We start from the raw sequence: 43,113 nt of genomic DNA on the forward strand, positions 1-43,113 counted from the left end.
CGACGCTCCTCGCGCTCCGGACTGATAGCCATGGTCTCCATGATGTTCTCCTTCGAGATGAACCTCACCCCTTACACAGACCATCTGATACCCCCCTGCTCACCACCCAACGACGCGCCCGCCGGGGCCGGCCAAGGCTGCGCGAGCTCGCGCAACGCCGCGACATCGACGCGCGCGTATCCCGCGGTCGTCAGCGGCGTCGCGTGGCGCAACACTTGACCGATCGCGTTCAGCGGGACGACAGCTGCGACCATCTGCTCACCGAGGGTGTGCCGCAGCCGGTGCGGTCCGAGCCGTTCCAGGCCCGCCCGGTCGCAGGCGCGTTCGACGATCCCGCCGACCGCTTCCCGTGTCAGCGGACGCAGTGGTGCCCGGTCCGCGGCGAACACCTCCCGGAACCCGGCGTCGGCGGGGCGCGCGCCCCGCAGGTAGGCCACGATCGCTTCGCCGACCTCGTGCGGCAACGGAAGATGCTCGTCACGGTTGCCCTTCCCGCGCACCAGCAGGACCCCGCGTCGCCAGTCGAGGTCGTCCAACCTCAGCCGAGCGACCTCGACCGCGCGCAGCCCGAGACGGGCCAGCAGCAACAGCACCGCATAATCACGCACTCCCGCGCCGGTGTCCCGGTCGCAGTGGGCCAGCAGCGCTGTCACGTCGTCGCGGCTGACGCCGACCGGCAGCCTCGACGGCTGCGGGTGGCGGATCACCAGTGTCGCCGCCGACAGGTCGTGGCTCGTGATGCCAGCGATGAACCAGAACCGCAGCAGCGAACGCAGCGTGTATCCAAACGCCTTCACCGACACCGGCCTGCGCGAAGTTCCCTCGTCCAGCAGCGCCCGTGTCACCCCCGCCGCAGTCAGCGCATCGACACCTGCGGCGGGAACATGAGTTGCCCAGAACCGGCGTGCCCGGGCCATGTTCGCCGCAATCGTCGAGTCCGCCAGACGGCGCTCCTCACGCAGATACTCCCCGAAGCGGACCAGCTCCACCGGATCAGTGGGCACCCGGACCACGGCCGACGCAGCGGGGACCGCTCCCTCCCCAGCGAGCCAGACCAACAGCGGCCCGAGAGCCTTCCGCGAGAACAATCCCGTGTGCGAGCGGCGCCGCTCCGCGAGAAACAACTCGACCTGCCCCGGCGTCAACGAGCCCGCGTCCGTGCCCTGCGCCTGAAGCCACCGGCTCAGATGCGCCAGCAGACGCAACTGGTTCATCAACGACTTCTGTGTGAACCCCCGTCGCACCAGCTCGTCCTCGAACGGGACGGCGACGCCCTCCAGCGGGCCGGTGACCAGCACACCTCGACCGTCGATCTCGATCCTGACCATGATCAACTCCTGTCTCCTCAACTTGAGGAGACCAGCCGATCAGCACCGCCTGATTATGCCGACAACCGGAGCCCGCCCACCGCCGCTGACCTGGACCGTCCGAGCATCATCGGCATAACCACGACCACGGCATAACAGCAGACGATGCAGACATCGGCGACACCACGGTTGCGCAGCTCCGTGAGCATGTTCATCCACTGCTTCGCGCCCTCCCCGCCGGTCGGTCCCATCCACAACCCGAGAACGTCACGGTGACCCTCGAGATCGATGCCGACAGCGACGTAGACAGGCCGGTTGGCGACCTGCCCGCCGCGGACCTTGATCACGAGCGCGTCGATCAGAACCACGGGATAGACGACGTCCAGCGGACGGGCTTGCCATTCCTGCATGTCGCCGAGCACCTTGTCGGTCACCGTCGACACCAGATCACGAGAGACGTCTGATCCGTAGAGATCGGAGAGGTGCTTGGCGATATCGCTTTTGCTTGCCGGCGGCGGCGCAATAGGAGCGGCCATGCGCCCCGCACTCGAGACCAGCGCAGAGACGGTAACGAATCCCATTCCCTGCAACCTGAGGCTCGTATGGGACCGCTCTGAGCAGACGTTTCAGGCCGTCTACGAAGACTCGGCGATGATCAGCTATACGCCTACGTACGGTCGCGTGGCGAACCTCTCCTGCACGGATGCCGAGATGCTCGAGTGGCAGGGCCAGCGGGAAGCGGACGGCCAGGACTCAGACGTCTGCCGCCCTGTGCTCCAGAGCGACGTCGCGGGCAACGCGTACCCGATCGGCTGCGCCAGCCCGACGATGGTGGTGACCGGTGAGCCTCGCTGAGTCCGTCGCCGCCCGACTGCGGAGCCCGGAGTTCGACTCGTGGATGGCCGGCGCGGCGAGAACCGGATACTGCTCCAATCCGGTGCGGCTCTCCGGCTCGTCGTCGACACTGCATCCCGGAACCGGTGAAGTGCTCAGCGAATTCAGCAGCACCTCCCAGCCGGACGGGCTGACGTACACCCGCTGCGGCAACCGTCGATCCCGTCGGTGCGAGTCCTGCAGTCACGAATACAAGGGCGACACGTGGCACATGATCATGGCGGGTGCAGCCGGTGGGATGAAGGGTGTTCCGGAGCGAATCGCCGAGCATCCGATGGTCTTCGTCACGTTGACCGCGCCATCGTTCGGCACGGTGCACTCGACCTCACGCTCACGCATTCATGGCACCTGCGAGCATGGTCGCCCTCGAGGCTGCCGCTGTGGTCATGAACCGGGGGATCTGCTGCTGGGCGACCCGATGTGCGACGACTGCTACGACTACGAGGCGCACATCGTGTGGCAGTACTTCGCTCCAGAGCTCTGGCGACGGTTCACGATCCAGCTTCGTCGCAGTCTCGCGCACGAGCTCGGCCTCACCCAACGAGCCGCAGCCGAGATCGTACGGGTGCAGTTCGCCAAGGTCGCGGAGTTCCAGCGACGGGGCGCCGTGCATTTCCACGCGATCATTCGACTCGACGGTGTCAGCCTGGATGAAGAGTTCCCAGCCGCTCCGCGCGAGGTGACGGAGGTGCACCTGAGTGCCGCTATCCGATCAGCGGTACGTCTTGTCGCCTACGCCGCCCCGCCGCTCACGTCTGGTGCTGAGCCACGCACGTTGCGATGGGGTGCTCAGATCGACGTCCAACCGATCGTGCGGCGCGACGGGCTCGACGGAACGCTCTCCGACCGGGCCGTGGCTGCATACATCGCGAAGTACGCGACCAAGGCGACGGAAGACCTTGATGGCGGCGTCGGCGCACGGATGCACATTCGCAGGCTCAAGGAAATCTCGACCCGGATGGGTGAAACCGGCGACGCGGATGGCCCATATGCGCTGCTGCCCAAGTGGGCTCACATGCTCGGCTTCCGAGGTCACTTCTCCTCGAAGTCGCGTCGCTACTCCGTCACTCTCGGGTCCCTTCGCGGCGCTCGTCAGCGGTGGAGACTCGACCGCATTGTCGAGCGCGCCCAGAGCGACGGGCACGACGTTGAAGAGGTGCTCGTCATCGGTTCGTGGAGCTTCGCAGGCATGGGATGGCGATCCGACGGCGACCGGTCGCTCGCGACCGAAGCGGCTCGAGCTGCGCGGGAATGGCGGGACGGGCGACGGGTCCGTTTCGAAGACGAGAAAGGGGAGAAGGATGCGCAACGCAACTGAACTCGTGGACGAGCGAGCCGACGTCGATCCGTTGAGATCGACAAGTACATGACGAGGAGGGAGGTCGCCGAGCGCTGCCGCGTTCCGCTCTCCACGTTCGACTCGCTGAGGCGACAGGCACGCGTGCCATTTCCGGATGCTCACGTGGGCAAGCACATGCTGTGGCGGACATCGACGATCGAAGCGTTCCTGGATGCTGGAGGCACTCGTGTCCTCTCATAGCTCGCGGATCGATCCAAAGACCCGAAAACCACTGCCTGAGGGCATCCGCTACCGCGCCGATCGGAACAAGTATCAGGTGCGTGTGTGGGCCGTCGGCATGAACGGCGAGGACCGCGAACGCAGCTTCCTCGTCGACACGCTTGCAGAGGCGAAGAAGGTCCGCAGCGAAGCGCGTTTGACCGTTCGCCCCGAAGGCGGGATGACACTCAACGCCTGGCACACGAGGTACTGGCCGGTCCTCACGGAAGGGATCCGCCCCGCGACCGAAGCGGCGTATGAACGGGGATGGCGCCTTCGGGTGCAGCCCTGGCTCGGGCATCGCCGGATTGAGACGATCTCGGTCTCCGACATAGACGGAGCCATCGCTGAGTGGAGCGGGTCAGCCTCGACTCGTAATGACGCTCTCGCGCTGCTCAGCCGTCTGCTGGAAGGTGCAGCTCGAGCAGGAATCATCGTCGCGAATCCTGTCCGTCTGGCGCGCAGGCCGCGGCCTGAGCGAGCGGAGAGCGTTCGATCCCGAGCGCTGAACACGGCTGAGGTCACGGTGATGCTCGACTTCGTCGGCGAAGGCCCGCATCGTGACTATCTTGCGGCGCTGGTCTACACCGGGATGCGCGCGGGAGAGGCCAGTGCACTGCGAGTGAGCGACGTCGATCTCGATCACGGCGTCATTAACGTGCGGCGGAGCTTCTCGCCTGCGGGTGGGGGCAAGGTGAGAGAACAGTCGCCGAAAAGCCACAAGGAGCGCACCGTTCCGCTTCCGGCGGCGCTGCGCCCGATCCTGATGCGACGCCTGGATGGCCTCGGCCGGAATGAGCTCGTCTTCACCGGTGCTCGGGGCGGCAGGCTCAACCCCTCGAACGTTCGGCGGGCCGTCGACTGGGATGGGCTGCGGTCCAGGCTCGAGCGTCCGGACCTGCGCATCCATGATCCTCGCCACACACTCGCGACGCTGCTGTTCGACGCAGGGGCGGCCGCGAACGACGTCCAGGCCATCCTCGGGCACTCGTCGATGCAGGTGACCGAGAAGTACAGCCGCGCGCGGTCGGATGCCGCCGTGCGAGCGAACGGTGCACTTGACCGCCTGCTGGGCGGAACCCGAGCAGAAGCGACTGAAGGAGAGAAACGATGAACATGAACGTTGGCCCCTACCGGTACACGAGTCTCACGGCCGCGATCGGCGATCGGACCTCACCCCTGCGACAGCTGCTGGCCGCGGAGTTCCCGAACACGCGCCTGATTCAGGCCGAGTATCGTGCTGCGCGACCGACCCTCCGCGTCGAAGGCGGATCATCGAATCCGGGCACGCTGGGCGGAGCATTCGACTACGTCATGCGGTTCCGGCTGGATCCCTCCTACAGCGCCGACATCGCACGGTTGGCTTTCCTTGGCGACGAGGATGACCTCGCCAACATCGACGCAGTGATCGTGGCAGCTCAGGTCGCGCAGTCGATCGGGGATCACTCAACTGTCTTCCGGGCGTCGTGGGCGCTGTCGCTGCTCACCGAGGTCTACAGGATCGGGCTTGCCGGGGGATCGCCGCTGGCCGCGCTGCGTAAAGACGCCACGTTCGATGCCATGCACCTGCTTGACCTGGCCCCGGAGGACGCGATCCGCCAGCTGGGCTCCCTCGCCACGGTTGCCGAGACGGCGCTGATTCCGAACGTCGTGGGACCGTTCCGGATCGGGCCAATCTTCGACGGATCTGCATTGTGCGCTGCGGACGCCGACATCATTGCGGGCGATCTGCTCCTCGATCTCAAGACGAGGCTCGGTGACAAGGTCAAGAGGGCTGGCGGACGCTCGGACACCTTGCGGATCCAGGACCTTCTGCAGCTGGTCGGCTATGCGCTCTTCGATCGCTCCGACGCTTACGGCATCGCACGAGTGGGCATTTACTCGGCCAGGTTTGGACACATGATCGTGTGGGACCTCGACGAGATGCTCGAGAAGCTCGCAGGGCGGCCCGTCGATCTCAGCGATATGCGGGAACGAGTCTGGGCGGTTCTTGGAGGAGACTCCGATGACGAGTGAGAATCGGCCTGCGGGTGCAGCAATCGACATGAAGCAGGCGCTGATGGTCTGTGCGCTCGAGGAGTATCGAACGTTGCTGCTCGGCAATCAGGAGACCGCGGTGTCGGCCACCGAAGCCGCGTACTTTGATCAGATGATCGAGCTCGTTGATGAGATGCTCCGCGACCTGAACGCGGACGGCCGATAGGGGCGCTGCCATGGTGCAGATCGAGTTTCGCGAACGGATCGTCGGCAGCGCCGTGCGCCGCGTGGTTGGAACGCTGACCGTGATTGCGGAACTCAACACCTACACGGTCTCCGGCAGCCTTCCGCTGGAGGAGCTCCCGATTCTCGACCGCGTGATGCCCGGCGCGCGCCTGTGGCTCCACGACGATCCATCGCGATGGGCACACAAGTGCCGCCGGCTGTTCCGCAGCGGATACGTCGTCGCGGTTCAGGTTGACTCGGCTGACTCCTGATGCCGTGCCACCTGGCTTGGCGATGCTCTACTGAGCCTCTCCAGGAGCGCCGCCCCCGACGGCTCTCGGCTTCTTTGGGCAAGCGGATCGAGAAGCTCTCGCAGTCGAGTCGGACGCAGCAGAATCCCTCGTTGAACCGCCTGCGCGACGGCATCGGATACGAGCGAGAGATCCTCCCACGATTCGACGAGGTCCGCGATCGTCCGTTCGACGGTCATGGACGGCATGCCGTCGACGAACACGGTGTCTTCGGCCTCCAGCGAGCGGATCCGGGTTCGAACCCCGTCGATCCTCGTGGTCCGTCGAGTGGTGGCGACGAACTCGGATGCTCCAGGGAACCAGTCGCCGATCTCGTGCAGCGCCGCTGCCGACCTCCCCGCTGCGACCAGGGATGCCGTGCCGCCGAGAGCGAGCCAGTGCACTCTGATGGTGTCGATCTCGAGCATGGCCGCCGGTGTGCCGGCCATCCGGTAGACCCCTTGCGCGAGACGCTCGAGGGCACCGGATGCTGTGAGGCTCGAGAGGGTCTTGCGAGAGACACCGACCTCGGCGGCTTGCGCCGTCGTGACCATTCCCCAGCGTCCGGCCGCGATCGTGCCGAGCTTTGCAATGGTGGAACCAGCCATACAGCATTTGTACCCTGAATAATGGACAAAAGCTGTCATCTTTCGGCCTGTCGCGTTGGTCGGTGTCGGCTGACGGACCTAGATTTGGACTGTGCCTTTCCGTCCCGCTGACCGCGTCTACGTCGACGAATCGAAAGCGCGGGGCTACTACGTCGTTGCGACGGCCGCGGTGGTCGGTGATGTGCAAGCAGCCGAACGAGTGTTGCGTGGGCTCCTCAAACCAGGACAGCGGCGAATCCACTTCAAGAGCGAGAGCGACAGCCGGCGGCGTCTGATCCTGTCCCGTATGTGTGCTCTTGATGTTCGTGTGTCCGTGTGGGTTGTGAAGCATCGCGCGGACAAGGACGCCCGCCCGTTGTCTTTTAGTGCGCTAATCGGCGAGGCCGCGCGTGATGGCATCGATCAGATGATCATCGAGCGCGACGAATCCGTGGAGCGGGCCGATCGCCGTTTGATCGCTGAGATCCTGCGTCGCGAGGGAACTGCAGGCTTCCGGTATCTGCATGCCGCTCCGCATGAGTATCCGCTGCTCTGGGTGAGCGACGCCGTAGCCTGGTGCTACTCGAGCGGGGGAGACTGGATCCGGCGCGTGGAGAGTCTCGTCGAGACCCGCGTCACGCGGCTTTAGAAACACGTGAGCCTGGCTCGTCGTACCGTCCGGAAGACTGCCAGGCTCCGAGGGCTACTGCCCGCCGTGCTTCAAGTGTACCTCGAACACGCGCTTAAATGGCTGGCGATTAGGCAGCTAAATCTGTGCGCCAGGGGGAGCGGGGCACTTCGCTACCGGCACAAAACCGGCACAACGCCTCCGACGGCCCGCTTCAGTGTGTTCTTCGTCTCGCTGCGATCGCTCCGCAACCGGGCCTTTCGGGAGGCTCAAAGACCCAGGAGGCTTGGCTCAGAAACTGTCCCTCACCAGGGCAAAGCAAAACCCCCGCCATGTAGAAGCTAGGCGAGGGTTTCTGGGACCGTTGTAACGACGGTCCGTGTGGCTCCGACGGGCGTCGATCCCGTGACCTCACGATTTTCAGTTGTATTCGCGGGGTCGGTTGGTGCTTACGAGTGCTCGTTCGCCGCGTGATTTCGCGGAAGTGGTGCTCGTTGGTGGGGGCTGGTCGTGGGTATTTTCAGCCGGGTTCCCGGCCCGGGACCGGCCCAGAGTGGTTCACTCGTCGGCGGCGCTGTAGTCGCGCAACGCGAGGAAATCCACCTCGTTCAGGAAGTGACAGAAGGGCAAGTGGCGGGGCGGGGTCTGGCGGAGAAAGTCAGCGAACCAGAGAGGCTTTGCACCGCTCCAGGTTGCAATTTCGAGCTTGGCCAGATGCCGTCGGAACACGAGCTCGAGCGCCGGCAACAGGTCCGTGTCTCCGCTGAAGACGATTGCGACATCGAACGCTCCGTCCAGAGCGCCCTCGGTGAGTCCAACTGCCAGAGCGACATCGATGCCCTTCTCGCGCGCAGTGAAAGTGCCGTCGTCCCAGAAGTCGTACTTGAGGTCTCGCCGTATGACATGGACTCGTTCGTCTTCAGACCAGGCCTCCGCCTGCAGGTCGTTCGAACTGGCGGGCTTCGGCTGATGCTCGGGAACGGGCCTTCCACGGAAGACCCACACGTCAGTGAGCTCACCGGCGAAGCGTCGTTTGGAGACGAGCGCTTCCGCGACCTTCAGCGGATCGAGCACCGTCTCGTACTTCGGCTGGCCGACCCCACCGAAGAGACCGTGCCCGGTGCGATGCGCGTTCTCGTAGTCGATGAACACTGCAACCCGATCAGCCATGATCCACCCCTGGTAAAAAAAGCCCCACCAATCCGCGAGGACGGTGGGGAGCAATGCCTCATTTCTACCAGACGAACCTGGGAGCGCGTCAAGTTGGCTCTGTGATCGGTGGCAGGGCGTCACGGCGTGGAGGGGGCAGTCGAGTGAGTCTGTCGAGAGCGGCTCGGGGCCTCGACGATCGCCGACTTCTCGGGTATACAGGACTCTAGGCGGGAGCGTGCGAAATCGAAGCGAGTGTCCGAGCCTGTCGATAGCTTCAAGACGAACACAGTTAGATGAGTTGAGGGCCAATCTGAATGACTAATACGGCAAGCGAGACGACCTCGGGTGTCGCCGCGGACTCGGAGCCTGTCGCAGGCGCCGCAAATCTCGGCTCTGTATCAATCGGTCAGCTCGAGGACTGGCAGCCGTTGCTGGCCGATCCGACCTTGTCCTTCACCGCCGGCGACGCGCGCTCCACCGGCCTTCCGGACAACTCCGTTGACATGATCGTGACTTCGCCACCGTACTGGAACAAGCGCGACTACGGTCACGATGACCAGATCGGCCTCGAAGCTACCGCTGAGGCTTACGTCGGTTCCATCCTCGACTGTCTCGATGAGTGGAAGCGCGTCCTTCGTCCGCACGGTTCGGTGTTCCTCAACGTCGGGGACACCTATCACAACAAGTCGCTCCTCGGGATCCCCGGACGAATCGAGTGGGATGCGGTCAATAAGGGCGGTTGGCTAGTTCGCAACAGGATCATCTGGGCGAAAGACTCTGGGATGCCCGACCCGGTCAAGAACCGGCTAGCCAATCGTCACGAGTACGTCATCCATCTGACGTACAAGCCGAGCTACTACTACGACCTTGTCGGGTACTCAGAAGTCGTCGGCAACGGCGCCAATCCGGGCGACGTGTGGACGATCAACCCGGAACGCAACATGGGCGCTCACCTGGCTCCGTACCCCAAAGAGCTTGTGCGTCGCGCGATTCTTCTGGGGGCGCCGCAGCAGGTGTGCGAGACGTGTGGAGTGCCCCGGCAGCGAGTGATTGAACGGACTTCCGAACTAGATCCCAACCGCCCGCAGGCGAAGCGAGCGATGGAGCTCGCCAGAGAGCACGGCCTGACTGACGCCCATATCCGAGCGATTCAAGCGTTCGGGGTCTCGGACGTCGGCAAGGCGACGAAGTTCCAGAACGGTACCGGCCGAAACACCGCGGAGGTGCAGAGGCTCGCGGCCGAGGCGAAGGAGGCCCTCGGCGGGTACTTTCGCGAGTTCACCTTCGCGAAGAAGCGCACGGTCGGTTGGACCGACTGTGGGCATAACACTCCCGCAAGAGGCATTGTCCTAGACCCATTCGCGGGTACCGGAACTACACTGAAAACGGCGGTCGCCGAGGGGCGGGACGCTATCGGAGTTGACCTCGTGCCATTGATGAATCAGCCTGAGATCGGGGCGTCGGAGCCTTCGAGGCGAGCAAGGTAGGCAACTACCTCAGCCATATCTTCCAGCGACGCGTCCATAGTTTCGTCGAGTGACAGATCGAGGCGATAGTCGTACACATCGATGGTCCGGACTCGTCCAACGTAGACGAGCCCCTTCTTGCCTCGAATCCAGGGGTGGATCAGCAGTGCGAACGGTAGGTCATACCGCAACGCATAAGTGACGGCTTGCTCAACTTCTCCGCGTTCTGGAAGCGTATCGATCGTGTGTGACCTCTGGCCGTGTGCCGTGTTCTTGACCTCCGCGATTAACAGCGCCTTGCCGTCGGGTCGAGCGACAACTATGTCGGGTTGAGCTTTTCCAGCGTCAGTGGTGGCCAGCGCTTCGAGTGCGCTGCCGCGCACATGAGGAAGCTCGTCGGGCACGTCGTAGAAATCAACGCGCCCCTCCGTATTGCCGTCGAGCACTGAGGCTAACCATGACCGCGCTGCCGCGGCTCGCACGAGACTCACCCGGACAAAGCTCTCAAAGAGCTGGTTTGTGTCTATGAGCATGGACCCCAGTTGCACATCGTCCCCATCGAGCTCCAGGGCTAGACCTACTCCGCGCACAATGAGCACCGAAAGGTCCAAGACCCTTCTGTAGTACGACCGTGAGTCTGGGAGCGGATTGAGCCCAGCGACTTGAGGGTCAGCCAAGAACAGGTGGTATTCGTCGTACGGCACCGCATCGAAAGCCATTAGCAGCCCGGAGAGTTTCGCTAGCCTCGTCCGATCGCCTTTGCGGGGGTGGTCGCGCTGCTGTTTCAGATGCGTGTGGACAATCTCCATAGCGGCCTTGATGCAGCGATTCTCAGGAGTATCGATGGTGCGCTCGAACCACGAGAATGAGGCGCGGTTCGGAATCCCGCGCGCTGCATGTCGTTGCACCGTCTGTGTCATGTTGATACGACCGTGGGGGTAGTGACCCTCGGCGGTCATATCGCGATACTCGCGAATCATCCCCGCATCGAGAACCTCATCGACGTACTCGATCAGCGCATCTGTGTACACCCTCATCGCCCAGTCGTCGGCAGTGCCCCGCCCTGAGTAGTCGCGGAACGCGGACAAAGCCATCACCGAATGGCCTGTGTCGATGACCATGCGCGTGAGGTTTCCGATTGGCACACGCGGCTTGACCCGCACGACCAACCGATCGTTGATGGGGATTACGCCGACGTAGGAAGTGGCTTGGAGGCGCAACTGCCCCTTCTGGAACGACGCGCGGAGGACATCACGGTTGTCGATCTCCGAGTTGAAGACGGTCTGGTGCCCGTCGCCCACCCATAGATCGGGATCAACGTCGATGTGATCGTACTCAGCGCACTCGACGACGGTCAGTTGGTCCGTCTGTGGTGCCACGGCTAGGCTCCGGGCCCCGTTTCGACAGCGATATCGGTGTCTAGGACGACGTCAGCGCGGACGAACATGTTTCGCCACGCCGCCTCGAGATCGTTGCGAGTGCTTTCGTCTCTTCGGAACGCGCGCTGCACAAGGTAACGAAGCTGGTAGCTCCAGACATCGTCCAGCGAGTTCTCGTCGGAAGCGCTCGAGAAGTACGCATGGCCGACCGCTGCAGCGGGATTCTTCTGAGCGTGGCTATTGATGCGGGAGAACCACCCGATCAGCTTTTGCCGCAGTGTGGCTTCCATCCCGCTCGCCGTTAGCATCTCGGCCAGCAGATCCTTGTCGGGGTCCATCGTGATCTTGGCAAATCGGCGTTCGAACGCTGCATCCACTTCGTCAACGCCGCGATCGAACGGGTTCATCGTGGCGAGGATTACCAGGTTCGACGGGACTCTGATGGAGAGCCCGTTGGCAAGGGTGAAGGTGAGCTCCCTTTTCGTCCGTTCCACATACGTCAGAGCCTCCCCGAAGACTCGCCCGACGTCGGCCCTTGAGAGCTCATCGATGACCAGTACGTAGGTGTGCTCCCGATCGGTGTCGGCAGCGCGGACGAGCTCGAGGAATGGACCAGGTCTTTCTTTGAAGCCGTTCGTCGTGGGTACGAAGCCGATCATGAAGTCTTCGTACTGGTAGCTGGCGTGAAACTGCACGAAACGCACTCTGTCATCAACGCCATCGGCCAGAACGCGCGCGGATTCGGCGGCGTAGTAGGACTTGGATGTTCCGGGAGGTCCAGTGAAGATCACGCCGCCGAAGAGGGACGAGAGCCTCACTACCTCGCGAATTACTGGGTTGTCGGAGTTCGCTTCGGGGGCATCCGGCGCCGAAGATCCCCCATGGCTAGTAGCTTTCGCCATGACTCCGATACCGAGGTCATCGGCAGAAATCTCGCGTACCGAGGGGACGAGCGATTCAAGCATTTGTCTCCTCGAGATCGGTCATCTCCGTTGACAGGAGTGCGTCATTCGGCGCGGCCTGCGGTTCGAACCACTCAAGGTCGATGCCAGGCGTCTCGGTGTGGAAAAGCTTGTGGAACTCATCGTCCGCCTCAGCAGGATAGTCAAACTTGCTTCGGAAGCCGGCCACTACGTCCGCCTCGCTTGGTTCGCCGGTTATGTGAAAGCCGTCGTTGCGAAGGAAGTAGGCTCCCAGCGCCAGCGCGGAAGTGCGCTTGCCGTACAGCATCTGGTCAAATGCGAGATCTACGTGGTTGGGCGGAAGTACATATGCACTCTCGCTCGCGCCGAGCCAGCCGCCTCCCTGTAGCCGACGGATTGAGCCCGGCGACCAACTGCCCGGAATGTTCCTGGATCGCCAAAAACTCGGGAGTGGCATCTTTGTACGGTCGCCGCGGTCGATCAACGGGAAGTAATACGGCTTGGTGGGGTTGCCGGGCATGGTGATGAGGGCGAGCAGCTCCGGGTCCGACGCGGACGCATTCTCCAGTGTGCCTGCGCGGTCGAGGGCGCGAATGTAGAGGTACATCACGAACGTCGGGTGCAAGCGCTGCACTCCGAGAGCGTCGATGCTCCAGCGGACAGCCGCGCTCGTAAGTACCTGCACCGGTGGGGAGTCGCCTTCTGCCACGTGCCGACACTATCGGAGTCTCGGTTGCTCCTCATTGCTAGAGGACCGTATGGTGCGGATCTGGTGTGGCCGAGGAGCGCCCGGACCGCAGCGAAGCGAGGACCGGACGCACCGCAGTGCCACACCAGACCCGCCGGCCGTCAGGCCGGCCTTGAACGAGTAAGGAAAGTTCTCACACATCGTCCTTCGAATGCGAGCTGTCGAGGCGCCGACGAGCATCGCGGGTTCGGCGGGCCTTGTCCGATTCATCGCTGCCGGCGATCTTGTGCCGTAGCGAGTTGAGCTCTCTCAGGTCGAAGCCGTCGGAGTCCTTCATCGCTTGAGCTGCTGCAGCCACCGGGCCGCCCAAGTCGACGAGGTCGCTGAAAGAGACCGACGGGAACGCGAGGAGGATGGCCTCCGCATCAGGGTGCGGTGACAACAAAGATGCCACGGCGTCGACTGTGCCCGAGGAGTACCTGCGGATAAAGCCCTGTGAGCTTGTGTCTTGCGCTCTGGCGAGATCCGAGATGACGGGACGCGGGTTGTGAAACTTGTGAGCGTACGCGGAGAGCAGGGCTCGGAGATCGGTGGCCGCCTTTGCGGTCTTGTGGGCGGAGCCGATCGCGCGGCGGAGCTCGTCCTGCACGTCGCCTGGCTTGTCGGGCCACTTCAGGCGCTCCGCGCGTTTGGCTTCGGCTGCCGCCTTCTTTGCCATGATGCGCGCGAGATCGACGATCACCGGGGGGACGGTACCCCAGGCCAGGTCTAGCTCGTCGTCCACAGCGCCTCCACTAGATAGAGGCTACAGCTGACGTTACGGCGCATTCGGAACGCGAATCTCGGCAACGTCTGCGTAAGTAATAAACAAATGTTGACATGATGCACAACTGTGAGGCAGACTGGCGCCAACGGTAGCCAATCGAAAGGAACAGAAATGGCACTCAAATCAGCAATCCCGGTCGACTTCGACACGTTCTTCCCCTACGGGGCGTATGTCGTCGGCGAGGTGGAGCCCGTCGTGAAGTGGTCGGAGGACGGCGACCGGCAGGGACAGGATCTCGACAAGGTCACCGGGCATCCCATCTGGCGGGTCCGCGTCATCGATGCCGACCCCGAGGCGCGGAAGGGTCAGGCAGAACTCATGGTCAAGATCGCGAGCGTCACCGAGCCGCAGCTTCCGCCCGAGCTCAACGGGTTGCCGTTCCGTCCGACCGTCTTCGAAGGGCTTTCGGTTACTCCCTACGTCCCGGAAGGTCAGGGCCGCGGCCGCGTCGCGTACTCGCTCCGTGCGCGCGTGATGAAGCCGGCGCCCAAGTCGCGGGGTGCCGAATAATGCGAACTACCGTGCCGCGCGATCTGCGTAGCTGGGGCGACGAGATCGGCGTTCTCCTGCGTCGCTGGTGGTGGGCCGCGGCGATCGTCGTGGTCGTCTCGTGGCTTCCGCCGGTACCGGTCGTGCAGGTTGCGTTCAACTTCGGATGTCTGGCGCTCGTCCTCCTGCTCGGCCTTTGGCTGACTGTGACGGCGCTCCGGATGCCGCGCCGTGCAGACGAGAAGTGGAAGCGCGAGGTCTCGCGCAACATTCTCTCGAGCTGGCCCAGCGTTGCGATGCGCGTCGGACTCGGTGTCCCCGGGTACGGCACGCGCGGCATGGTGGTTCCCGCAATCAGCGCTCCGGTGTGGGAGGGCTGGACCTGTGTCGTCGGCGTCGCCCTCCCGCAAGGGCTCGGGCGTGAGCACCTACAGGCGTAGGCGGACCTTCTCGCGCAAGCCTTCGGTGCACGGCGTGCGACCGTCCATGGCGAGCACATCGGTGCGATGGCGCTCCGGTTCGAGTTCGTCGATGCGCTCGAGTTCGCGTTCTCCCTCGACCTGCCCGCGGCGTGGGACGGGAAGACGGTCCCGATGGGCAGAGACGCCGCCGGTCGTCTGTGGTCGCTCCGCCTCGGTCCCCACACCCTTGTGGCCGGCGCGTCGGGCAGCGGCAAAGCCTCGCTGGTGTGGGGTCTGCTTCTCGGACTGGCCGAACCCATTCACAGCGGCCTCGTCGAGGTGTGGGGGATCGACCGCAAGGGCGGGATGGAGCTCGCCCTCGGGGAATCGCTGCTGACACGGTTCGCAGCAGACGCTGAGCGCTCGGTGATCCTGCTCGAGGATGCCGTCGCCGCGATGCAGCAGCGAGCGAAGGACCTCGCGGGCAAAACGCGACAGCACGTCGCGACCGTCGACAGCCCGACGATCGTCGTGCTGATCGACGAGCTCGCGGCGCTCACCGCATACGAGACCGACCGTGATCTGGGCCGTCGGGCCAACGCCGCGCTCGCGAATCTCGCCTCTCAGGGGCGTGCTGTCGGGTTCATCGTGTTCGCCTGCCTCCAAGATCCGCGCAAGGAGACGCTGCCTGCGCGCGGGCTCTTCACCCAGACTGTCGGGCTGCGCCTCCGTGATCGCATGGAGACCGCGATGGTCCTCGGCGACGGAGCCGTGGCGGCAGGTGCCCGGTGTCACGAGATCTCGCCCACGACACCGGGCGTTGCGTACGTCCTCCCTGAAGACGGCCGCCCGCCTGAGCGCGTCCGCGCCGGCCTGATCACCGATGACATGATCCACGACATCTCGGCACAGTACGCCGCACCGCGGCAGGTGCCTGTCGTCCTCCCTGAACCTCCCGCTCCTGAGGAGCGTCAGCCTCGCCCACCCCGGGCGCCGCGACCCCCGCGACGCGCGTCACGAAAGGAAACCGCATCATGAACCACATCCGTGGCCTCGCATCGGCCGCCATCGTCGGCCTCGTCGCGGCGCTCGTCTTGTCGAGCTGTGCCGCACTGGCTGAAACCGCGTCACCGACACCGAGCCGCCAGACGACGGGGACGCGCCCCGCAGACGTCCTCGCGCCGTGCAACCTGGGGGAGAAGTGGGACAGCTCCGCGATGCTCGTGGTCGCGCGTTACGACGCGCCCGCTGTCGACGACAGCCTGCTCGACGACTACGGCCCGACCATCGCGAACGACTCGTGCTCGGACGCGGCGATCATCAAGTGGCAGGAGCTGCGCCGCGAGACCGGCGAGAGCGATGAGATCTGCCGCATCACCTGGTACGACGACCCGTTCATGGGCCTCACCTACCCGATCGGCTGCGCGGTGCCCGTGGTGGTGGTGACCGATGCGTCTCGATGAGTCTGTCGCGCGGCGGCTCCGTAGCGAGGAGTACGACCGCTGGATGCACAACGTCGCGTCGACGGGGTACTGCGACAACCCTGTGCGTCTCGTCGGATCCTCGACGACGCTCCACGAGGCATCCGGCGAGGTCCTCTCGGAGTACTCGTCGGCGAGCGAACCGGACGGCGTCACGTTCACTCGGTGCGGCAATCGACGCGCCACGCGCTGCGAGTCGTGCAGCCACGAGTACAAGGGCGATACCTGGCACATGATCATGGCCGGCGCCGCTGGCGGCATGAAGGACGTGCCTAAAGAGGTCGCCGAGCACCCGATGGTTTTTCTCACGCTCACGGCTCCGTCGTTCGGAGCGGTGCACACGACCGCCGTCGACCGTCGCACCGGCGTCTGCGAGCACGGCAAGCCGAGAGGATGCCGCTGCCACCATGACGACGACGATCCGCAGCGGGGTGATGCGGTGTGCGCCGGGTGCTACGACTACGTCGGTCACGTCGTCTGGCAGTACCACGCGCCCGAGTTGTGGCGTCGGTTCACGATTCGGCTGCGCCGCGAGCTGGCTCGATCGCTCGGCATGGCGCAGCACGCAGCGGCCCGCGTCGTACGGCTGCAGTTCGCGAAGGTCGCCGAGTTCCAGCGTCGGGGCGTCGTCCATTTCCACGCCATCATCCGGCTCGACGGCATCCATCCCGAGCTCCCTTTCCCGGCGCCGCCGGCCGCAGTGACGACCGATCACTTGGTGACCGCGATCCAGTCCGCGGTGAGGAAGACGAGCGTCGCTGCGGCTCCACTTCCTGGCGACGCCTGCCCTCGCACGCTCACCTGGGGCAAGCAGTTCGACGTGCGGCCGATCGTGCGCCGCGAGGGTCTCGACGGTGCACTCTCTGACCGCGCCGTGGCTGCGTACATCGCGAAGTACGCCACCAAAGCGACCGAAGACCTCGAGCCGACGGGCGCCGGCCGCGATCACATCAAGCGCATCAAGTCGACCGTTCGCGAGCTGGCGGTTGTCGTCGATCCCGAAGGACCGTACGAGCAGCTGCATCGCTGGGACGGGATGCTCGGCTTCCGAGGTCACTTCTCGACCAAGTCGCGCCGCTACTCGGTGACGCTCGGTTCGCTCCGCCGCGCGCGACGGACCTGGCGCCTCAAGCACCTGCTCGCGAAGACGAAGCCGGCCGAGGAGATCAGCCCCGACGAGGTGCTCGTCATCGGCTCATGGGCATATGCGGGCATGGGTTGGCTCACTGACGGCGACAGAGCACTCGCGAGAGAGGCAGCGGATGCCGCCCGACAGTGGCGCCATGACCGCGCACGAGACCGCAAGACCCCACCCACCGGAAGGAGTACGCCATGACCACCCACACGCTCGTCGACGACCCCGAGATCGACATCGCCGACCACGCCGAGCCGAACGACTACCTGACCCGACGGGAGGCCGCCGCGCTCTGCCGCGTGCCGCTCTCGACTTTCGACTCGCTGCGGCGCCAGAACCGGTTCCCGTTCCCCGACGCGCACATGGGTAAGCACATGCTGTGGCGCGCGTCCACGGTAGCCGCGTTCCTCGAGGCCGGCGGTACCCGCGGTGTCGGCTGATCGAGGCCAGCGGATCGACCCGAAGACGCGACGTCCGCTGCCCGAGGGCATCCGCTTCCGCAAGGATCGTGGGAAGTACCAAGTGCGCGTCTGGGCCATCGGATTGAACGGCGAGCAGCGCGAACGGTCGACCTACGTCGAGACGCTCGCCGAAGCCAAGAAGCTGCGTGCCGAGACGCTCACGCGACGCCATCCCGACGGAGACATGACGCTCACGCTGTGGCACTCGCGGCACTGGTCGGTCATCGAGGGCAGCGTGCGAGCCTCGACCGCTCGGGCGTACGAGCGCGGCTGGCGGCTGCGGGTGAAGCCCTGGCTCGGTCACGTGAAGCTCGAGAAGCTGACCGCAGGCGTCATCGAAGAGGCGATCGCCGGATGGGAGGGCAGCACCTCGACTCGGATAGATGCGCTCTCGGTGCTGAGCCGCCTGCTCGACGGTGCGGTGCGTGCGCACCTCGTGCCGTTGAACCAGGCGCGTCTCGCGCGACGGCCGAAGTCTGAGTCGGCGACGAGCCTGCGCTCGCGCGCACTCACGGCCGCTGAGGTGCCGACGCTCCTTGCCGCGATCGATGATGCGCACTATCGGCGCTATATCGCCGCTCTCGTGTACACCGGCATGCGCGCCAATGAGGCGACCGCATTGCGCATGGAAGACGTCGATCTTGCGCATCGGACGATTCACGTGCGTAGGGCATTCAGCATCGGCGCGGACGGTCGCGGGATCGAGCTGACGCCGAAGAGCCACAAGGAGCGGGACGTGCCGATCCCGACGCCGCTCGTCGCGCCGCTGACCGAGGCCATGGTCGGCAAGCACCGTGGCGATCTCGTCTTCACGGGTCCTCGCGGCGGACGGATCAACGCCTCCAACGTGCGCCGCGCGATCGACTGGAAGACGCTCCGTTCGAAGCTGCACCGCGACGACCTTCGACTTCACGATCTGCGCCACACGCTCGCCACGATGCTCTTCGACGCTGGCGCTTCGGCAAACGACGTCCAGGCGGTTCTCGGCCACTCGAGCATGCAGATGACCGAGCGCTACAGTCGCGCCCGTTCCGACGTTGCCCGTCGTGCCGCCGCCGCCATCGACTCGCTGTTCGGCGAGGGGGAGTGATGGACGTCCGCCACGAGCTCGACGAGTTGCTCGCCAACCCCGAATGCCACGCGATCCTCGTGAACGCGCTGGGGGAGTACCGCAGCCTGCTGCACCGCAACGCCGACGACTTCGCGGATGGGTTCGAGCTAGCGCACATCGAGCGCTCGCTCGCTCACATCGATGCGCTCCACGACGTCTTTGAGCGGTGGCCATGACTTCTTGAAATCTCCACGTCCGCGAAGAGCGCTCGCGGGGGCCTATACCCAGTGAACGACCAAATCGGCGTTCGGAAGGAGTTCATAATCATGGGAATCTCACGGAACAGCGACGGAAGTCTGTCTCTGACAGCAGATCGGCTGCCATCCGGCGTGTGGGGGTCGAACTTGCGAGTGATCCTCCCGCGGCCGAGGTGGGAAGAGCTCAGCCGGCGGACAGCCGACAGGGCAGGGCGCCTTTGTGAGGTCTGTCGGCAACCGTCCCGCTACGGCCACAGGACCCGCAATCCTGACTGTCACGAAATCTGGTCCTTCAACGATGCCGGTGGCGCCGCTGTGCAGCGCCTTGTGGGGGTGGTGGCACTCTGCGGCGCGTGTCATGAGACACAGCATTCAGGTCTTGCGGAGGTCAACGGTCGCGGTGAGTTCGTCGTTGAGACGCTCATGCGGGTCAATGACTGGTCCAGCGATGAGGCCGAGGCTGACATCGAGGACTCAGTCAAGCGCTGGGGTCGATTGACGACGGTCGACTGGGCTCTCGACCTCGCCGCTCTGGATGGCTGGCTGACGCTGGAGGGCTTCTCTTCCCTCGTCGTCGGGGCAGAGGCGCGGGCGATCCTCGGGAACACCATTGACGGTCTGCCGAGGAAACTGTCGGTCGTCGTGGGCGGTCACATCCCGGAAGCCGTCTGGACGTGGTGATCTCCATGGAACATCTTGGAAGAGGCAAGGGGGGAGTGCGATGAGACCTGAGCATGGCCGCGACGGGCAGTTCGATTTCGACGCAGTCGACTTTGTGACGAGCGATCACCACTTCGGCCACGCTCGGATCAGCGAGCTGGCTGGTCGTCCGTTCTCGACGGTCGACGAGATGAATACGGTCCTGATCGAACGGTGGAACGCGCTTGTGAAACCGGACGACGTCGTGCTGCACCTCGGCGACCTTGCTCTCGGCCCGATCGAGCAGAGCGTCGCGCTCACCTCGCAGCTCAATGGGACGCGACTTCTTGTCCCCGGCAACCACGACCGCATATCACCGGCGACGCAGTCGCAACGCGCTATCGAGCGGTTCCGCCCGATGTATGAGGATGCCGGGTGGACGATCCTGCCAGAGATCTTGAATGGTTGCCGCCGCGGCAACCGACTCGTTGCATCTCATTACCCGTACACGGGTGATACGACGGGGATCGAACGGCATAGGTCGCATCGTCCGACGAACACCGGAATTCCGCTGTTGCACGGCCACACGCACGAGCGCGACTTCGGTCCGCACGGCTACCACGAGTTCCATGTAGGCGTGGATGCCTTCGACTTCGCGCCGATCCAGTTCGAGCTGATCGACGCGTGGCTTGAGGATCTGCGTCGCGAGGAAGAAGAGATCGCAGCCATCGTTCGGGAGTGCTCCAAGTCGGGGGCGAGCAGTTCCCTTGCCGCCCTTGCGCGATCGTTCGGTGTAGACCTCGACGAGGGAGCGGAGGCTCGCTGGAAGGACTTGTCGGGCTCAGCGGATAGTGAGGCGCGCATTTGGGACGAGTTATCGTCGGCCGCTGAGCGAGGCGAGCTGAGACCGACCGGGAACATTCGCCGCAAGGCGGAACTCGACGCGATACGTGAACGCATCCGCCGGAGAGACGGTGAAGTCACACCTGAGGCGTTCCTGTGGGCCGTCTTCGGCCTCGACTCGTGATCAGCCGTTCGGTGTGTGACCGCTTGATTGGTTCCCCCGTGGCGACGTCCTACTCTCGCCGCGGGGGAATGGGTCAGCCCTGCGGCGGGAACGGGTCGGTCTTGCCGATCGTGTTCTTGTCACGGATCTGGTTGTTGTCCTTGCGGTGGATGTTGACCTCTCCGCCGCCAGAGTTCGCCGCGAGTTGGTTCGCTCGCGAGATCGCGTCGGCCTGAGTGTCGAAGGTCCCTGAAGCCCGCTGTCCCCCAGCGCGAGTGGCCTTCCACTGCTCGTCGTCCTTGTCGTAGGTCACGTGATAATCGCCCATGTCATCACCTCCTCTGGTGGCGATGGAGAGGATATCCAGGGCTGCCGACGTTGGCGTCACGGGCGGAGTCGCCAAGAGTCGGGCATGGTGCCCCTCGTGGCACCATCGCTGTATGGCATTCACGATCCGAGATCCTGAACCCGCTGATGCGCCGGTGATCGCTAACCTTCATGTCGCGACGTGGAAGGAGGCCTACGCTCACCTGCTTCCCGCAGAATACTTCTCGGAAGAGTACGTCGACCGGCGGCACCGTATGTGGCATCACGTGCTGACGGAGCGGCGAGAGGACATGATCGTTCGCGTGGCCGAGGCCGATGGCGCGATCGTCGGGTTCGCATGGGTTGGGCCGGGCGAAGGGCTGGAGGGTGAGGAAGCGCCCCGCGACCGATTGCTCTACGCGATCTACGTGTTGGCTTCTCAGTACGGGACGGGTGTCGGGCAGGCACTCCTCGACGAAGCTCTGGGAACCGCGCCGGCGATGCTGTGGGTTGCGAAGGAGAACCCTCGCGCCACGGCGTTCTATGTGCGCAATGGGTTCCGCTTCGATGGAACCGAGCAGATCGACCCGCATGCCCCGCTGATCACCGACGCGCGGATGGTGCGGTAGCTGCGCGGCTCAGCGCGTGCGGAGTTCGCAGAGAAGGGCGCCGACATCGCGGCAATCTCGCGCGGTCCGGTGGTGCGTCTCGATGATGTCGAACCCGGCGTCCTCGAGCATCGCGCTCAGCTCACTCGCGGGCCAGCGGTAGGCGCGAACGACTGCGTGGTCGAAGGGCTCGATCTCGGTGCCTTCGAAGTAGCCGAGTAACAGGGTGCCGCCGGGCCGAAGAACGCGACCGAACTCGGCGAGCGGGATGGCGATCTGGGACGGCTCGTGATGAATCGTAGAGAACCAGGAGAGGATGCCGGCGAGGCTGTCATCGGGTTCGTCGATCGCGTCGATGCTCCCGAGGTCGAACCGGACAGACGGGTGCGCGATTCGAGCCTTCTCGACGAACTCCGGGACCACGTCGAGTCCATACACGTCCACGCCATGATTGTGGAGGTAGTTGGTCCAGTGGCCCGGTCCGCAACCTGCGTCGAGTACTCGTCCCGACGTCATGCTTGCCCAGGTGTCGACAAGCTGTTCGTCGCTCGGATGCACGGCGGTCATCGACCCGAGGGCTTCCACATACTCGGCAGCTCGGGCGCTGTACGCGGTCGCTACATCGGTCACGCCAAGAGGCTATCGGGGTAACCGCACGGTGAATCCTCTGGTGCGGTTTTCGACGCAGACCGGCCCCAGACCGGCCCAAGCCGTGGACCGGGCAAGCCAATCGGCATCCGCTATGGACTTTTCGACTCGCTCCGCTCGCTCAACGACCGGGGGATGGGAGCCAGGTCAACGAGCGAAAAACCGCCCCTCACCAGGGAAAAGCAAAACCCCCGCCATGTAGAAGCTAGGCGAGGGTTTCTGGGCTGATTGTAATGATCAGCCTTGTGGCTCCGACGGGCGTCGATCCCGTGACCTCACGATTTTCAGTCGTGCGCTCTACCAACTGAGCTACAGAGCCGCGCGGCGTGCGTGAAACGAACTGCCGCGTCCTAGACGAAAGGCCCTCTGAAGACAAAGGGCCCGTCGCTCGGAGCGACCCTGACGGGACTTGAACCCGCGACCTCCGCCGTGACAGGGCGGCACGCTAACCAACTGCGCTACAGGGCCATGCTTATTCAATTGTCTGCCGGTGGAGTGACCCCAACGGGATTCGAACCCGTGCTACCGCCGTGAAAGGGCGGCGTCCTAGGCCGCTAAACGATGGGGCCGAGCGAACCCGGAGGCTCATTCTTACCGACGCTCAAGCATAAGAGATAGCGGGCCAATTCGGAAATCGAGGGCGTGGGGTGCGCGCTGCGCGCGTGAAGAGGGGGAGGATGCCAGGGGTGCTGACCCGCGCGCCGAGCGTGAGACACCTGTGCCTCCGGTGCGAATGTTGTTAGTGTGGCTCGTGGTGTCAGAGTGACCTCAGCGCGCCCGGCGGTGGTATCGCGGGCACGACGAAAGGCGGAACGTGGTGACGGACGAAGCCGGATCTGCAGAGGACTGCGGCTGCGCGCCGACCCCGCGTGAGCTGAACGCCCTCCGCGGCCCCCTCTCGCGCCGCGGCGCGATCGGCCTCGGCGCCATCGGACTCGGCGCCCTGGGCGCGATCGGTCTCGGCGTCGGCTTCGGCGGCACCGCCGCCTTCGCCGCCGACTACCCGTCGTGGGACGACGTGCAGCGCGCCAAAGACAACGAATCCGCCAAGGCCGCCGAAGTCACCCGCATCGAGGGACTCATCGCGAGCCTGCAGGCCGACGTCGCCGCCAAGCAGGCCGAGGCCGAGCGTCTCGCCGCCGAGTTCACCGCCGCCCAGATCGAATACGAGACCGCCTTCGACAAGGCCACCTCGTTGCAGGCTCAGGCCGACGCCGAAACGGCGCGCGCCGCCGAAACCGCCCGCAAGCTCGGCCGCCTGGCGGCTCAGCAGTACCGCTCCGGCGGCGACGACGCCGCCCTCGACCTCTTCTTCTCCGGCTCCGCCGCCTCCGCTGACGATCTGCTCGCCAAGCTCGGCACGATGGATCGCCTCGTCGCGGCCAACCAGGGCGTCTACGCCGACGCCGTGGGCGCGCGCAACAACGCGGTGAACCTCAGCAACCAGGCCCAGATCGCCCGCGACGAGCGCGATCGGCTGCAGAAGATCGCCGAGGAGAAGGCCACCGCCGCTCAGGATGCCGCGATCGCGGCGCAGGCGGCGCTCGACACCCAGAACGCCAACCTCGACACCCTGCAGGCCCAGCTCGCTGCGCTGAAAGACACGACCGCGACCACGGTCGCCCAGTATCAGATCGGCGTCGAAGAGCGCCGCAAGGCCGAAGAGGCGCGCCTGGCCGCCGAGGCCGCCGCGCGCGCCGAAGAGGCGCGCCGCGCCGCCGAGGAAGCCGCAAACAACGCCAACAACGGCGGTGGCGGTGGTGGCGGCGGAGGCGGAGGCGGCAGCAGCTCCGGATCGGGTGGTCAGACGGGTTCGGGCGGATGGGTGCGCCCCGCGTCGGGCTACATCAGCTCGTGGTTCGGCAACCGCGGCAGCATCTGCGGCCCCAACGGCTGCACCTCGAGCGGCCACCGCGGCATCGACTTCGCGGCCGGATGCTGGTCGCCGATCTACGCGGCCGCGTCGGGCACCGTCATCTTCGCCTCGTACACCCCCGACTGGGGCAACTACATCAAGATCGACAACGGCGGCGGCATCGTCACCGGCTACGCACACATCGTGACCGGCGGCTTCAACGTCGGCTACGGACAATGGGTCAACGCCGGCGACGTCATCGCCTACGTGGGCGCGACCGGCCTCGTCGATGGCTGCCACCTGCACTTCGAGGTCTACTGGCAGGGCGTCCGCATCGACCCGGCGCCCGTGCTCTACGACCACGGCATCAACGTCTACTGACGGCCCCGCGGCGGCAAACCGCGGCCGAAGGCCATACGGCGAAAACAACGAAGAGCGGATGCCTAAGCATCCGCTCTTCGGCTCTGAACAGGTCGCTCAGATGGTCTTCGGGGCGTGGCCCTCGCCCTGCGTCGCGGTCTGCGCGCCCTCGGCCTGGAAGCGCTCGAACGCCTCGCCGACCAGGCGCTCGGCCTCGGCCGCGTCGCCCCACTGGTCGATCTTGACCCATTTGTTGGGCTCGAGGTCCTTGTAGTGCTCGAAGAAGTGCGTGATCTCGCCCTTGGTCCACTCGTCGAGATCGCCCACGTCCTGGATGTGCTCCCAGCGCGGGTCCTTCGCGAGCACCGCGACGACCTTGTCGTCGCCGCCGGCCTCGTCGAGCATCTTCAGCACGCCGACGGGGCGCACCTTCGCCATGATGCCGGGGTAGAGGTCGCGGTCGAGCAGCAGCAGCACGTCGAGCGGGTCGCCGTCTTCGCCGAGGGTGTCTTCGAAGAAGCCGTAGTTGGCGGGGTAGCCCATCGGGGTGAACAGCACGCGGTCGAGGAAAACGCGGCCCGTGCCGTGGTCGACCTCGTACTTCACGCGGCTGCCGCGCGGGATCTCGATGACGGCGTCGTATGCGCCCATGCTGGTGCTCCTTCGAACGATCTGGTGGATGCCGCGTCCCAGCCTAGTCGCGGCGGCCGGCCCGGCCGGGGCTAGCGTGGGAGGCATGGAGCACCGCCCGGGTCTCGACCCCGCCACCGCCGAGATCCGCCGCGCCGTGCGCGCGGCGCTGCAGAGCGTCGACGGACCGGTGCTCGTCGGGCTGTCCGGGGGCGCCGACTCCCTCGCGCTCGCCGCCGCGGTCGCGTTCGAGGCGCCGAAGGCGGGCATCGCGGCGCACGCGGTCGTGATCGACCACGGCCTGCAGGAGGGCTCCGACCGGGTCGCGGCGCGCGCCGTCGGCACGGCGCAGCAGCTCGGGCTCGACGCCCACGCCGTGCGCGTCGAGGTCGCCGCACCCGAGGGGAACGGCGGCCCCGAGGCATCCGCCCGCGACGCCCGCCGCGCGGCACTGCTCGACGCCGCGCGCGCGGCAGGCGCCGCCGCGGTGCTCCTCGCTCACACCCTCGACGACCAGGCCGAGACCGTGCTCATCGGCCTCGCCCGCGGATCGGGGGCGGCGAGCCTCGGCGCCATGGCGCCGGAGCGGGAAGAAGAGGGCATCCGCATCCTGCGTCCGCTCCTCGACCTCCGCCGCACGCAGACCCGTTCGTCCTGCGCCGCGCTCGGCCTTCCGGTCTGGGAGGACCCGCACAACCTCGACCGCCGCTTCCTCCGGGTGCGGGTGCGGCAGGACGTCATGCCCGTGCTCGAGGCCGAACTCGGCCCGGGCGTCGCCGACGCCCTCGCCCGCACGGCGGAGCAGCTGCGCGAGGATGCCGCGGCGTTCGCCGACATGATCGACGAGACCATCGAAGACATCGTCGAGCACGCCGAAGCCGGCATCGCCGTGTCGGTGCCGGCGCTCGCCGCGAACCCCCCGGCGCTCCGCCACCGCATCATCCGGCACGTCGTGGCGAGCGAATTCGGCGTCTCGCTCACCCGCAGCCAGACCCTCGAGGTCGCGCGCCTGGTCACCGACTGGCGCGGGCAGGGCCCGATCGACCTGCCCGGCTGCCGCGCGGCGCGCGAAGGCACGCGCCTCGTCTTCACCACCCGGATGCCCGTCTGAAGCGCCGCGGCACGATCTCTGGCATCCGTCGCCTAAAATCGTGGAATGCGCGCGGCCGACATCGCTGACCAGCTGACCACCGTCCTCGTCACCGAGGAGGAGATCCACGCGAAGCTCGAGGAGCTCGCCCGCCGGGTCGAAGCCGACTACGCGGGCAAGGACCTGCTGCTGGTCGGCGTGCTCAAGGGCGCGGTCATGGTCATGAGCGACTTCGCGCGCATGCTCACCCGCGACATCACGATGGACTGGATGGCCGTGTCGTCGTACGGCGCCGGCACCAAGTCGAGCGGCGTCGTGCAGATCCGCAAAGACCTCGACACCGACCTCACCGGCAAGCACGTGCTCATCGTCGAGGACATCATCGACTCGGGGCTCACCCTCTCGTGGCTGCTCGAGAACTTCGCCTCCCGCGGGGCGGCGTCGATCGAGATCCTGGCCCTCCTCCGCAAGCCCGCCGCCGCCAAGGTCGAGATCGACAGCCGCTACGTCGGCTTCGACATCCCGACCGACTTCGTCGTGGGCTACGGCCTCGACTTCGACGAGCGCTACCGCAACCTCCGCGACGTCGCGGTGCTCGCGCCGCACGTCTACAGCTGAGCCGCCCGCCCGCAGGCGCCCTCGCCCCCGCCCCGCTCGCGGTTCGCCTGTGGCGAATGCACAGACGCGCCATAGTCGGGCCGGGGTAGCCTGATCGCACCATGGATTTCAAGAAGCTCACGCGCAACCCGTTCGTCTACGTGTTGCTGATCGGCGCGCTGCTGCTCGCCGGCATGACGCTCATCTCGTCGCTGACGGGCGCGAAGCAGATCACCACCCAGGAGGGTCTGACGCTGCTGAAGGGCGGCACCGTCACCGAGGTGACCAACACCGATGGCGACCAGCGCGTGGACATGACGCTCTCGGCGGAGTACGAAGGCGCCACGCAGGTGCAGTTCTACTACGTCGGCGCGCGCTCCGACGAGGTCGTGACGGCGATCGACGCCGCCGACCCGTCCGACGGCTTCAACGACGTGGTGCCGCGCACGACGTTCTTCGAGAGCATGATCTCGCTCCTGCTGCCACTGCTGCTGCTGGGCCTGCTCTTCTGGTTCTTCTTCTCCGCCGCGCAGGGCGGCAACAGCAAGGTCATGCAGTTCGGCAAGTCGCGCGCGAAGCTCGTGACCAAGGAGACGCCGACGGTCACCTTCGCCGACGTCGCCGGTGCCGACGAGGCGATCGAAGAGATGCAGGAGATCAAGGACTTCCTGAAGGACCCGTCGAAGTTCCAGGCGGTCGGCGCCCGCATCCCGAAGGGCGTGCTGCTGTACGGCCCTCCCGGAACGGGAAAGACCCTGCTCGCGCGGGCCGTCGCCGGCGAGGCGGGCGTGCCGTTCTACTCCATTTCGGGGTCGGACTTCGTGGAGATGTTCGTCGGCGTCGGCGCGAGCCGCGTGCGCGACCTGTTCACCCAGGCCAAGGAGAACTCTCCCGCGATCATCTTCATCGACGAGATCGACGCCGTCGGTCGCCACCGCGGCGCCGGCATGGGCGGCGGGCACGACGAGCGCGAGCAGACCCTCAACCAGATGCTCGTCGAGATGGACGGCTTCGACCCGAAGGTCAACGTCATCGTCATCGCTGCGACCAACCGTCCCGACATCCTCGACCCCGCGCTCCTGCGCCCGGGCCGCTTCGACCGCCAGATCGGTGTGGATGCCCCGGACCTGAAGGGCCGTCAGAAGATCCTCGAGGTGCATGGCCGCGGCAAGCCGCTCTCGCCCTCGGTCGACCTCTCGGTCATCGCCCGCAAGACGCCCGGCTTCACCGGCGCCGACCTCGCCAACGTGCTGAACGAAGCGGCGCTCCTCACGGCGCGTTCGAACGCGCAGCTGATCGACATGCGTGCCCTCGACGAGGCGATCGACCGCGTCATCGCCGGCCCGCAGCGCCGCACCCGCGTGATGAAGGACCGCGAGAAGCTCATCACCGCCTACCACGAGGGCGGTCACGCGCTCGCGGCCGCGGCGATGAACAACACCGACCCGGTCACGAAGGTCACGATCCTGCCGCGCGGCAAGGCGCTCGGCTACACGATGGTTCTGCCGCTCGAGGACAAGTACTCGGTGACGCGCAACGAGCTGCAGGACCAGCTCGCCTATGCGATGGGCGGCCGCGTCGCCGAAGAGGTCGTCTTCCACGATCCGACCACCGGGGCATCCAACGACATCGAGAAGGCCACGGGTATCGCCCGCAAGATGGTCACCGAGTACGGCATGACCACCGAGGTCGGCCCCGTCAAGCTCGGCTCGTCGTCGGGCGAGGTGTTCATGGGCCGTGACATGGGCCACGGTCGCGACTTCTCCGAGCGCATCGCCGAGCGGGTCGACCAGGAGGTGCGCCTGCTCATCGAACAGGCCCACAACGAGGCCTACCAGGTGATCAACGACAACCGCGACGTGCTCGACCGTCTCGCCCTCGCGCTCCTCGAGAAGGAGACGCTCGACCACCTCGAGCTGGCCGAGATCTTCACCGACGTCAAGAAGCTGCCGCCCCGTCCGCAGTGGCTTTCGAGCAGCGACCGCCCCGTCTCGACCCTGCCGCCGGTCGAGGTGCCGCGCCGGCAGGACGAGGCCGGGCTCGCCGCCTCGGCCGCCGCCGTTCCCGAGCAGGTCGCCGGCACGGCTCCCGCGCGCCATCAGGCGGGCCAGGCGAGACCGGCGACCGCCTAAGCCGCCGTGGCCGTCGACCGTGAGCGTGTCGCCGCCGCCGTGCGGGAGATCCTCGCGGCGATCGGCGAGGATCCCGACCGTCCGGGGCTGAAGGCGACCCCGCAGCGCGTCGCCGACGCCTACGCGGAGTTCTTCGCCGGCGTCGGTGAGGATGCCGCGGCCCCCCTCGCCCACACCATCTCGGTGTCTCGGGGGCCGGCTCCTGACACCCTTCCCTCCGGGGCGGTGGTGCTCCGCGACATCCGGTTCCGCTCGGTGTGCGAGCACCATCTGCTGCCGTTCGCCGGTCGCGCGCACATCGCCTACCTGCCCGGCGAGCAGGTGGTGGGACTCGGAGCGCTGCCGAAGGTCGTCGACGTGCTGTCCGCACGCCCGCAGGTGCAGGAGCGTCTCGGCGAGCAGATCGCCGACACCATCGCGGGGGCTCTCGACGCGCGCGGCGTGCTCGTCGTGCTGAGCGCCCACCACGAGTGCGTCACGATGCGCGGGGGCCGCCAGCCCGACGCGGCGACCGTCACGATCGCCGCGCGCGGAGAGCTCGCCGAGCCCGCGGCGCGCGCCGAGATCATGCTGCTGATCAGCGTCGGCGACGGCGCCGAGAGCGCCGCCGACGACTCCCGCGACCGTGGGACGGGCGGCTGAGATGACCGTCATCATGGGGATCGTCAACGTCACACCCGACTCGTTCAGCGACGGCGGTCGCTACCTCGACTCCGACGCGGCGATCGCGCACGGACTCGCCTTGCGCGCCGCGGGCGCCGGCGTGCTCGATGTCGGCGGAGAGTCGACCCGGCCGGGCGCCGAGCCCGTCGACGCCGCGCTCGAGCAGGAGCGGATTCTCCCCGTCGTCGCGGGGCTCGTCGCGGCCGGCGCCGTCGTCAGCATCGACACGATGCACGCGTCGACCGCGCTCGCCGCCGTCGCCGCGGGGGCGCGCATCGTCAACGACGTGTCGGGCGGTCTCGCCGACCCCGACATGCTGCCCGCCGTCGCGTCCACGGGGGCCGACATCGTGCTGCAGCACTGGCGGGGGCCGTCGACCGACATGTACGCGCGCGCCGGCTACGCCGACCTCGCCGCCGAGCTGACCGGCGAACTCGAAGCGCGCCTGCGCGCGGCCGCGACCGCGGGAATCTCGCCCGACCGAGTGATCCTCGACCCGGGCATCGGGTTCGGCAAGCGCGGCGCGCAGAACTGGCAGGCCCTCCGCGCGCTCGACCGTGTGATCGCGCTCGGCCCGCGCGTGCTCGTCGGCACGAGCCGCAAGCGATTCCTCGCCGAAGTGCTCACGGATGCTGAGGCCACCGCGACGGCGGCTGCCGGGGCCCCGGGCGATGCGGCCTCCGCCGATGCCGCGCCGGTCGATGCCGCACGGCTCGATGCCGCACGGCTCGATGCCGCTCGGCTCGACCTCGCAACCGCGGTGACGAGCGTGCTCGCCGCACAGGCCGGGGTCTGGGCGGTGCGGGTGCACGCCGTGGCCGCGACCCGCGACTCGCTCGCCGTTGCGCACGCGTGGAACGCGGGTGTTCCGGCGGAGACGACGGACGCCCGGGCGCGCACGGCCGACGCGCGGGGCGGCACGAGATGACCGGCGAACGACAGAACACAGGAGGAGACGTGGACGTCATCGACGAGATCACGCTGACGGGGGTGCGCGCGTTCGGCTGGCACGGCGTCTATGCCGAGGAGCGCGAGCGCGGGCAGGACTTCGTGGTCGATGCGACTCTGTTCGTCCAGACCGCGGGCGCCGCGGCATCCGATGACGTCACCGACACGATCCACTACGGCGAGGCGGCCGAGCGGATCGCCGAGATCGTCGCGGGGGAGCCCGTGAACCTGCTCGAGACGCTCGCCGAGCGCATCGCGGGCGACCTGCTCGCGCGGCCCGGCGTCGAGCGCGTGGCCGTGACGGTGCACAAGCCGCAGGCGCCGATCCCGGTGCCGTTCGCCGACGTCGCGGTCACGATCCGCCGGTCGAAGCCGGTCGATGCCGCGCCGCTGTCGCCGACGGGAGTGGCGCGGTGAACCGCCGGCTCGCGCAGGGCTATCAGGGCGATGCCCCCGCCCGCCCGTCCGACGAGACCATCGCCGTCGTCGCGCTCGGCGCGAATCTCGGCGACCGCGCCGCCACGATCGACGAGGCGCTGCGCGACCTCGCCCGGCTGCCGCTGACCACGGAGGTCGTCGCCGCCGCGCCGATCGAGTCGGTCGCGCTCACGCCGGAGGGGCCGGATGCCTCGGCTCCCGCCTACCTCAACACGGTCGCGCTCCTCACCACCCGTCTCGCGCCGAGCGTGCTGCTCGGGTATCTGCACGCGATCGAAGCGCGCCACGGGCGTCCTGCCCGCACCGCCGACCAGCCGCGCTGGCAGGATCGCACGCTCGACCTCGACCTCATCGCGTACGGGGACGTGCGGAGCGCCGACCCCGCGCTGACCCTGCCGCATCCGCGGGCCGCGGAGCGCGACTTCGTGCTCGCGCCGTGGCTGACGGTCGACCCCGATGCGGTGCTGCCGGGTGTCGGCCGGGTCGACGACCTGCTCGCGAGGCTCCGGGCCTCCGACTCGGCGGACGGCGCATGAGACGCACGAGCGCGGGAGCGCTGATCGTCGCGGCCCTCATCGGCGGCGTCGTCGGATTCGGCATCGACCAACTGTTGACCGGCGCGGGGCGGGCGACCTTCACGCCGTCGCTGCTGCTGCCGGTGCTGCTCGTGCTGCTGGGCGCGGCGACCGTCGCCTTCGCGCTGCCGATCCGCCGCGCGATCACGGGCCGGAGCGCCGAACCGATCGACCCGTTCCGCGCCGTGCGCGTGGCGATGCTGGCCAAGGCATCCAGCGTCGTGGGCGCGGTGATCGCAGGTCTCGCGGCCGGACTGCTCGTGTTCCTGCTCACCCGGCCCGTCGCCCCCGTAGGCTCGACGGTGGCGGTGATCGCGACGCTCGTCGGCGCGCTCGTGCTGCTCGCGGCGGCACTCGTGGCCGAGCACCTGTGCACCATCCGGAAGGACGACGATGACGAACGACCCGGACCAGACGAGCCCGGACTCGGTCTCTCCCACCACGGCTGACGCGCTCGACGCGGGCACGCCTGCGGCGTCGGACTCGCGCGCGACGGACGCGCTCGACGCGGGCACGTACGACCGCGTACTCGAACCGCGGAGCGAGAACCGGCTGCCGCTCGGCGACGGCGTCTGGCATCAGATCTCGCGGCGCTACATCGCGGTGCAGCTGATCTCGACGGGCGCCTTCCTCGCGCTCGTCGTCGCGGCCGCGCTCGTGTTCTGGCTCGTGCTCGGGCAGGTATGGATCCTCATCCCCGCCGCGATCGTGATCGTGATCACCCTCTGGACGCTCGCGATCCTGCCGCGGCAGGCCCGCGCGTACGGCTATCAGCTGCGCGCCGACGACCTCGTGTTCCGCCGGGGCATCCTCTGGCAGCGGATGGTCGCCGTGCCCTACGGCCGCATGCAGCTCGTCGACATCACCCACGGGCCGCTCGACCGCGCCTTCGGTATCGCGCAGCTGAAGCTCGTCACGGCCGCCGCCGCGACCGGCGTCACCATTCCGGGGCTCAGTCAGCAGGGCGCCGAGCAGCTGCGCGACACCCTCATCGCCGTCGCCGAGACCCGCCGGACCGGCCTGTGAGCGATCCTTCGGCAGACGGGGGCGCCGCTCCCGCATCGGGCGCGGCGGGTTCCGGCGCGCCGGCGCCCGGGCCCGGGCTCGGCCCGGGGTCCGACCTCGGGCACGGGCTCGGCCCGGGGCGCGACCTCGACATCGACGCCGAGCGCGGCGTCGACGGGCACCTGGCGCCGTCGGCCGTCGCCGACGTGCGCTCGCCGCTCAGCGACGGGCAGTGGCACCGGCTGCATCCGCTCACTCCGGTGCTGCGCGGCGGGCTCTTCCTGATCGTCGTGATGGGCATCGTCATCACGAACCTCCGCGACCGGATCGTCGTGTGGCTGCTGCCCGGCCTCGCCGAGTGGGAGCGGTACGAGGGCGGCGACCCGGTTGACTACGTGTGGCAGAACAACCTGTGGCTCGTGGCCGGGCTCGGTGTGCTCGGGGTGCTGCTGATCCTCCTCGGCATCTTCTGGCTGTCGTGGCGCTTCCACACCTTCCGCATCACCGGCGACGACGTCGAGGTGAGAAGCGGGGTGCTCTTCCGCACGCAGCGCCGCGCGCCGCTCGACCGCGTGCAGGGCGTCAATCTCACCCGCCCGATGATCGCGCGCCTGCTGGGCGCGGCGAAGCTCGAGGTCGTCGGGGCGGGCATGGATGCCAACGTCAAGCTCGAGTACCTGTCCACCGCCAACGCCGAAGCCGTCCGTGCCGACATCCTGCGCCTCGCGTCGGGTCGGAGGCTCGCGGCCGCGCAGGCGGCCGAACGCCGCGGCGTCCCGATCACGCGCGCGGCAGCGGGCGCCGTCAGCGCGGGGATCACGGGGCTGATCGACGGCGTCGACGCCGATGCTGTCGAACCGGCATCCGTCGTGCACATCCCCACCGGGCGTCTGATCGCCTCGCACCTGCTCTCGGGGGCGACGATCTGGCTGCTCGCGCTGATCGCCGCGGTGGTCGTCGGATCGATCGTCGGCACGCCGTGGGTGCTGTTCACCCTCGTGCCGACGATGATCGGATTCGGCGCCTACTGGTTCCGGTCGATCACGCGGTCGCTGCGCTACTCGATCGCGCCGACTTCGGCGGGGGTCCGCATCACGTTCGGGTTGTTCACGACGATCACCGAGACGCTGCCGCCGGGGCGCGTGCACGCGTTCGAGGTGCATCAGCCGCTGCTCTGGCGCCCGTTCGGGTGGTGGTCGATCCGCGTGAACCGGCTGTCGGGCCGAGCGGCGAGCGACACCCAGTCGCAGCTGTTCGCCGACGTGCTGCCGGTGGGCAGCACCGACGACGTGGAGCGCGTGCTGCGCCTGTTCCTCCCCGACCTGACCCACGACGAGGCCGCCGCGCTCATCGCCGACGGGATGCAGGGCACGGGGCGGGCGGGGGAGGCGGGGGAGTCGGGTCGCGACGGGGTGCGGGGCGATGCCGACGTCGCCCCGGGCGGTGTCGACGGTGCGTCGGGCGACGTCGACGCCGGCGCACGCGACCCGTACACGACCACGCCGCGCCGTGCCTGGTGGCTGCGCCCGCTGTCGTGGCGACGCAACGGCCTGCTGCTCGCGCGCGGCGCGCTGCTGCTGCGGCGGGGCGTGCTGCGGCGGGCGCTGATCATCCTGCCGCTCGCCCGCCTGCAGTCGGTGCGTATCTCGCAGGGTCCGGTCGATCGCGCGCTGCGCGTCGCGAACCTCACCGGCCACACCGTGCTCGGGCAGGTGTCGGGCGCGATCGGCATCATCGACCGCGACGACGCGCTCCTCGCGTGGCAGCAGGTCGAGGCGGCGGCGATCGCCGAGGCCGCCTCCGACCGGTCGCACCGGTGGGACGAGGCGGCCGCCTTCGTGGATGCGGCGGAAGATCGCCTCATCCAGGGCGACCAGATGCAGGCGGGCGGCGTGCACGCCCGGGAGGAGGAGCGGTGAATCAGGCGAGCAGACTCGGCGTCGGGATCATCGGCGCGGGCCGGGTCGGTCCCGTGATCGGGGCGGCGCTGGCCGGGGCGGGGCACGCGCTGACGGGCATCACCGCGAGCTCCGATCCCGATCGCGTCGAGGCGATCCTGCCGGGAGTGCCGGTGCTGCCCGCCGACGAGGTGGCACGGCGGAGCGAACTCGTGATCGTCGCCGTGCCGGGCGCCGAGCTCGCCGCAGTCGTCGCCGGTCTCGCCGAGGTCGGCGCGTGGCAGCCCGGGCAGCTCGTGCTGCACACCGATCCGGCGCACGGCGCGGGGGTGCTCGCGCCCGCGGCATCCCGCGGCGCCATTCCGCTCGCCGTGCACCCGGCCATCGCGTTCACCGGTACGACGATCGACCTCCGGCAGCTGCGCGAGGCGTTCGCCGCCGTCACCGCGCCGGCCGCCGTGCTGCCCATCGCGCAGGCGCTCGCCGTCGAGCTCGGCTGCGAGCCCGTCGTCGTCGCCGAGGAAGACCGTGCCGCCTACGGCGAGGCGATCGCGACGGCGACCGAGTTCTCGGCATCCATCGTCCGGCAGGCGGCGCGTCTGCTCGAGGATGCCGGGGTTCCCGCCCCCGGCCGCTATCTCGCGCCGCTCGTGCACTCGACGGCCGAACGCGCCCTCGTCGAGGCGGGCGACGGCGCCCCGGCCGACGACGACCTGCCGTAGCCGCGGCGGCGGTGCGCCGCATCCCGCCGACTTGTGGACACTCGTGGCGGGGTCGACGCGGCCCAGGCCGCCACACGTGGCCAGGAGTCGCTCGAACGGGGGTTCTTCCTCGCCTCGCTCTCGCATGCGGCCGTCGAGCGGGCCCGCGACACGCCACCGCGCGGCCGCGCCGCGGCGGACGGTGCGAGCGGATACCGGCCTGGTGATGTCGCCGACGCGCCGCGTCGCGTATGCCGTGCTCGTCAACTGGCCTTCGGGTGCTCCCGCGCGCGACGAAGCGCTCGCCGTCATGCGCACGGCCGGTGATGTCCTGCGGAGCTGGCTTCGGGGCTGAGTAGTGCACTGCCGCGGACACGTCGGGCGGGCCGACCTCGCGAGGCGGCCCCGGTAGGATCGGAGGCGACTTTCGAGGAGCCCCACCCATGACCGATGCGCCCGCATCCGTGCCCAGCGACGTCCCCGCCGACGACGACGTTCACGAGCAGAAGGCGGTGCGGCTCGGCAAGCGTGATCGGCTGATCGCCGAGCGGGTGGATGCCGCGGGCGGCGCCTATCCCGTCGCCGTGCCCGTCACCGACACGATCCCGGCGCTGCGCGCCCGGTTCGCCGAGCTCGAAGCGGGCGACGAGACCGGCGTGACCGCGTCGGTCGCCGGACGGGTCGTCTTCAGTCGCAACACCGGCAAGCTGTGCTTCGCGTCGCTGCAGTCGGGCGACGGCTCGCGCATCCAGGCGATGGTCTCGCTCGCCGAGGTGGGCGAGGAGTCGCTGCAGGCGTGGAAGGAGCTCGTCGACCTCGGCGACCACGTCTCTGTCACCGGTCAGGTGATCTCGAGCCGCCGCGGCGAGCTGTCGATCATGGTGGCGAGCTGGGCGATCGCGGCGAAGGCGCTGCTGCCGCTGCCGAACCTGCACACCGAGCTCTCCGAGGAGGGCCGGGTGCGCTCGCGCTTCCTCGACCTGATCGTCCGCGACCAGGCGCGCGACACCGTCATCGCCCGCGCCAAGGTGAACGCGTCGCTGCGCGACACGTTCACGAACCATGGATTCCTCGAGGTCGAGACGCCGATGCTGCAGATCCAGCACGGCGGCGCCGCGGCACGGCCGTTCGTCACCCGCTCCAACGCGTTCGACGCCGATCTCTACCTGCGGATCGCCCCCGAGCTCTTCCTCAAGCGCGCCGTCGTGGGCGGCATCGACCGCGTGTTCGAGATCAACCGCAACTTCCGCAACGAGGGCGCCGACTCGACCCACAGCCCCGAGTTCGCGATGCTCGAGGCCTACCAGGCCTACAGCGATTACAACGGCATCGCCGACCTCACGCAGGAGCTCATCCAGAACGCCGCCGTCGCGGTCGCCGGCTCCACCACCGTGACCTGGGCCGACGGCACCGAGTTCGACCTCGGCGGGCAGTGGGAGCGCCTCTCGATGTACGGCTCGCTGTCCGAGGCATCCGGCCGCACGATCACCCCCGAGACCCCGCTCGACGTGCTGCGCGCGCTCGCCGCGGAGGTCGGCGTCGAGGTGCCCGAGAAGGTCGCGACGCACGGCAAGTACGTCGAGGAGCTGTGGGAGCACTTCGTCAAGGGCTCGCTCGAGCGTCCGACGTTCGTGATGGACTTCCCGCTCGACACCTCACCGCTCGTGCGTGAGCACCGCACGATCCCGGGCGTCGTGGAGAAGTGGGACCTGTACGTCCGCGGCTTCGAGCTGGCGACCGGATACTCCGAGCTCGTCGACCCCGTCATCCAGCGCGAGCGGTTCGTCGAGCAGGCGAAGCTCGCCGCGCGCGGCGACGACGAGGCGATGCGCGTCGACGAGGAGTTCCTGCGCGCCCTCGAGCATGGCATGCCGCCCACCGGGGGCATGGGCATGGGCATCGACCGGCTGCTGATGGCCCTCACGGGTCTCGGCATCCGCGAGACGATCCTCTTCCCGCTCGTCAAGTAGCGCCCGCGCGCGATGGCGGCCTCGCTCTGGCTCACGCTGCTCGTCGCGTGCATCGTGATCAGCTTCACCCCGGGTGCCGGGGCCATCAACACGATGGGCAACGCGCTGAACCATGGATTCCGGCGCGCCATCTGGGGCATCCTCGGCCAGCAGGCGGCCCTGATCGTGCACATCGCGATCGTCGCGCTCGGCGTCGGCGTGCTCGTGGCCTCCTCTCCCGTGCTGTTCAACGTGATCCGCTACGCCGGCGCGGCCTACCTCGCCTACCTCGGGCTGCGGCTGCTCGTGCAGCGCCCGTCGCCTCAGGCGGAGGGCGCCGAGGCCTGGTCTGCGAGCGATGAGGTGACGGATGCCTCGGTGGGTGCGGTCTCGCCGGGGGCGGTGTCAACGGGGGTGGTCGCTCCTCACGCGGACGCGCGTCGCGCGGAACCGACCGGCGCCGCGCCCGTTGCCGCGCCCGTCGAGACGCGCTGGTCGATGTTCCGGCGCGGGCTGTGGGTGAATCTGCTGAACCCGAAGGCGATCGTGTTCTTCCTGGCCTTCCTCCCGCAGTTCATCCGGCCCGCCGATCCGCTGCTGCCGCAGTACGCGACCGTCACCGCCACCGCGGTAGCCGTGGACATCGCCGTGATGTGGGGCTTCTTCGCGCTCGCGGCGCAGGGCTTGCGCCGGTTCACGCGCACCCCGCGCGGGCAGCGCATCATCGACCGGGTGTTCGGCTCGCTCTTCCTCGCCGTCGCGGTGCTGCTCGCACTCGTCCACTGACCCGCGCCGGTCGGCGCCGCGCCGCAGCCGCGCCGCCCCGCCACGCGCCGCTCCGCGCCCCGGATCACCGCAGCCGGAACGCCCAGTCGGGCAGATGTCCCGCCCGCACGAACGAGCGCACGATGTCGGCCAGCCCGTGCCGGCGATCGATCGCGAGTGCCATCGCCGCGTAGCGGTCGGCGTGCGACGAGCGGCCGAGCGCCCACGAGATCCACGCGCACAGCGCGAGCGGGCCCGGTCGCTGCGTCTTCGGCACGAGCGCCGCGACCTCCCGCACGAGGGCCAGGGCGCGCTCGAGGCGCTCGGCGTCGGGCCGCGGACCCTCGCCCCACATCACCGAGGCGAGATCGGCGGGGTACTCGGCACCGTCCTCCCACCGGCGCTGCGCCTCCATCGCCAGGTCGCCGCCGGCGACGTCGGTCGCCCACTGCACGAGCGCGACATCCCGCAGCGACGGACGGGCCAGGCACCATCCGAGCATCGCCGTGCGCATCGGCGCGTCCGACGGCTGCCACGTCAACGCGTCCTCGTACAGCGTCGGCAGGTCGTCGAGCTCGCACGCCGCCTCGAGCGCCGCCGGGTCGATGCGGGGGCTGTTCTCCGCTGTCGCCCTGCCCGTCCCCTTCGTCTCGCGCGACGAGCCGCGCGTGCTCTCCGACACCGACGGGATGCCGCAGATCGCCTCGAGCGCCGCCGACAGCGCGCCCATGCCCTGCGCCACCGCCTCTCTCATCTGCGCGTCGACCGGCGGCAGCGTCGCCCCCGACGCCTGATCGCCGTGCGGCGAGGCATCCACCCCCGCCTCATCGAGCGACGCCGCGTCGGCCGCGTGCACGCGCAGCCCGTCGAGCGGATGCCCGCCCGGCGGCAGATCGGGGTCGTCGTGCCCGCCCCACCCGTCGGTCGCCACGGTCAGCGCATCGATGACGTGGATGCCACAGGCATCCGCGTGCGCGTCGAGCGCGTCGATCAGGGCGCGGCCCGGGAGGCGGAATCCCGCCTCCGACGGGAGTCCGAACGCCGCGCCGGGTCCGCTGCCGATCGCCTCGTCGGTGTAGATGACGGCGATGACGGCCTCGGCGTCGGCCATGCGGCAGATCATGCCGATCGCGCGCGAGGCGAGGGTGTCGACGAGGTCGTCGGGCGGCAGGTCGAGGCGCATCGCGCCGAGACTTCGGCCGCGCGCCATCGGCACGAGAACGAGGCTCCGCGTCGGCGTGAAGCCGAGGAGCCGGGGGACGAGAGACAGGAACTGCGCCGCATCGGCGGCTTTCACGGTAACGGACATGCGCTCGAGCGTGCTCGCTCGCGGGGGCGGGTGGGAGCGGCGAAGACCCGATTGTGGAGGCCGAATCGACGCCTGTGGATAACTTCCGTACGATGGAGCCATGGATTCGTATTGGGTCGCCGTCGTCTGGTCGCTGCTGCCCACCGTCGTGGTGCTGGGGCTGTTCGCCTTCGTGCTCCGATCGATTCTGCGCATGGACCGGAGCGAGCGCCGCGCCTACGCACGGATCGAAGAGGAGGAGCGCGCCAAGCGCGGCCTCCCGCCCGCAGGATCCGATCACCGGGCCGCCTGAGTCGGGCCGCCTGAGCGCGACCGACGCGCCGGGTGAGGCCCGGCCGACTCCCCGCGTGAACACTCGCCCGATACGCTGAGCAGACCATCGGGGGCAAGGAGAGCGCGTGGATCAGACCGGATGGGCACTCGTCTGGGTGATCTTCGTCTTCGTGCTCGATATCACCGTGCGCATCCTGGCGATCATCTTCGTGCCGCGAAACCGTCGCCCCACCGCGGCGATGGCCTGGCTGCTGGCGATCTACTTCATTCCGATCGTCGGCGTGCTGCTGTTCCTGCTCATCGGCAACCCGCGCCTGCCGCGCAAGCGCCGGCGCAAGCAAGAGGTCATCAACGAGAGCATCCGGCAGATGAGCCGCGGCCTCAACCTCGGCACCCTCCGCCCGAACGCGCCCGACTGGTTCCGCTCGCTCGTGCGCCTGAACCGCAACCTCGGCGCCATGCCGATCTCGGGCGACAACGGCGCGATCCTGATCTCCGGCTACGAGGAGTCGCTCGACACGATGGCCGAGGCCATCCGGCAGGCGCAGGAGTACGTGCACGTCGAGTTCTACATCCTGCAGAGCGATGCCACGACGGACGACTTCTTCGCCGCACTCGAAGAAGTGGCCGCCCGCGGGGTCGCCGTACGCGTCCTCTTGGATCATTGGGCCAACCGCGGCAAGCCGTTCTACAAGAAGACGATCAAGCGGCTCGACGCCATGGGTGCCGACTGGCATCTCATGCTGCCCGTCCAGCCGTTCCGCGGAGCGTACACGCGTCCTGACCTCCGCAACCACCGCAAGCTCCTGGTTGTGGATGGATTGGTGGCGTTCACCGGTTCGCAGAACATCACCGATCCGACGTACAACCTGCGCAAGAACATCAAGCGGCGCCTGCGCTGGGTCGACATGATGACCCGCATCGACGGGCCCGTCGTGGCATCCATCAACGCCGTCTTCCTCTCCGACTGGTACAGCGAGACCGACGAGATCATCGACATCGAGCTGTTCGATGTGCGCACCGGCAGCGGTGATCTCGACTGCCAGGTCATCCCGTCGGGCCCCGGGTTCGAGTTCCAGAACAACCTCAAGCTGTTCATGTCGCTGCTGTTCGCGGCGCAGGACAAGCTCATCATCGTCTCGCCGTACTTCGTGCCCGACGAGGGGCTGCTCCTCGCGATCCAGACCGCCTGCCAGCGCGGGGTGCACGTGGAGCTGTTCGTCTCCGAAGAGGGCGACCAGGCGATGGTCTACCACGCGCAGCGCAGCTACTACGAGGCTCTCCTACGCGGCGGCGTGAAGATCTACATGTACAAGAAGCCGTACATCCTGCACTCCAAGTCGATGTCGGTCGACGACGAGGTCGCCGTCATCGGGTCGAGCAACATGGACATGCGCTCGTTCGGTCTCAACCTGGAGATCTCGCTGCTCATACGCGGCGAGGAATACGTCCGTCAGCTGCGCGCCGTCGAAGACCAGTACCGCGCGTCGAGCCGCGAGCTCACCCTCGACGAGTGGATGAAGCAGCCGCTCCGCTCGACCGTGCTCGACAACCTCGCCCGGCTCACCTCCGCACTGCAGTGACGCCGCGGGCGGCGTGTGGGGCTTCGCTCGCGCCACTTTGCGGGTGTTCTGGAGTCGTGGTCGCGTTTGGGTGCCAGTGGGGGCGGTGGCCGCGCGTTGCGGATGTCGCGCGTTTGGGCTTCGCTCGCGTCATCTTGCGGGTGTTCTGGGTTGCCGGTCGCGATTTGGCGCCGTCGGGCGCTTGCGGGCGTGGCCCCTGCCGCGTGTGGGATTTCGCTCGCGCCATTTTGCGGGTGTTTCGCGGCCGCGGTCGCGATTTGGCGCCATCGGGGGTGACGGATGCCGCTTCGCTCGCGCCAATTCGCTGAGTTCGCCCGGGTGGACCCACATCCCCGCGCGAGCGAAATCGGCCACAGCTTCGGCCACATCCTCCTCCACAGCGGCGCAAAACACGCGCCGTCGCCCTGCCGCTGTGGATAACCCGCACCGCACACCGCCTCGCGCGAGGGTGATGCCATGCATCCGTCGCCGCTTCCTTCCGATCTCGGTACCGCGTTCTCCGTCGGCGCGGCTCGGCAGGCCGGAGTGACCCCGTCGAGGCTGCGCGCTGGTGACCTCGCGCAGCCTTACCACGGGGTGCGCGCGGTGCGCCACGCGCCGCCAGCCAGCAGCAGGCCGGCGCCGACCGCCGAAGAGATGCTGCGCGAGCGGGCGCTGCAGTACGCGCACCGCATGACCGGTTACGAGTTCTTCAGCCACGTCCCCGCGGCGGTGATGTGGGGACTCCCGCTGCCCTCCTGGCTCGTGGTCGATCGGCTACCGGACGTTGCGGTACTCCTCCCGCGCCGGGCACCCGCGGGGCGGGGTGTGATCAGTCATGCGCTCAAGGGGGGCATGACGTACAGCGTCGTGCATCCGGAGTTGGGGGTGCCGGTCTCGACGGTCGCGAGCACCTGGGCTCTGCTCGGCGGAATGCTGGCACGGCTCGACGATGTCGTCGCGGTGGCGGATGCCGCGGTCCGCCAGCCGCTGCACACCAACGATGCGCCGGCGCTCGCGACGATCGACCAGTTGCGTGCCGCTGCTGGTGCGGGGCGACGCGTGCGCGGCGCACTGCTGAAAGAGGCGCTGCCGCTCGTGAGCACCCGCTCGCGCTCGCGTGCAGAGAGCCGGATGCGGGTCCTCCTCCAGCTGGGCGGCGTCCCCGATGCGGAGGTCAATTTCGATGTATGGCACCGCGGGGAGTGGCTCGCCCAGGTCGACCTCGCCTATCCCGAGGCGAAGCTCGCGCTCGAATACGAAGGGGAGCATCACCTCACCGACCCCGCGCAGTGGGCGGCCGACATCGCGCGGGTCGATCGGCTCGTCGAGGCGGGCTGGCGCGTGATCCGAGTGACAAAGGGCGACTTCGACGGCGGCGCGGTTGGGCTTGCGGCGCGAGTGCGCCGCGCGCTCGCGCGAGTGTGAGTCCGCGGCATCCGCTCGGGGCTCGCGTTGCGTCGCTCGCGGCATTTTGCGGGTGTGCGGGCTTGGTCCCTCTTCGCCAAGCTGGTCGTGAGTCATTCATGATCAGTGAGGGAGTTGGCGGGTATGTCGATCAGTCCGGGGTTCTCGACGGAGCAGATTCGTGAGTTCGTGCATCGGTACGAGATCCAGCCGTATGGACAAAAGGCGTTCTGGCTTGAGGAGCAGGGAGTCTCGTATGACCGGCTCCGGCGGTGGCGGTCGGCGGTGTTCGACGGTGATCTCGACCGTGGACTGATCCCGCGAGAAGGTGGAGTGGTGACCCCACCAGAGAAGCGCACCGGCATCGAGCGGCAACGCGCCCGTGAACGCGCCGCGCAGGAGGCGGAGGTCGCCCGGCTGACAGCCCGCGTGCGTGAACTCGAGCAGACTATCGAGACCCTGGGAAAAGCTATCGGGCTGGGGGTATCAGATGGTCTGTGTAAGGGGTGAGGTTCATCTCGAAGGAGAACATCATGGAGACCATGGCTATCAGTCCGGAGCGCGAGGAGCGTCG

At 67.7% G+C, this 43,113-nt stretch carries 50 protein-coding genes and 3 tRNA genes; 38 read left to right on the forward strand and 15 right to left on the reverse strand.

The window, feature by feature from the left end; all coding sequences use genetic code 11:
• Positions 1–71 precede the first annotated feature (71 nt).
• Both LOK55_RS12440 and LOK55_RS12445 read right to left on the reverse strand, forming a co-directional pair.
• Entirely contained in the window at positions 72–1,328 is a 1,257-nt protein-coding gene (locus LOK55_RS12440) for a tyrosine-type recombinase/integrase (protein WP_229935606.1), read from the reverse strand.
• 53 nt (positions 1,329–1,381) lie between these two features.
• Entirely contained in the window at positions 1,382–1,888 is a 507-nt protein-coding gene (locus LOK55_RS12445) for a transposase (protein ID WP_229935607.1), read from the reverse strand.
• Between the two features lie 70 nt (positions 1,889–1,958).
• Between LOK55_RS12445 and LOK55_RS12450 the strand changes: the two genes are divergently transcribed.
• From LOK55_RS12450 to LOK55_RS12475, 6 genes are all read left to right on the forward strand, one after another.
• Positions 1,959–2,162, forward strand: coding sequence for a hypothetical protein (locus LOK55_RS12450; protein WP_229935608.1), 204 nt, complete (start codon positions 1,959–1,961; stop codon positions 2,160–2,162).
• Positions 2,163–2,205: 43 nt separating this feature from the next.
• Entirely contained in the window at positions 2,206–3,519 is a 1,314-nt protein-coding gene (locus LOK55_RS12455; protein WP_229935609.1) for a replication initiator, read from the forward strand.
• A 193-nt stretch (positions 3,520–3,712) separates the two neighbouring features.
• A complete protein-coding gene (locus LOK55_RS12460; RefSeq protein WP_229935610.1) occupies positions 3,713–4,873 on the forward strand; it encodes a site-specific integrase in 1,161 nt (386 codons plus the stop codon).
• Positions 4,870–5,775 (forward strand): hypothetical protein, encoded by a 906-nt coding sequence (locus tag LOK55_RS12465; protein ID WP_229935611.1) that lies wholly within the window; start codon positions 4,870–4,872, stop codon positions 5,773–5,775. Before LOK55_RS12460 ends, LOK55_RS12465 begins: the two co-directional genes overlap by 4 nt.
• A complete protein-coding gene (locus LOK55_RS12470; RefSeq protein ID WP_229935612.1) occupies positions 5,765–5,962 on the forward strand; it encodes a hypothetical protein in 198 nt (65 codons plus the stop codon). The genes LOK55_RS12465 and LOK55_RS12470 overlap by 11 nt, the downstream gene beginning before the upstream one ends.
• Positions 5,963–5,972: 10 nt before the next feature.
• Positions 5,973–6,233, forward strand: a complete 261-nt coding sequence (locus LOK55_RS12475) for a hypothetical protein (RefSeq protein WP_229935613.1) — start codon at positions 5,973–5,975, stop codon at positions 6,231–6,233.
• Here LOK55_RS12475 and LOK55_RS12480 read toward each other — a convergent pair.
• Positions 6,209–6,859, reverse strand: a complete 651-nt coding sequence (locus tag LOK55_RS12480) for a type IV toxin-antitoxin system AbiEi family antitoxin domain-containing protein (RefSeq protein ID WP_229935614.1) — start codon at positions 6,857–6,859, stop codon at positions 6,209–6,211. The genes LOK55_RS12475 and LOK55_RS12480 overlap by 25 nt on opposite strands.
• A 91-nt stretch (positions 6,860–6,950) precedes the next feature.
• On the opposite strand from LOK55_RS12480, the gene LOK55_RS12485 reads away from it, so the two are divergent.
• Positions 6,951–7,487: a hypothetical protein gene (locus tag LOK55_RS12485; protein WP_229935615.1), complete on the forward strand. Its 537-nt coding sequence runs from the start codon at positions 6,951–6,953 to the stop codon at positions 7,485–7,487.
• 537 nt (positions 7,488–8,024) lie between these two features.
• Here the strand turns inward: LOK55_RS12485 and LOK55_RS12490 are convergent.
• Entirely contained in the window at positions 8,025–8,690 is a 666-nt protein-coding gene (locus tag LOK55_RS12490) for an NYN domain-containing protein (RefSeq protein WP_229935616.1), read from the reverse strand.
• A 242-nt stretch (positions 8,691–8,932) separates the two neighbouring features.
• Here LOK55_RS12490 and LOK55_RS12495 point away from each other — a divergent pair, with 242 nt between their 5' ends.
• On the forward strand, positions 8,933–10,105 hold the full coding sequence (locus LOK55_RS12495) for a site-specific DNA-methyltransferase (protein ID WP_229935617.1): 1,173 nt from the start codon (positions 8,933–8,935) through the stop codon (positions 10,103–10,105).
• Here the strand turns inward: LOK55_RS12495 and LOK55_RS12500 are convergent.
• The 4 genes from LOK55_RS12500 to LOK55_RS12515 form a co-directional block, all read right to left on the reverse strand.
• Positions 10,060–11,463, reverse strand: a complete 1,404-nt coding sequence (locus tag LOK55_RS12500; RefSeq protein ID WP_229935618.1) for an McrC family protein — start codon at positions 11,461–11,463, stop codon at positions 10,060–10,062. The two genes, LOK55_RS12495 and LOK55_RS12500, sit on opposite strands and share 46 nt — an antisense overlap.
• Positions 11,464–11,465: 2 nt before the next feature.
• Positions 11,466–12,428: an McrB family protein gene (locus LOK55_RS12505; protein WP_229935619.1), complete on the reverse strand. Its 963-nt coding sequence runs from the start codon at positions 12,426–12,428 to the stop codon at positions 11,466–11,468.
• Positions 12,421–13,095, reverse strand: coding sequence for a hypothetical protein (locus LOK55_RS12510; protein ID WP_229935620.1), 675 nt, complete (start codon positions 13,093–13,095; stop codon positions 12,421–12,423). Before LOK55_RS12510 ends, LOK55_RS12505 begins: the two co-directional genes overlap by 8 nt.
• 172 nt (positions 13,096–13,267) lie before the next feature.
• Complete coding sequence (locus LOK55_RS12515) at positions 13,268–13,816, reverse strand: hypothetical protein (protein WP_229935621.1); 549 nt, start codon at positions 13,814–13,816, stop codon at positions 13,268–13,270.
• Between the two features lie 195 nt (positions 13,817–14,011).
• On the opposite strand from LOK55_RS12515, the gene LOK55_RS12520 reads away from it, so the two are divergent.
• The 10 genes from LOK55_RS12520 (at position 14,012) to LOK55_RS12565 (ending at position 20,841) form a co-directional block, all read left to right on the forward strand.
• Positions 14,012–14,410 (forward strand): plasmid replication, integration and excision activator, encoded by a 399-nt coding sequence (locus tag LOK55_RS12520; protein WP_229935622.1) that lies wholly within the window; start codon positions 14,012–14,014, stop codon positions 14,408–14,410.
• A gap of 11 nt (positions 14,411–14,421) precedes the next feature.
• A complete protein-coding gene (locus LOK55_RS12525; protein ID WP_229935623.1) occupies positions 14,422–14,829 on the forward strand; it encodes a hypothetical protein in 408 nt (135 codons plus the stop codon).
• A gap of 66 nt (positions 14,830–14,895) precedes the next feature.
• On the forward strand, positions 14,896–15,828 hold the full coding sequence (locus LOK55_RS12530; RefSeq protein ID WP_229935624.1) for an FtsK/SpoIIIE domain-containing protein: 933 nt from the start codon (positions 14,896–14,898) through the stop codon (positions 15,826–15,828).
• Positions 15,825–16,253: a hypothetical protein gene (locus LOK55_RS12535; protein ID WP_229935625.1), complete on the forward strand. Its 429-nt coding sequence runs from the start codon at positions 15,825–15,827 to the stop codon at positions 16,251–16,253. Before LOK55_RS12530 ends, LOK55_RS12535 begins: the two co-directional genes overlap by 4 nt.
• A gap of 43 nt (positions 16,254–16,296) precedes the next feature.
• Entirely contained in the window at positions 16,297–17,607 is a 1,311-nt protein-coding gene (locus LOK55_RS12540) for a replication initiator (protein ID WP_229935626.1), read from the forward strand.
• Positions 17,604–17,846 (forward strand): AlpA family transcriptional regulator, encoded by a 243-nt coding sequence (locus LOK55_RS12545; RefSeq protein ID WP_229935627.1) that lies wholly within the window; start codon positions 17,604–17,606, stop codon positions 17,844–17,846. The genes LOK55_RS12540 and LOK55_RS12545 overlap by 4 nt, the downstream gene beginning before the upstream one ends.
• Complete coding sequence (locus tag LOK55_RS12550) at positions 17,836–18,957, forward strand: site-specific integrase (protein WP_229935628.1); 1,122 nt, start codon at positions 17,836–17,838, stop codon at positions 18,955–18,957. Before LOK55_RS12545 ends, LOK55_RS12550 begins: the two co-directional genes overlap by 11 nt.
• Complete coding sequence (locus LOK55_RS12555) at positions 18,957–19,154, forward strand: hypothetical protein (protein ID WP_229935629.1); 198 nt, start codon at positions 18,957–18,959, stop codon at positions 19,152–19,154. The genes LOK55_RS12550 and LOK55_RS12555 overlap by 1 nt, the downstream gene beginning before the upstream one ends.
• Before the next feature lie 336 nt (positions 19,155–19,490).
• Positions 19,491–19,856 carry a hypothetical protein gene (locus tag LOK55_RS12560; protein ID WP_229935630.1) on the forward strand — a complete coding sequence of 122 codons (366 nt, stop codon included), beginning with the start codon at positions 19,491–19,493 and terminating at the stop codon, positions 19,854–19,856.
• Positions 19,857–19,896: 40 nt separating this feature from the next.
• Complete coding sequence (locus LOK55_RS12565; RefSeq protein WP_229935631.1) at positions 19,897–20,841, forward strand: metallophosphoesterase; 945 nt, start codon at positions 19,897–19,899, stop codon at positions 20,839–20,841.
• A gap of 73 nt (positions 20,842–20,914) precedes the next feature.
• Here LOK55_RS12565 and LOK55_RS12570 read toward each other — a convergent pair whose 3' ends face one another.
• Positions 20,915–21,148, reverse strand: coding sequence for a DUF2188 domain-containing protein (locus tag LOK55_RS12570; RefSeq protein ID WP_229935632.1), 234 nt, complete (start codon positions 21,146–21,148; stop codon positions 20,915–20,917).
• 112 nt (positions 21,149–21,260) lie between these two features.
• Here LOK55_RS12570 and LOK55_RS12575 point away from each other — a divergent pair, with 112 nt between their 5' ends.
• A complete protein-coding gene (locus tag LOK55_RS12575; RefSeq protein ID WP_229935633.1) occupies positions 21,261–21,755 on the forward strand; it encodes a GNAT family N-acetyltransferase in 495 nt (164 codons plus the stop codon).
• Positions 21,756–21,764: 9 nt separating this feature from the next.
• On the opposite strand, the gene LOK55_RS12580 is transcribed toward LOK55_RS12575, so the two are convergent.
• The 4 genes from LOK55_RS12580 to LOK55_RS12595 form a co-directional block, all read right to left on the reverse strand.
• Entirely contained in the window at positions 21,765–22,364 is a 600-nt protein-coding gene (locus LOK55_RS12580; protein WP_229935634.1) for a class I SAM-dependent methyltransferase, read from the reverse strand.
• 264 nt (positions 22,365–22,628) lie between these two features.
• Positions 22,629–22,701 (reverse strand) — tRNA-Phe (locus LOK55_RS12585).
• A 75-nt stretch (positions 22,702–22,776) separates the two neighbouring features.
• Positions 22,777–22,850: transfer RNA gene (locus LOK55_RS12590), tRNA-Asp, on the reverse strand.
• Between the two features lie 28 nt (positions 22,851–22,878).
• Positions 22,879–22,951 (reverse strand) — tRNA-Glu (locus LOK55_RS12595).
• 245 nt (positions 22,952–23,196) lie between these two features.
• Between LOK55_RS12595 and LOK55_RS12600 the strand changes: the two genes are divergently transcribed.
• Positions 23,197–24,618, forward strand: coding sequence for a M23 family metallopeptidase (locus tag LOK55_RS12600; protein ID WP_229935635.1), 1,422 nt, complete (start codon positions 23,197–23,199; stop codon positions 24,616–24,618).
• A 96-nt stretch (positions 24,619–24,714) separates the two neighbouring features.
• Here the strand turns inward: LOK55_RS12600 and LOK55_RS12605 are convergent, their stop codons facing one another.
• A complete protein-coding gene (locus LOK55_RS12605; RefSeq protein WP_229935636.1) occupies positions 24,715–25,248 on the reverse strand; it encodes an inorganic diphosphatase in 534 nt (177 codons plus the stop codon).
• Positions 25,249–25,333: 85 nt separating this feature from the next.
• On the opposite strand from LOK55_RS12605, the gene tilS reads away from it, so the two are divergent.
• From tilS to LOK55_RS12670, 14 genes are all read left to right on the forward strand, one after another.
• Entirely contained in the window at positions 25,334–26,338 is a 1,005-nt protein-coding gene (tilS, locus tag LOK55_RS12610) for a tRNA lysidine(34) synthetase TilS (protein WP_229935637.1), read from the forward strand.
• Between the two features lie 45 nt (positions 26,339–26,383).
• Complete coding sequence (gene hpt, locus LOK55_RS12615; protein ID WP_229935638.1) at positions 26,384–26,935, forward strand: hypoxanthine phosphoribosyltransferase; 552 nt, start codon at positions 26,384–26,386, stop codon at positions 26,933–26,935.
• Positions 26,936–27,036: 101 nt separating this feature from the next.
• Positions 27,037–29,046 (forward strand): ATP-dependent zinc metalloprotease FtsH, encoded by a 2,010-nt coding sequence (ftsH, locus tag LOK55_RS12620; RefSeq protein ID WP_229935639.1) that lies wholly within the window; start codon positions 27,037–27,039, stop codon positions 29,044–29,046.
• 6 nt (positions 29,047–29,052) lie between these two features.
• Entirely contained in the window at positions 29,053–29,688 is a 636-nt protein-coding gene (gene folE / locus LOK55_RS12625; protein WP_229935640.1) for a GTP cyclohydrolase I, read from the forward strand.
• 1 nt (position 29,689) lies between these two features.
• Complete coding sequence (gene folP, locus LOK55_RS12630) at positions 29,690–30,637, forward strand: dihydropteroate synthase (protein WP_229935641.1); 948 nt, start codon at positions 29,690–29,692, stop codon at positions 30,635–30,637.
• Between the two features lie 29 nt (positions 30,638–30,666).
• Positions 30,667–31,074 carry a dihydroneopterin aldolase gene (gene folB / locus LOK55_RS12635; RefSeq protein ID WP_229935642.1) on the forward strand — a complete coding sequence of 136 codons (408 nt, stop codon included), beginning with the start codon at positions 30,667–30,669 and terminating at the stop codon, positions 31,072–31,074.
• Positions 31,071–31,631 carry a 2-amino-4-hydroxy-6-hydroxymethyldihydropteridine diphosphokinase gene (folK, locus tag LOK55_RS12640; RefSeq protein WP_141381036.1) on the forward strand — a complete coding sequence of 187 codons (561 nt, stop codon included), beginning with the start codon at positions 31,071–31,073 and terminating at the stop codon, positions 31,629–31,631. The genes folB and folK overlap by 4 nt, the downstream gene beginning before the upstream one ends.
• Positions 31,628–32,119 carry a DUF3180 domain-containing protein gene (locus tag LOK55_RS12645; protein ID WP_229935643.1) on the forward strand — a complete coding sequence of 164 codons (492 nt, stop codon included), beginning with the start codon at positions 31,628–31,630 and terminating at the stop codon, positions 32,117–32,119. Before folK ends, LOK55_RS12645 begins: the two co-directional genes overlap by 4 nt.
• Positions 32,064–32,696 (forward strand): PH domain-containing protein, encoded by a 633-nt coding sequence (locus LOK55_RS12650; RefSeq protein ID WP_229935644.1) that lies wholly within the window; start codon positions 32,064–32,066, stop codon positions 32,694–32,696. Before LOK55_RS12645 ends, LOK55_RS12650 begins: the two co-directional genes overlap by 56 nt.
• Positions 32,693–34,594, forward strand: coding sequence for a PH domain-containing protein (locus LOK55_RS12655; protein ID WP_374107658.1), 1,902 nt, complete (start codon positions 32,693–32,695; stop codon positions 34,592–34,594). Before LOK55_RS12650 ends, LOK55_RS12655 begins: the two co-directional genes overlap by 4 nt.
• Positions 34,591–35,295 (forward strand): Rossmann-like and DUF2520 domain-containing protein, encoded by a 705-nt coding sequence (locus LOK55_RS12660; RefSeq protein ID WP_141381033.1) that lies wholly within the window; start codon positions 34,591–34,593, stop codon positions 35,293–35,295. Before LOK55_RS12655 ends, LOK55_RS12660 begins: the two co-directional genes overlap by 4 nt.
• A 205-nt stretch (positions 35,296–35,500) precedes the next feature.
• Complete coding sequence (locus LOK55_RS14145) at positions 35,501–35,629, forward strand: hypothetical protein (RefSeq protein ID WP_268252579.1); 129 nt, start codon at positions 35,501–35,503, stop codon at positions 35,627–35,629.
• An 88-nt stretch (positions 35,630–35,717) separates the two neighbouring features.
• A complete protein-coding gene (lysS, locus tag LOK55_RS12665) occupies positions 35,718–37,244 on the forward strand; it encodes a lysine--tRNA ligase (protein ID WP_229935645.1) in 1,527 nt (508 codons plus the stop codon).
• 12 nt (positions 37,245–37,256) lie between these two features.
• A complete protein-coding gene (locus LOK55_RS12670; protein ID WP_196323146.1) occupies positions 37,257–38,009 on the forward strand; it encodes a LysE family transporter in 753 nt (250 codons plus the stop codon).
• Between the two features lie 64 nt (positions 38,010–38,073).
• Here LOK55_RS12670 and LOK55_RS12675 read toward each other — a convergent pair whose 3' ends face one another.
• Entirely contained in the window at positions 38,074–39,297 is a 1,224-nt protein-coding gene (locus tag LOK55_RS12675) for a DUF4192 family protein (RefSeq protein WP_229935646.1), read from the reverse strand.
• A 100-nt stretch (positions 39,298–39,397) separates the two neighbouring features.
• Between LOK55_RS12675 and LOK55_RS12680 the strand changes: the two genes are divergently transcribed.
• The 4 genes from LOK55_RS12680 (at position 39,398) to LOK55_RS12695 (ending at position 43,049) form a co-directional block, all read left to right on the forward strand.
• Complete coding sequence (locus LOK55_RS12680; protein WP_229935647.1) at positions 39,398–39,589, forward strand: hypothetical protein; 192 nt, start codon at positions 39,398–39,400, stop codon at positions 39,587–39,589.
• Positions 39,590–39,695: 106 nt separating this feature from the next.
• On the forward strand, positions 39,696–41,153 hold the full coding sequence (gene cls, locus LOK55_RS12685; RefSeq protein WP_229935648.1) for a cardiolipin synthase: 1,458 nt from the start codon (positions 39,696–39,698) through the stop codon (positions 41,151–41,153).
• Between the two features lie 456 nt (positions 41,154–41,609).
• Complete coding sequence (locus tag LOK55_RS12690; RefSeq protein WP_229935649.1) at positions 41,610–42,560, forward strand: endonuclease domain-containing protein; 951 nt, start codon at positions 41,610–41,612, stop codon at positions 42,558–42,560.
• A gap of 123 nt (positions 42,561–42,683) precedes the next feature.
• Positions 42,684–43,049 (forward strand): hypothetical protein, encoded by a 366-nt coding sequence (locus LOK55_RS12695; RefSeq protein ID WP_229935650.1) that lies wholly within the window; start codon positions 42,684–42,686, stop codon positions 43,047–43,049.
• The last annotated feature ends 64 nt before the right edge of the window (positions 43,050–43,113 follow it).

Origin of the sequence: Microbacterium sp. F2E (genome assembly GCF_020905435.1) — a bacterium.
Taxonomy (GTDB): Bacteria; Actinomycetota; Actinomycetes; order Actinomycetales; family Microbacteriaceae; genus Microbacterium; species Microbacterium lacticum.

What these genes read in the sequence shown, in the direction of transcription:
- LOK55_RS12440 (WP_229935606.1), bottom strand. Translation starts at nt 1,328, where the DNA reads ATGGTCAGGATCGAGATCGACGGTCGAGGTGTGCTGGTCACCGGCCCG.
- LOK55_RS12445 (WP_229935607.1), bottom strand. Translation starts at nt 1,888, where the DNA reads ATGGGATTCGTTACCGTCTCTGCGCTGGTCTCGAGTGCGGGGCGCATG.
- LOK55_RS12450 (WP_229935608.1), top strand. Translation starts at nt 1,959, where the DNA reads ATGATCAGCTATACGCCTACGTACGGTCGCGTGGCGAACCTCTCCTGC.
- LOK55_RS12455 (WP_229935609.1), top strand. Translation starts at nt 2,206, where the DNA reads ATGGCCGGCGCGGCGAGAACCGGATACTGCTCCAATCCGGTGCGGCTC.
- LOK55_RS12460 (WP_229935610.1), top strand. Translation starts at nt 3,713, where the DNA reads ATGCTGGAGGCACTCGTGTCCTCTCATAGCTCGCGGATCGATCCAAAG.
- LOK55_RS12465 (WP_229935611.1), top strand. Translation starts at nt 4,870, where the DNA reads ATGAACATGAACGTTGGCCCCTACCGGTACACGAGTCTCACGGCCGCG.
- LOK55_RS12470 (WP_229935612.1), top strand. Translation starts at nt 5,765, where the DNA reads ATGACGAGTGAGAATCGGCCTGCGGGTGCAGCAATCGACATGAAGCAG.
- LOK55_RS12475 (WP_229935613.1), top strand. Translation starts at nt 5,973, where the DNA reads ATGGTGCAGATCGAGTTTCGCGAACGGATCGTCGGCAGCGCCGTGCGC.
- LOK55_RS12480 (WP_229935614.1), bottom strand. Translation starts at nt 6,859, where the DNA reads ATGGCTGGTTCCACCATTGCAAAGCTCGGCACGATCGCGGCCGGACGC.
- LOK55_RS12495 (WP_229935617.1), top strand. Translation starts at nt 8,933, where the DNA reads ATGACTAATACGGCAAGCGAGACGACCTCGGGTGTCGCCGCGGACTCG.
- LOK55_RS12505 (WP_229935619.1), bottom strand. Translation starts at nt 12,428, where the DNA reads ATGCTTGAATCGCTCGTCCCCTCGGTACGCGAGATTTCTGCCGATGAC.
- LOK55_RS12520 (WP_229935622.1), top strand. Translation starts at nt 14,012, where the DNA reads ATGGCACTCAAATCAGCAATCCCGGTCGACTTCGACACGTTCTTCCCC.
- LOK55_RS12530 (WP_229935624.1), top strand. Translation starts at nt 14,896, where the DNA reads ATGGCGCTCCGGTTCGAGTTCGTCGATGCGCTCGAGTTCGCGTTCTCC.
- LOK55_RS12535 (WP_229935625.1), top strand. Translation starts at nt 15,825, where the DNA reads ATGAACCACATCCGTGGCCTCGCATCGGCCGCCATCGTCGGCCTCGTC.
- LOK55_RS12540 (WP_229935626.1), top strand. Translation starts at nt 16,297, where the DNA reads ATGCACAACGTCGCGTCGACGGGGTACTGCGACAACCCTGTGCGTCTC.
- LOK55_RS12545 (WP_229935627.1), top strand. Translation starts at nt 17,604, where the DNA reads ATGACCACCCACACGCTCGTCGACGACCCCGAGATCGACATCGCCGAC.
- LOK55_RS12555 (WP_229935629.1), top strand. Translation starts at nt 18,957, where the DNA reads ATGGACGTCCGCCACGAGCTCGACGAGTTGCTCGCCAACCCCGAATGC.
- LOK55_RS12565 (WP_229935631.1), top strand. Translation starts at nt 19,897, where the DNA reads ATGAGACCTGAGCATGGCCGCGACGGGCAGTTCGATTTCGACGCAGTC.
- LOK55_RS12570 (WP_229935632.1), bottom strand. Translation starts at nt 21,148, where the DNA reads ATGGGCGATTATCACGTGACCTACGACAAGGACGACGAGCAGTGGAAG.
- LOK55_RS12575 (WP_229935633.1), top strand. Translation starts at nt 21,261, where the DNA reads ATGGCATTCACGATCCGAGATCCTGAACCCGCTGATGCGCCGGTGATC.
- LOK55_RS12605 (WP_229935636.1), bottom strand. Translation starts at nt 25,248, where the DNA reads ATGGGCGCATACGACGCCGTCATCGAGATCCCGCGCGGCAGCCGCGTG.
- tilS (WP_229935637.1), top strand. Translation starts at nt 25,334, where the DNA reads ATGGAGCACCGCCCGGGTCTCGACCCCGCCACCGCCGAGATCCGCCGC.
- hpt (WP_229935638.1), top strand. Translation starts at nt 26,384, where the DNA reads ATGCGCGCGGCCGACATCGCTGACCAGCTGACCACCGTCCTCGTCACC.
- ftsH (WP_229935639.1), top strand. Translation starts at nt 27,037, where the DNA reads ATGGATTTCAAGAAGCTCACGCGCAACCCGTTCGTCTACGTGTTGCTG.
- folP (WP_229935641.1), top strand. Translation starts at nt 29,690, where the DNA reads ATGACCGTCATCATGGGGATCGTCAACGTCACACCCGACTCGTTCAGC.
- LOK55_RS12645 (WP_229935643.1), top strand. Translation starts at nt 31,628, where the DNA reads ATGAGACGCACGAGCGCGGGAGCGCTGATCGTCGCGGCCCTCATCGGC.
- LOK55_RS12650 (WP_229935644.1), top strand. Translation starts at nt 32,064, where the DNA reads ATGACGAACGACCCGGACCAGACGAGCCCGGACTCGGTCTCTCCCACC.
- LOK55_RS14145 (WP_268252579.1), top strand. Translation starts at nt 35,501, where the DNA reads ATGTCGCCGACGCGCCGCGTCGCGTATGCCGTGCTCGTCAACTGGCCT.
- lysS (WP_229935645.1), top strand. Translation starts at nt 35,718, where the DNA reads ATGACCGATGCGCCCGCATCCGTGCCCAGCGACGTCCCCGCCGACGAC.
- LOK55_RS12670 (WP_196323146.1), top strand. Translation starts at nt 37,257, where the DNA reads ATGGCGGCCTCGCTCTGGCTCACGCTGCTCGTCGCGTGCATCGTGATC.
- LOK55_RS12675 (WP_229935646.1), bottom strand. Translation starts at nt 39,297, where the DNA reads ATGTCCGTTACCGTGAAAGCCGCCGATGCGGCGCAGTTCCTGTCTCTC.
- LOK55_RS12680 (WP_229935647.1), top strand. Translation starts at nt 39,398, where the DNA reads ATGGATTCGTATTGGGTCGCCGTCGTCTGGTCGCTGCTGCCCACCGTC.
- LOK55_RS12690 (WP_229935649.1), top strand. Translation starts at nt 41,610, where the DNA reads ATGCATCCGTCGCCGCTTCCTTCCGATCTCGGTACCGCGTTCTCCGTC.
- LOK55_RS12695 (WP_229935650.1), top strand. Translation starts at nt 42,684, where the DNA reads ATGTCGATCAGTCCGGGGTTCTCGACGGAGCAGATTCGTGAGTTCGTG.